This is a genomic window from Nonomuraea sp. NPDC051191 (assembly GCF_044455665.1).
In the GTDB taxonomy this organism is placed as follows: domain Bacteria; phylum Actinomycetota; class Actinomycetes; order Streptosporangiales; family Streptosporangiaceae; genus Nonomuraea.
Map to the genome: position 1 here is coordinate 274,006 of NZ_JBITEZ010000012.1, position 54,652 is coordinate 328,657.

Genomic DNA, 54,652 nt, shown 5'->3' on the forward strand with positions numbered 1-54,652 from the left:
ATCCGGTCACCCAACCGGCCTGGGCCACCGAGCTCATGAGCTCCTACTACTGAGGTTCCGGCCGGCGGGCGCTCGCCGGCCGGCCCGTGATCAACCTGGTCGCACGTGGACGACACTCACCGCCCGTGTCTGCGACCAGGCCGAGCGCCGCTGCATCGTCCAATGAAGAGAGCTACTGATATGAACGTAGTTCGGCGTGGATGCGCCCGCTCGGCATGGATGCTCCATGGCGGAGGCCGTCACGTCTTGGACGCGGTCTTCCAGCGGCGGGACACAGCGTCAGCCCGCTTGTGGCCCATCTCATCGATCTCCAGCAGCCGCCTCGCCGTCATAGATCCGCAGCCGAGGTTGGCCCTCTCGTGCGGAGCGGTCACGCCACACGCGCCCGATCGGCAGCACCGGGCCGGTCGGAAGTTCCGTGGTCGGGCCATGCGACGTCGTCAACCGCCAGGAATGGTTCGCGGGCCACGGTCGCGGGAGTCACTCCGGCGAACGCCATGACGTCCCGATGCAGGTGAGACTGGTCGGCATAGCCGCCGTCCGCCGCGACCGCGGCCGCGTCGTGCCCCGCGGCCAGGCGATGAGCGGCATGGTCGAAGCGGACCAGCCTCGCGGCCTGCTTGGGTGGCAGGCCGATTTGTACGTGGAACCGGCCAGGACGCGCGAGCAGAAGGCCTACGACGCGGCCGTGGGACGGATCGCCAGTTCCGTCGTCGAGTTCGTGCAAGGCATCTCGGTGGTCAAGGCGTTCGGCGGAGGCGAGCGCGCCCACCGCACGTTCCTGACGGCCGCCGACGACTTCGTCAGCATCTTCTCCCGCTGGGTGCGCGGCATGTCCGTGGTCGCCGCCGGGATGCAGCTGGCGCTGTCGCCGCCGTTCGTGCTGCTGGTCGTGCTGGTCGGCGGCACGGCACTGATCACCTCCGGCGGCCTGGCGCCGACGGATCTGCTGCCGTTCCTGCTGCTCGGGCTGGGGCTGACCGCTCCGGTGGCGGCGCTCGGCCACGGCTTCGACGACCTGCAGGCCGCTGGCCGTGCGGTCGGCCGGATCAAAGACGTGCTCACGGTCCGGCCACTGCCCGAGCCCGCCCACCCGCGTGCGCCGCAGGGGCACCGGGTGGAACTGCGTGACGTCCGCTTCGCCTACGAGGTCGATGATGGGGCCGGCCACGAGGCGCTGCGCGGCATCGATCTGGTGCTGGAGCCGGGGACGATCACCGCGGTCGTCGGGCCGTCGGGAAGCGGGAAGTCGACGCTGGTCCAGCTGTTGCCGCGGTTCTTCGACCCCACCCACGGCTCGGTCCTTCTCGGCGGCGTCGATCTGCGCGAGATCGGCAGCCGGGAGCTGCACCGGCAGGTGTCCTTCGTCTTCCAGGACGTCCGTCTGCTGCGCGTCTCGGTCGCCGACAACATCGCGCTGGCGGTGCCGCGGGCCGGCCGCGACGACGTGATCCGCGCCGCCCGGCTGGCCGGCATCCACGACCGCATCCTCCGGCTGCCGCGCGGGTACGACACGGTGCTCGGTGAAGAGACCAAGCTGTCCGGAGGCGAGGCGCAGCGGATCTCGATCGCCCGCGCGCTGCCGACCTGCTGACACGAGGCGGAAGGTTCGCCGCGTTCTGGCGATCCCACCGATCCACCGAGATCGAAACCCACGATGGCGTGCTGCGAGGAGACGAGCCCCGATGATCCGAATGCTGCTGCGCGTACTCGGAGACGAGTACGCCGCGGCGATGCGCCGCACCGTGGTCCTGATGACGATCACGGCTGTGGTCGAAGGTTGTCCTACGCGCTGCTGGTCCCGGTGCTGCGGGCGCTGCTCGGCAGCACGCCCGCGGACGCCGTGCCCTGGCTGGTCGCGTTCGGGTCCGCGGTCGCCCTCTACGCCGTGCTGCGCTACATCAGCGACTTGTCCGGCATGCGGGTCGGGACCACCATGTTGCGCGGCACGTATCACCGGCTCGGCGAGCACCTGGCCCGCCTCCCCCTCGGCTGGTACAACGCCGCTCGCATCGGCGAGGTGTCCGCCCTGGCCGGCCGCGGCCTCCTGCAAGCCATGGGCGTGGCCGCGCATCTGCTGGCACCGTTCATCGCCGCCCTGGTCACGCCCCTGACCATCGTGGCCGTGATGACCGCCTTCAACTGGCGGATGGGGCTGGCCGCGTTGCTCGCCGCACCCGTCGTTGCGGCGATCCAGGCCTGGACGGCACGCGCGACGGCCACCGCCGACGCCGACCGTCACGAACGCGACCAGGAGGCCGGCGGGCGTGTGATCGAAGAGGGACAGCGGCTCGCGGTCGTCGGGCCGTCCGGCGCGGGCAAGAGCACGCTGCTGCAACTGCTGGCGCGCTTCTACGACGTGGACGCCGGCGCGGTGCGCGTGGGAGGCGTGGACGTGCGCCAGATCAGCACCGAGACGTTGATGGCCCGGATCGCCATCGTCTTCCATGAGGTGTACCTCTTCGACGGCACGATCGAGGAGAACGTGCGCCTGGGCCGTCCCGACGCGGGCGTCGCCGAGATGCGGGCGGCGGCGACCGCGGCGCGGCTGGACGAAGTGATCGAGCGACTGCCCGGCGGATGGGCGGCGAACGTCGGCGAGGGCGGCGCGCTGCTGTCAGGTGGTGAGCGCCAGCGTGTCTCGATCGCGCGGGCGCTGCTGAAGAACGCGCCCATCGTGCTGCTGGACGAGGTGACCTCGGCGCTGGACCCGGTCAACGAGGCGGCCGTCCACGAGGGCGTCCAGCGCCTGATGGCGGGCCGGACGGTGGTGATGGTGGCGCATCGGATGCGGACCGTCCGGCGCGCCGACCGCATCGTCTTTCTGGACGGCGGCCGGATCGTGGAGGAAGGCAGCCACGACGAACTGCTCGACCGTGGCGGCCGTTACGCCGGCTTCTGGAACATCTCCATGGCTTCCGCCGCGCGGGAATGAGCCCGCCGGGCCCATGTTCCGGCCTTGGGACCTCGGTACGGCCGTCATGGTGACGGTCACCGGTCTTCGACTGCGCGGAAACAATTTGTCCAAGACCGTCAGCCGGCCGCCCGTGCACAGTCTCCGCATGAGTGAATGCGACATTGAGCACTCGCATGGGATGCACGTGGTCCATGACGGCCCGCGGCAGGCGCCGCCGTTGTTGCTCATCCACGGATCGGGGGCCTCGGGCGGCTTCTGGAGCCCGATGGTCCCGGTACTGGCCGCCCACCATCACCTCATCCGGGTCGATCTCCCGGGTTGCGGCCAGTCCCCGCCCGCGCCGTCGTACGACGTGCCCGCACAGGCGGGTCAGGTGGCGGCGCTGCTGGACGACCTCGGCCTTCGTCACGTCGCCGTGGCCGGGCACTCCAGCGGCGGCTACGTCGCCACCGCGCTCGCTGAGCAACGTCCCGACCTCGTGGGTTCGCTCGCCTGATCAGTAGCGGCCCGAGCCCGGATGCGCTCCTTCGGCAGCCGTTCATCCTTCGGGTGCTGCTGGCCCCGCCTTTGGGCCCGCTCCTGTGGCCGAGGCGTTCGGACGCGATGATCCGCAAGGGGATCAGCGCGACGGCCGCTTGCCTGGTGGACCTCCCGGACGACGTGGTCGCCGACGTACGGGGCATCACCTACCGCGTGATGAGGACGGTGCTGCGCCAGAACACCGCCTACATCGCCGAACGGAGCGTGCCCGAGCGTCTGGCCGCCCTCCAGGTCCCCGTACAGGGCGCCGGGCTCGGCTTGTCGATCGTCGCAGCGATCGCGAAGGCCCACGGGGCCGAGGCGCGAGCGAACTCCAACCCGGGCGGCGGGCTGGAGCTCGTCGTAGTCTTCGCAGGATCCGAGGACGCATCATCCGCAGGAGGAACATCGGAGTGAGAATGTGCATTGTCTGTCACACCGGCAACCGACGGGTCACCTCCGCCCAGCTCGGCGCCCGCCACCGCGCAGGCGGCTCCATGTCCATCGTGGCGTTCCCCGACCGGCCCGATCCTGCGACCGCAGGCGTGACGGTCACGGCCGCAGTCGAGCGTTTCCTGGACTCCCCTACTGCGGCCACCAACCCCGCCCGGCGGCTGGAACGCCGTGAGACGGCACACCGAGGCGACCGCTCCATCCCGCGCACCCGGCTGGAGACGCTCTTCACCGACCCTGCGCACGCCCTTCGGGAAAAGGTCCTCTGGAGGCTGCTGTACGACACGGCCGCCCGCGCCGAGAAAATCCTCACCCTCAACGTCGAAGACCTCGACCTGCTCGATCCGCACCTCCAGGGTTGGGCGTTGCATCAGCTCCGCCACAGTGCGCTGCAGCATCTCGCACAGGCCGGGCGTACCGCCCTGAACTCTGGGCCATGCCACCTTGCAGGGGATGGTGGCGCCTGCCGCCGAACCCGCTGAGCCGCGACTACAGCAGCCCACGGCCCCTTCCTGGCGTGTTCCGGCCGTTCCCGTTGCACGCGGATGTTCGGAAACCGGCGACGAGTAGCGCCGCGAACCATGAACCGTTGTCGATCGTTGTCCGGGTGTTGCCGATTCCAAGGGGAGCGCGATGGAGCAAGTATTCGAGTACCTGCCCCTTCTGTTTGTGGCGTTCGGCGCCGTGGTCGTGCTGGTGTCGGTCAGAGGGATCGTGCACGGCAGGCGGTTCGTCCGCGGGGCGCGGCGGGTGCCGGGCGTGGTCACCGACGTGGCCACCACGTTCACGGGACGCGGCGAGCATCTGAGGGCGCACCGGCGTCCGGTGCTGACCTTCACGACCGCCGAAGGGCGGGAGGTGACCAGCGAGTCCTGGACCGAGTCGCAGCTGGGCGTCGGCAGGGAGACCGACGTCCTCTACGACCCTCAGGACCCGACGAAGGCCGCGCCCGCCGGTGACGTCGGCGTCGGCGGTGGTTACGGCGGCATCGTCATCGGGCTCATCGCCGCCGCCATAGGCTTGGCCCTCTTCGTCGCCATCTCAGGGCATTTCACCCCGTCCGACGGCACAGAGAACGGCTGCCGGATCGAGCACGCCGACGGCACCTCCGAGCCCGTCGACTGCCCTCCGGGCGTGGACGTCGGCTGACACGTCCCGCCGCTCCCGAACGACGGGACCAGCGAAGACCCCCGCAGTGGTCATCTTGGGCACGCCCATCGACCGTCTCGTGAAAGGGCCGTGGTTCACGATCGCGGGTCGATCAGCGGGCGGCGTAAGCCCGGATGACGGTCCAGCCGGATCCGACCGGGACGACGGGCACAGGCAGCCAGCTCTCCCCGTCATCTCCAGCCTGAGCGACGCCACCTGGGCCTGCGGTGCACCGGGGTCACGCTCCACCCGGACGGGCACCCTGGTCACCGTGCCGGTACGGGCACGGTTGAAGCCGTCCAGATCCGCCGGTGCGTAGCGGACGGCGAGCAGCGGCAGCGGCTTGGCCTCGGGCGTCCGCTCGGAGGTGAACGTCCAGGCCGTCTCCACGCTCGACGACAGTACCGAGTGCGGGACCTGCCTGCGCATCGACAGCCCGCCGATCAGATTGACCAGATGCTCGTGGTAGAAGGCTTAGGCGTACGGGTTGAGGAAGGTGAACCGCATCGAGTAGATCGACAGCGCCTCCCCGGGCCGTGACATCGGCGAGTACAGGGCGTTGGCGGCCAGGATGTCGAAGCGGTGGCCGCCACCAGCGTGGGCACCCCGCTCATCGATTCCAGCACCCGGCGGACCGGCGCGCGCATCCCGGGGGTCTCGGCCGGTGGCTGCTCGCGGCTCAGGTGGTGGCGGGCTCAGGGCGTCCCCGGGGGCCGGTGAGGTAGTGCTGGACGGTGGGGGCGACGACGGCGAGGAGGGTGGGCAGGTCTCGGTCGGCCAGGACCGGGAGCCGGAGTAGGTGGCGGCCCAGCGCGATGCCGAACAGGTGGTACCGATGCGCTGCGCAGCAGCCGCACTCTGTCCCGATGGAAGGACCCGGCCTGGCTGGGCTGGGTCGCCGTCGTCGTGTACCTGTTCCACAACTTCGAGGAGTACGGCATCGCCGCCGACGGCGCCCACCACGCCTTCCCCGACTCCCTGTGCACCACGCTCAACCAGAGCGCCTACCCGCAATGCCCGATCCCGACAGAGTTCTACCTGTTCGTCAACATCGGGTTGATCTGGGTCGTGGCGGTGATCTGTGCCCTGCTCGCCCGCAAGTACGTGATGATGGGGTCCGCGTTCTACAGCATCGTCATCGTCAACTGCTTCTTCCACATCGTCCCCGCCGTCGTCACCGGCACGTACAACCCGGGGCTGCTCGCCGCGGTCGTGATGTTCCTGCCCGCCTCGACCTGCTGCAGCTCCTCAACGCAAGCCTCATCCTGCTGGTCGGCGCCCTCCTCCAAAGGTCGCTGCCCCCAAAGTGCCGCAACGGCGAAGACCGGCACCCAGGCTGCCCGCTGAACGACGCAAGACCCTTTCCGCACACGGGCGCCGGCCCGGAGTCGCTGGCTACTCCGCATGGCCGAGGAACTGCGCACCGGCGACGTGGCCGTGCTCGGCTCGAACGAGTACGCCGACCGGGGCGCCCACCTGACCGCGGCCGCGCACCTGAACGTCAGCGTAGATCCCGGCTCGCCCAGCCCAGTGCGGCGAGCACGGGCGGCAGCATGGCCAGCCACCCGTGGTGCACGATCTCCCAGTTCTCCTCGTCCGGATAGAGCCACGGCCAGTACGGTCCCCGCAGAACCAGGCTCACCGAGACGATCACCAGCAGACCGCCCAGGCCCGCGAGGGCGGCCGCCTTCCCCTGGTGCATGCGCCCGGCCACCGACGCCGACAGCAGGCCGATCGCGATGCACACCGCTGCCTCCACCGCCATCCCCGCCACCTTGAGCTGTCCGCCCTCGGGCAGCCGGGCCACGGCGATGGCGCACGCGATCCCCCAGAACAGACCCGCGAAAAGGCCCCCGAAGCCGCAGCGCAGCCACTGGCGGAGCCAGCGGGGCACTGGGGCCGCGCCCGTGCTCGCGGTCATCTCGTCGATCACGGCGAATCCAGCGGCGGCGCCCAGCATCACCCCCATCATCCTGAGCAGGGTGAAAGCGGTCCCGACGCCTAACGCGGAACCGGCCTCGATCACCGAGACCATGACCGCGGCGAGCATCCCGGTGACTGCGAGAGGAATCCAGTCGATCGCCCGCGCGATCGGTCTGATGAGCTGGATCACGAGCATGGCTGCCCCTTCAACGGCTCGGCGGGGTACTCGGGGCGCAGGCCCAGCAGCGGAAGCGCCTGCTCGACCGTCGTGCCGGGCCTTAGCAGTGTGTCCCAGTGCGTCCAGATCCGTTGCCGGGCATCGGGCGTGGCGAGCAGCTTGCGGGCGTACCCCAGCTCGGCCGCGCCGTACCGGACCATGCCCAGGGGGGACTGCACCGAGCTGAAGAGGGAGGAGCCGAGCTGGATCTCCCGGTCCTCGGGCGGAGCCGGCGCAACGGCTTGGCCGAGCAGCCAAAGACCCACCAGTGCCCTGCTCTGGCCCCGTAGGTCGCAACCCGTCCTCGGCGGTCGCAGTCCCAGCACGGAGCGAATGACCTGGGAGGCGAGCACGGCCCGGTAGGTGTCCTCGGCTCCGGCGCGTCCCCACATCAGATAGGTGCTGATGGACTCCCCCTCGTCGCTGTCCGCGCTGAGCCAGCTGTCGGTGAATTGCCGGACGGCCGGCAGCCGGTCACGCTCCGCCGGGGGCAGCGCCTGCGCCACCGGGTTCACCGCCGACACCCACGACGGAATCCAGGCGACGTAGTCGTGGAAAGCGCAGTAGGTGATGGCACCGTGCTTCTCGCACTGCCGCGCGTCCCGCGCGAAGTACCGTTCCCGGACCTGGGCGTCCATGCCGTCGAGGAACGCGGCCGGATCTCCCTGCATGGTCTCGAACCGGTGGTTGATCTCCTCCCCCGGAGCGGCGGCGGTCGCGGCCGCCCCCGTGGGCACCACAACCGCCACGGCGGCCAGGGCCGCGACCAGGCGCACCGGCCTGGCCCCGTGCCGCAGCAAGGCCAGGGCGGCGAAAAGAGCGACGGAGGCGAGGAGATAGACGGCGTGCAACGCCGATGGGCGCTGCGGCCAGTCGGGCCCGTGGAAGAGCACGACGGGCAGAAACCAGCCCCCGTAACCGCTCTGCTGACTGTTCAGCCAGGTGAAAGCACCGATCAGGAAGGCCGTCACGGGAACCGCGACCAGCCAGGGAGCCCACCTGCCGAGCATCGCGCCGAGGGCCGCGGCGAAGGGCACGGCCAGCACCCCGCCCAGCGCCTCGTAGGGGTCGAACACGCCCGCCACCGGACCCATCGCGAGACGCGCCGGCAAGTAGACGACCATCACCAGCAGCGCGACCCCGGCTCCGACCGTCACGGCCGCCGAAATCGCGGCTTTGGTCCGCTCCGCGGCGTGGCCGGACAGCGCTCCGAGCGTCTCCGGCATGCCGCCTCGCATGTCCCGGGACGTCGCGAGGTTGGCTGCGAGCATCATGGCCGCCGCCAGGAGCAGCATCGCACCCGATGTGCTCGCCGGATCGACACTCAGGTCGGGCAGCCACTGCCAGGTCGCGACGAACCGCAGCCCCAGGCAGAGCGCGGCGGCACCCCAAGGGACGGGGCTGCGCAGCAGCCTGATGACCTCGAACAGGAACAACGATCGGAAAATCATGTCGCCGCCCCGACCGGCTCGCCGAGCAGAAGCAGATAACCGTCCTCGACGGCCGGCGCGGCAGGCGCCGCACCCCGCGGGCTGGCTCCCAGCGTCCGGTAGCGGCCGTCCGCGGTCCGCCAGAACAGGCGAGAGTCGTGGGGAGGCGCATCGGAGATCCACACCTGGCCGGAGGCGACGGTGGCGAGCTCACCGGGGGTGCCCTGGAACACCACGAGCCCCCGGTTCATCACGATCACGCGCTCGCACAGAGCGGCGACGTCCTCGGTCTGGTGGGTGGACAGCAGCACGGTACGGCCTTCTCCGAGCCGGGAGACCAGCGCCCGGAACCGCATGCGCTGCTCGGGGTCCAAGCCGACCGTGGGCTCGTCGAGGATGAGCAGGTCGGGCTCGCCGAGCAGCGTCTGGGCCAGGGCCAGTCGCTGTTTCATGCCACCGGACAGCTTGCGCACCTTCGTCCTGGCGCGGTCGGCCAGGTCGACCTCGGCAAGGACCCGGCGCACCTCCCGGTGGCGTTCACGTCGGTCCGTCAGCTCTTTCAAAATCGCCACGTAGTCGACCAGTTCGAACAGCGTGAAGTGAGGGTAGAAGCCCGGTTCCTGCGGGAGATAACCCAGGCGGCGGCGCAGGGCGGTCCGCTGTTCCCGATCCGCGGGGTCCAGGCCCAGAGCGCGCACCTGGCCGCCGTCGGGAGCCAGCGTGGTCGCCAGGCTCCGCAGCAGGGTGGTCTTGCCGGCGCCGTTGGGGCCGAGCAGTCCTGTCACTCCCCGGCCGAACTCCAGGTCGAGGCCGTCGAGAACGACGGCCCGGCCGTATTTCTTGGTCAGGCCGCGAACGGTCACGGTCGGGTCCATTTGGGCTCTCCTGAGTCGAAGCGGGCACGCCGCAGGTAGATGAGAGGGATGAGGATCAGTGCGGCCGCGCCGTACAGGGCCTGGGCCGCAGGCGAGAAGGGCGCCAGCGCGTCACCGGTGAGCCTGGCGGAGGTCACCACGGCGCCGAACCAGATGGCGGTCAGCGCGGCAGCCGAGATCAGCGGCGGGAATCGGGTCGACATGGCCAGGGTGGCCGCGGTGAGTGCGAGAGCGGGCAGTAGCCACGCCGCCGTCAGCCCCGGCGGGCCGGGCAGCAGCGGCGTCGCCATCCCCGTCAGCACGATCGCGGTCACCAGCACCGCGACGGCGCGCAACAACAGGGCTCTGGCACCTCCCATCGGAGTGGCGGCCTGCATCTCGTGGACGGGATCGACCCGGGGCCCGTAGGCGACGGCGATGCCCGCCAGCGGCAGCACGGGCGCGATCACGAGGAAGGGCACCAGTGCGTCGAAGGCGGGCTGAGGATCACGGCTGACCAGGTGGGCGGCGGCCACGGCGAAAGCCGTCACCGCAGTGACCGCGACCAGCCACCCCCTGGCAAGAGCAGGGGTGGCCGCGAGAAACGTGGCCACGTGCTCGGGGACGCCGACCCGGCACAGGAGCCGTGCCACCGGCCGCGGCCGGGGCCGGTCCACCAGGTCCTCGATCCTCGCCCAGCTCACGGCGAGCCACTCCCGCTCGTACGGCACCGCCGCACGGCAGCGTTCGCACCGGGCGAGGTGGCTCTCCGCCGACATCACCTGGACCGGTTCGAGATGGCCGCTCACGTAGCGCTCGATCAGCTCCTCGGGCAGGTGCCATTGCGCGTTCATGCGAGATGCCCCCTGAGCTGAGCCTTGGCCCGCATGACGCGGGTCTTCACGGTTCCCTCGGGGATGCCGAGGAGTTGGGCGGCCTCACGCACCGTGAGGCCGTCGAGCACGGTGGCCTGGATGGCCGCGCGCAGGTCCGGCGACAGCCTGTCCAGCGCGGCGCCCAGGTCGCCGTGCTCCACGCCGACCAAGACCGCGTCCTCGGCCGACTCGGTGATCAGCTCTGCGGAGATCGGGCGACCTGATCGGCGGCCTCCCGTCGCGGGAGAGCCGTCAAGTGCGGCGACGGGCGGGGCGGCGCCGCTCCGGCGCAGCGCGGAGATCAGTCTGCGGATCGCGATGGTCCAGATCCACGCCGCCGCCTCACCGTCCTGCGCCCGGTAGCGATGCGCGTCGCGCCAGACGGCGACGAAGGTGTCCTGGATCGCGTCGTCCACCAGGTCCGCGTCGGAGCACCGGCGGGCCAGCCGTACCCGCAGCCAGGGCGCGTGCCGCTGGTGCAGGATCCTCAGCGCCTCCACCCGCTCGGCGGCAACGGCCGCCAGCAGCTCCGCATCGTTACTGTCAGGACCGACCGGGGGCGGTTCCCGGCGGCGTATGAGGAATCTGCGCACATTCCGATCTATCGCAAGACCTGCCGGGTCCGGTTCCGTGATGGCAGAGATATCTCAACTTCGGGAGTAACCCGCCACTGGTCGCAGAAGCGCCGGCCGGACTCGTGGTCCGCGCCATGCGCCTCGTGGTCGACAGGACTTCCCGCTGCTCGATGTCGTCCCACTCTTTGAGGCACCAGCACTGTGAGTGATCCATGGTGCACGCGTTCGCGCAGTCCGGCGCTGGACGCCGGCAGGACGAGCGTGGCCACGGTGCTGTCCCTGTGCTCGGGCGGCGACGTCAGGGCGGGCCGAGTACGTCCGGGCTGATCAGGGCGCGGGCGGTGGCGGCGAAACAGTCGCCGGAGGCGGCGTCGGCGAGGCCGAGGATGACGCCTTGGCTGAGGCCGACCAGGAGCGCGCGCAGCGCCGTGGCCAGGCGTTGCGCCTGGCGCGGTGTGAGTGTGTTCCCGTCGAGGAGCCTGCCGGAGCCTCAGATTCTTCGGAGCCGATCTCGACGGCGTCGAACTGCGCGCCGACGACCTCGACTGGTCTTTCGGGACCGGCACTCCCCTGACCGGCTCCGCCCAGGACCTCCTGCTGGTCACCTACGGCCGCAAGCTCCCACCGGGACACCTCCACGGCACGGCAAGGGATCGGTACATCACCACGTGAACCGAACGGCCCGATGGATCGGCGTCCTGGGTTCGGGGCCGTCGGAACGTGCGGGCGGGGTGATCTACCGGGGGTGATGCGGATGGTTGCCGGCTGAAGAGGCCGAGGCCGACCAGGTCGTCCTGGTTCGTCAGCCGCTCGGGAAGCCGGGCGCCGAGATGCTGCCGCCCCACGGTGGCAGCCGGTAGTCGCCGAGCTTCCGGATCTTGCCGGTGGTCACGTCGATGGCGTAGGCCGTGTCGCCCAGATCCGGCGACCGGCCGGAGTCCGGATCTAGTTCGGCGCTGCCCAAGGCCAGGACCTCACGCTCGTTGAGCCAGTACCCCAGCCGGTAAGGACGCAGCTGTCGCGGCGGGTCGAGCTTGACCTCGGACCTGACCTGGCCGCTCGCCCAGTCCACGGTGACGATCTTGTCGTACGGTTCGCCGTTCGTCATGCTCTCCCCCTGCGCCGTCGGGCCGGTCAGCATGGCCACGGTCGCGCCGTCCGGGCCGACGGCTCCCGTAAGCGCCCAGGTCTTCGGCCCGGCGAAGACCGTCACCTTGCCGTCCGAGAGCACGCCGAACCGGGCGCGCTCATGCTCCACGACCGTGGGTACGCCCTCGTCGGCGGGATTGAGGAAGAACCAGCCCTTGGGCGCCTCCTCGACGACCCGCCCGCTCTCGACGTCCACGATGACCCGGGGAATGCCGCTCAGGCTCAGTCCGAGCCGGCGCCCGTCCGGCGAGAAGGTGATCAGTCCGCCGCCCTTGACCATGGCCTTGCGCCTGACGACCTGCGGGATCTCCCAGACCTGGCCGGTGTCGAGCTCGCGGACGGTGAAGCGTTCGCGGTCGGGGGCGTAGTAGGCGATGCGGCGTCCGTCGCGGGAGATCGCCAGCGGGGCGGCGGTGTTCATGTAGTTCTTCTTGGTCTGGTCGGTGTAGACGCTCAGCGCGTCGGCGACCCGGTACCGGGTTCCGTCCTGCAGGACCACCTTCCACTGCAGGCACGTCTCGTCGGCCACCGGCGCGTTGTCCTCGCCGGGCTTCCACGTGTCCTGGCAGAAGTCGTAGTAGGCGTAGCGCACCGGCCCCACCCCGGACGCGGGCAGGACGGCGCGGACGGGGACGAGGTCCTCCGGCGACGGCGTGGGCCGCGCGGGGATGCCGTGGAAAGTCGCACCGGACGAGGGCGTGCCGCTCGTGACGGTGCCGACGTCGGCGGGCCCGCCGGGATTGATGAGAACAGTGACGGCCAGCGTCAGTGCGGCGACGGCCGCGGTCGCGGAGCCGCTGATCAGAGCCGTTCGCGTACGCCGGGCGCCCCGCAGCGCGACCTCGGCGAGATCGACGTCGGGTGCTTGTCGGGCGATCGAGTCGAGCTCGTCACGGAACCTCGTCATCGCGGCACCTCCACCGGATCGACTTCGGACAACAGATCGGCCAGTTCGGGCGCGAGGACGCGCAGGCGGCCCAAGGCGTAGTGGGTCTGGCTCTTGACCGTGCCGGGTGAGCAGCCCAGCGCGTCGGCGGTCTCCTCGACGCTGAGGTCCTCGTAGAAACGCAGCACGAGGACGGCGCGCTGCCGCGGAGTCAGCCGGAGGAGCACCTGTTGCAGGACCATCCGGTGCAGCCCGGCGGACTCCGGATCGTAGGCCGGTTCCGGCGGTCTGCTGGTCAGGATGTCCGAGCGTCTGCGCCGCAGCCAGGACACGTGCTCATTGACCAGGGCCCGCCGGGCATATGCCTCCGGATTGCCGTCCTTGGCCAGCTTGGGCCAGTGTCTGGCGATCCGGGTCAGCACGGTCTGCAGGAGGTCCTCAGCCCGGTGCGCGTCCCCCGTGAGCAGGTACGCGGTGCGCATCAACGCCTGCTGACGGGCGCTGACGAACTCCCGGAATCCTTCATATCTGTCCATACGACTCCTTCCGCCCTAATGAACGCCGGACGTCGGAAGCCGGTTGGAGGAAACCCACGCCCGGGCCCGATGGAAGAACCGCGGACAGTCAGATGGCCGGCTTCAGGTATCCGGCGGCGACCAGCCCCGCGAAGGCGACGTCGGTGTCGGTCAGCTGCCCGCTGAGCACGTGCTGGACGAACGCGCCGACCGGCATCAGCACGGTCTCGATGAACTCGGCGTCGTCCAGACTCGGCTCGGCGACTTTCCGGCAACCGCGGGCCAGGACCGCGTGGCGGCGATGTGAGGCGTACGACGACAGGAAGGTCTGCATGACCACTTCGAGGGTCGCAGCTTCGTAGCCGGTCTCCTCCAGCAGTTCCCGAGCGGCCGCGACCTCGACCGGCTCGTCTCCGTCAGCGTTTCCGCCCGGCAGCTCCAGCAGCACCCGTCCAGGCCCCGGCCGGTACTGCCGGGCCAGCACCACCTGCTCGTCCTCGGTCACGGCGACGACTGCGACGGTCGCGCCGCCCACGAGGATGTCCCATACGTCCTCGTTGCCGTCTGGGTAGCGGTAGCGGCGGCCACGGACTTCCAAGAACCCGGCCGGCTCGTCCAGCTCGCCCAGCTGCGTCCACTCGCCGGCCCTGGCATCACCCACACGCCCAAGCCTATGGATCATCAGGCCCTCGGCGAGGACACATCGCCTAAGACGACATGCTCCGACGTGCCGGCCCAACGCTGAGCAGCGGCTCGGCCGTTCGTTTCGGCATCGTCTCCGGAGATCAACCTTTCGGCCGAGGACGTCCTGGACTCGCGGCCGATGTCGGCGCCGATCCGAAACCACAAGATCAACCCCATGACGCACCACACTCCCTCCCCCGCGCGGAGAAGGCCCGCAATCGTGGCCGCCGTCGCGGGAGTGCTCGCCCTCACGGCCTCCATCGCCTGGGCCTCGCCCGCTGCCGCGGCGCCCAGCACGCCGTATCTCCCGAAGCCGACCGGCCCTCACCGCGTCGGCACGACGACCTTGCACCTGACCGACACCTCCCGCTCCGACCTGTGGGTCCCCGCGGCCAAGACGAGGGAGCTCATGGTCTCCCTGTGGTATCCGACGGCGGCGCACACCGGCCGGCGCGCGCCTTACGTCACGCCCAAGGAGTCGGAGCTGCTCCTGAAAGGCTCGGGGATCAAGGAACTGGAGACCATCCCGCCAGACGGGCTGAGCCGGACGCGTACGAACGCCTTCACCGACGCCGAGCCCTCGGGGCGCCGGCGCAGCCTGCCGCTGGTGGTACTGTCGCCCGGCTTCACCTGGCCTCGCAGTTCGCTGACGGGTCTGGCCGAGGACCTGGCGAGCAGGGGGTACGTGGTGGCCGGCATCGACCACACCTACGAGAACTTCGCCACCACCCTCCCCGGCGGCCGGGTCGCCACCTGCGCCGCCTGCACGAACGCGAGTACGTCGCCGCCTTCTTCGACCTGCACCTGCGCGGCAGGCCGCAGCCCCTCCTGGACAAGCCCTCCCAGCGCTACCCCGAGGTGCGATTCTGCACACCGTCGGCCAAGAGCTGATCCCGGCCTCGCGGACTGAGGACCACGAGCCGGTGGTGGCGCCCGGGGATCTGCGCACGCGCAGGGCCAGGGTGATGCGGGATCGGCAGACGTATGCACTTGGCGATGCACGCGGTGCGTGCATAATAGGGACATCAGTCCGGCACCGACGAAAGGACGCGTGTCATGAGAAGTCCCGAAGAGCTGAACGCCGCCCTGGAGAACGTCCACCGCGCCGGAATGCCCGGCCTGTTCGCCGAGGTACGGGACGGCGACGAGGTCTGGCGCGGCGCCGCAGGGGTCGCCGACCTCGCCACCGGCCGCCCCGTCTCCGCCGACATGCGGCACCGGGTCGGCAGCATCACCAAGACCTTCACCGCCGCCGCGGTGATGCAGCTGGTCGAAGGCGGTCAGATCGGTCTCGACGCGCCGATCGGCCGCTACCTGCCGAAGCTGGTTCCCGGAGAACGCGGCGACGCGATCACGGTCCGGATGCTGATCAACCACACCAGCGGCCTCGCCGAATACCTCCCGTACGTCTACCCCTCCCTCAAGGCCTTCCCGGTCCTGGCCGACACCAGGCCGCAGAGCCTGGAAGACCACCGGCTCACCCGGTTCCACCCCATCGAGCTGATCGAGAAGGGCGTCTCCGCCCCCGCCTTCAGCGGGCCAGGCGGCACTCCGGGGTTGTACTCCAACACCAACTACCTCCTGCTCGGCCAGCTTCTGGAGCAGGTGACCGGCACGACGGCCGAGACGTACATCACCCGGAACGTCATCGAGCGCGCCGGGCTGCGGGACACCGAGCTTCCCGACGAGCCGCGGTTCGGCGGCCCGCAGTCGCAGATCTACGAGGCGTGGTTCGGCATGATCGAGCCGCCGCGCGACTTCAGCGTCTTCGACATGTCGTTCGCGGGACTGGCGGGTTCGCTGATCTCGACCGTCGCGGATCTCAACCGGTTCTACGCCTCGCTGTTCGCTGGTGAGATCGTCGGCCCGTCGTCGCTGGCGGAGATGCGGCGTACCGTCCGCGTCGTCTCCCAGGAGAGCAAAATCATCGAGTACGGGCTGGGCCTGTACCCGATGGAGACGCCCGGCGGCACCTTCTGGGGGCATGGCGGGACCGTCTGGGGCGCCGGAGCACTGGCCATGAGCAGCGCCGACGGCAAGCGGCAGATGTCCGTCGCGGTGAACATGCAGAGGTGGAACAGGCTCGACTCCACGGGCAGGCCGCAGCCCCATCCCATCGACGAAGCGCTCGCGGCTCTGTACGACGTCGCGCTGCACGGCTGACCGTGCCGGAGAAGCGGCGCACAGCCGGTCGACCGCGGCCGACAGGTACTTCGAGTTCCACAGCGCGACCGCGTTGACGACCAGCCCCAGCGGACCTGGTTGGTGACCAGGCATCCGGCGACCCGGGTCAGGTCCGACCACTGCGTAGCGATCTTCTGCCGGTTGATCTTGTTACGGGCGATCGCCTCCAGCAGCCCGTACGACGGCGTCGTCACGTCGGGCACCTCGGCGCGCCAGAGCCGCTGGTCACCCAGGTCGGCGAAGCGAGGCGCGAACCGATGGCCCAGCATGGAGAAGATCCCGAATACCGCGTCCAAATCGGACGCCTGGTCGGTCGTGACGGCCTCCGGCTGCACTTATTCGATGGATGCAGTATTCCGCGATCAGTACTGCCAGATGGCGTTGCGACGGTGTCGCGCGGGGTGAACTTCGAGATCACCGACAGCCTCGACGGCAAGAGAGCCATCGGCAGTGGCGTTGACCCTCTTGCGGATGGCTACGAGCCTGAGGCGCAGGCGTTGGCGCGTCCGACGCTCCTCGACGTCGGCCCACTCTGATACCGACTGGTCCCGCGGGTCGGCCCTGGCCCAGGAGTAGACGTCGACCTTGCGGCGGAGGGACATCGGAAGTGGCCGGTGACCGGCCCGTCGTGCCTGTCGCAGGCATGCGGCGCTGTAACGGCGATCAACTATTGTCACTGATCGCCATGGGATTCCCCTCAGGCCACCCCCGTCGGGAATCGGACGATCAATGTGATGGGCAGTGCGGGACATGAGGCTCCCCGGGTAGCACCGCCAGGTATTTCCTGGCGCACTACTGGAAGCCGGTCGGTCCCGTTGATCGCTGTTGAGTCATGGCGGGACCATAGCATTGCGGGCGGCGAGGTAGGCGCTCCAGTCCCGTTTGGCGACGTTGGCCCACCGGACGGCGGTGTCGATGTGCAGGCCGAGAATGTCGGCCAAGATCGGCGCGGGGATGTCCTCGACCAGGGCGATGAGGGCGGCGTTGCGCGCGGGGCGGATGTCGACGCCATGCTCGAGGAGCTTGCCGCCGAACCCGGAGCTCGCGGGCTGGCCCGGGAGGCGACCGGGAAACAGCCAGGTGACGGGGACGGCCATGCGGGTGCGGTTGACCGGGGCGGCGGCTAACTGGCGGAGGAGGTTCGCGAGCCGGGGCGGGTTGAGCAGCGGGTGGCGTCCGACGTTCAGGTAGGTGCCGTCGTCCTGATCGCGCAGGTGCTCGGCGCGCAGCCGCCGGATGCGTGAGATGGGCGTGCCGAACAGCAGGAGCATGGCTCCGGCGGCCCGGACGTCGAGTGGCAGGGCGGAGTCGGCGAGGCAGCGCTGGAACTGGTCCCAGCGCTCTTGCTCGTCCAGGATGCCGGCCGGGTCCTGGACTGGAATGGCTCGATGGTCAGGCGGGCGGCGATGCCGCGCGCTGCCGGCATTGAGACGGTCTCTCTCAGGATCGTCCCCCGCGGGAGAGCGCCGCCAAGGCGCTCGGCATCCGCGTCGGAACGGTCCGCTCGCCCGTCAACCGGGCTCGCGCGAAGGTCCGGGCGGAACTGGGCGGGGCCTACCCCGCAGCACTCGTCATGGATGAGCTGGCCCAGCTCGACCGTTTCCGCTCCGAGGTCCCCGCGCAGGAGGACCTGCGCGCCGAGGCGGAGCGCCTGATGGTCGCAGAGCATGGACATGTCCGGGGGAAGCGGAGGGGGCTGGTTGTCGCGCTCCAAGCGTACGATCCGGCTGCCGGTCGAGGGCAGCGCGGTCAAGGGGGTGCTGCAGGTGGAGGTGCTGGCGGGCAGGCCCGGCCGTCCCGATCGGACGGCCGACTTCGACGATCGCGCCGAGTTCCTGCGCAACGACTACGCCTACGTCGGCAAACTCCCGACAGGCGGACGCCGTGCTGCTCGCACAGGGGCGAGGTGGTCGTCCACGGTCCAGCCCGATGACGGGCGTGACGGGGCGGTCGGCGTCACTGAGCGTGGGCCCGATTGACCCCTAGTTTGTCCAATTTGTCCAAGCTTCGATCTTGTGAGCGAGCGGGAGCTACAGTGTTGACGGCCAGCAGTAAATGACAGTAAGGGCTGGCCGAAAACCCGAGGAGAACACGAATGCGAAGAACGTGGCCAATGGCGTTGGTCGCACTAGCCACTGTCGTCATGGGCGGCGCGACGCCGGCGAATGGCGATGCCGTCAATCCGGCGATCAAGGCTACGACGGCAACGGCGACAAAAGCTGCGGTCTGCGGAAGTTCGTCGCTGAACGGCCCCACCACACCACCCGCCGGCGCGGTAGTGGTGCCCGCGGGCGACAACAGCGGCGTGGATTTACGTAAGGCGAACACCACGTACTACTTCGAGACCGGCACGCACACGCTGGAACCTGCCCAATACGCCCAGATCCTGCCCGGTGAAAACGCGACGTTCATCGGCGCGCCCGGCGCGGTGCTGGACGGGAAGGGGGTGAACCAGTACGCCTTCGGTGATACGGCCACCGGGGTCACCATCCGGTACCTGACCGTCACCGGGTTCGTCGCGCCGCAGGAAGAGGCTGTGGTCAACCACAGCGCCGCCAACGACTGGGTCCTGGAGCACAACACGTTCCGTGACAACTCCGGCGCGGCGCTGATGGCCGGGGCCAGGAACCAGATCCGCGGCAACTGCATCAAGGACAACGGCCAGCTCGGCCTGAACGCCTCCCAGCACGGCGACCACATCACCGGCCTGGTGGTGGCGGACAATGAGGTCACCGGCAACAACACCGACGACTGGGAACACCAGGGCCAAGGGTGCGGATGCACCGGTGGCCTGAAGTTCTGGGCGGTGAACGGGGCCGACGTAACCGGCAACTGGGTGCACCACAACCACGGGCCGGGGATCTGGGCGGACACCAACAACAACGACTTCCTCATCGAGAACAACCTCATCGAGGACAACGAGTCGATCGGGATCTTCTACGAGATCAGCTACAACGCCGTGATCCGGAACAACACCCTCCGTCGTAACACCTGGAAGGCCGGCGCCGAGCGGGCGGCCAAGGGCGACTCGTTCCCCGATGCGGCGATCTACCTGTCCGAGGCGGACGGTGAGCCGCGCATCCCCGCGCGGACCAGCAAGATCGAGGTCACCGGCAACCTGCTCGAGAACAACTGGGGCGGGATCACCGCGTGGGCGAACGCCGACCGGTTCTGCGGCAGCGCCGCCTCGACCACCAGCGACTGCACGCTGATCGTCGGGCCGGCCAACACCTCGAAGTGCTCGGCGCCCGCCATCAAGGACCAGCCGCTCTACACCGACTGCCGCTGGTGGACGAAGAACCTCGACATCCACCACAACACGTTCTCCTTCGACCCCGGTACCGTCGACGGCGGCTGTTCGACGCAGTACTGCGGGCAGATGAGCCTGCTGTCGAACTGGGGCACGGCGCACCCGGATTGGTCCCCGTACCTCGGAGAGAAGATCGAGAAGTCGATCGTCTACGAGTCGAACAATTCCTGGCACGACAACACCTACACGGGACCGTGGCAGTTCAGGATCTACGACATGGGCAGACGCGTCACGGCCGCGGAGTGGGTCGGCCCCCAGTACGGCCAGGACGCCGGCAGCACGTTCGACGGCAAGGCGCCCGCGACGCCGCCGATCACCGAGCAGAACTTCGAGGACGTCTCGACGGCGCCCTACTCCGCCTGGTACGGATCCAGCGTGACGCACCAGACCGGCGACGCGCACGGCGGCACGGGCTCGCTGCAGCTGACCAGCACCGAGGGGTCCGGCAGCGCGGTGGCGATCGACAAGTACCCCGGCTACAGCGGTGTGATCGCCGGTAAGAGCTACCGCGTTTCGCTGTGGTACCGCGAGGCCGTGGCCACCATGCCGACTGTCACCTGGAACGTGCGCTGGCGCGACGAGAACGGCACGGTGCTGCGTACCGACCCCATCTCCCTGGCCCAGAAGACGGCCTGGACCGAGGCGGCCGGCACGTTCACCGCGCCGACGGGCGCGACCCGCGTCGACTGGACCTTCGTCTGGAGCGCCCCCACCGGGTCCGCCTTCCGGATCGATGACGTGGCGATGCGCGGCGCGGAGACGCAGAAGGCCTGAAGAACACGGAGGCCCCTCTGATGGGTGCCTCATCCCGGAAGGTGCGTGACGCACCTGGCCTGAGGCCCCACAAGTGGTCAAGGGCCCGGTTCTCGACTTGACGGGAGCCGGGCCCTTGACGTTCGGGAAACGGCGTCGGCCATGTGCCGGGTGTCGGCATACCCGACACCGGAGAGGATCTTGCCGTGGACGTACTGCGTCCGCGCTTCGGACGCGCCAAGGTGGGTGAAGGCCAGTTCGAGCACGGCCGTGCGTCAGGTAGCCAGGCGCAATCCGAGCAGAGGCCACACCTCCACCAGCGTGGTGTTGTGGCGCCCGCGGTCCGCCTGAAGGCCGTTGTCCGTAGCCTGCTCTCCAGAACGCGGGTCCCGGCCTCGCTGTCGGCTGCCGGTCACATCGCCTTCGGCACGCCGCCGTCACAAGGCGTGGTGCCGGCTCGGCATCTGCCATATCGTCCGCGGATGGCGAGGACGTTGCGACTGGCGGTTGCGCAGAGCACGGTACCCGAGAATCCGACCGATCCCGGTGCGCTGCGGGCCAGTGGCGCGCAGGTGCGCGCTCTGATGCGAGAGGCGGTCGCGGCCGGGGCGCGGCTGGTGCAGTTTCCGGAGGGGGCGATCACGTATCCGAGCAAGCACGTGATGTCTTCGGGGCCGCCTGGGACGCTGAGCGCATCGGATTGGAGCCGGGTCCGATGGGACGTGCTGCGCGAGGAGGCCGAATCGATCGCCGAACTGGCGGGAGAGCTCGGGCTCTGGGTGGCCTTCGGCTCGATCCACCCGCTGACCCCGCCGAACCGGCCGCACAACAGCCTGTACGTGGTGTCCGATCGAGGCCGGCTGGTCACGCGGTACGACAAGCGGTTCTTGTCGAACACCGAGGTTTCGTACATGTACGCGCCTGGTTCGTCCCCGGTCGTCTTCGAGGTCGACGGCATCCGGTTCGGGTGCGCGCTGTGTATCGAGGCCGAGTTCCCCGAGGTGTTCGCCGAGTACGAGCGCCTGAACGTGGACTGCGTGCTGCTGTCGGTGATGGTCGACGACGCGGCGCGGGCGGTTGTCGCGCAGGCATACGGGAGGCTGTACGGCTACTGGATCGGGTACTCCGTCCCGGCGCAGTTCAGTGCGACCGTCCCGTCGGGGATCGTCGCGCCGGGCGGCCGCTGGCTCGCGCGCTGTCCGGCGAACGGCCGACCGGCGCTGGCCGTGGCAGATCTCGACCTGGACGCGTCAGAGGCGGATATCGACGTGTCGGTCCGCCTGGCCCGGCCCTGGCGCCGCCTGGCACGCGCTGGACTCTATGACGATCACCTGGTGTCGGGAGATCCCCGCAGTGAGACACGCACGACGTTCTGACCGTGCGACGGCGTCACCCGCCGAGCCTGAAACCGCATCGCGTCCGGCGACACGCTCGGGCTACCCTCCCCTCAACAACTCAGGAGCCCCACGATGACGACCACGCCACTGCTGGACTTACACCGCTCGCTCGACCGCCGCATGCGTCCCGAGGACGTCGCTGACCTGATCTCGCTCGCTCTCGACGGCGCGCTCTCCGCACCTGAGCGGCTGACCCTCGACCAGGCTGCCGTGCACTCCTTCCGCCGCCGCGGCTACGTGTCCTCCATGACCGAGGAGTTCGCGAAACCTCGGGGTGGCGGGCCGCAACTCGCTGCGGTGGCGCGGCTGTTCACCCACACGGAGTGGACGGAGAGGAACGCCGACGACCCCGTGTCGCTGACGGAGGTGGCACAGCTCGCGGGACAGGCGATCGGCTGGAGCCCGGACCAGGCCGACTACAAGTACGACCGGCTCAACCGGGCGGCCCGCCGGGAAGCGGGCATCGACCTGCCCAAACGGCAGTACAACCGGCGGTTCCGTGCGCTCGGACGCCTCTCGGCCAAGGCCGCCAAGCTCGGCGACGGCCAGGAGTTGCGGAAACTGCTGCTGGTGGGCCGCAGCGGATTCGCGGCCACCCTCGCCGAGGACAGGTTCGCGGCAGATCCGGACGCCGCCTGCTTCGTCGCCTACTTCACCGCCCGCCGCAACCTGCGCCGCCAGTTCAGCCTGAACGGCAAGGACAACCCGTTCGACGACATTGCGCAGATGCTCCTGGCCCGCTGCGAGAAGAACCCGGGCGCCGACTGGGCGATGATCGCCGTCGTGTACGCCAAGCCGTCCATCCTCGCCCGGCTCTCCGACGCCGAGCGGGGGCAGATGCTGGGCGCCTGGTACGCGGTGATGCGGCAGTGCGCGGAGCGGCTGGAGAAGCTGTGGAAGACCCGTCCGCTCAACCGGCAGTCGATGGTGGTGCGCCGCGGGGACGACTCCTCCACCTGGAACACTGTCGCGCAGGCGTACAACGCCGCTCGTGCCGGCTGGCTGGCGTGCCTTCAGTCGATGAACGCCCTGCCGCTGCTGGACGCGGCCTGCCCAGGGAAGGTGATGCGGCTCATGGCCGCGGACCTGGCCTGGTGGCATCGAGAGACCGGCGGCGATCTGGACCCGAACACGAAGGTGTGGGCGGAACTCCCCCTACCGTGGGAGGTACTGTCCGGGCGAGTGACGTGCACCCGCGCGGATGTGGAGCAGGCGTGCGAGGAGGCGGGTCTCGACCCGGCGGAAAGCGGCTGGACGGCCGGCCCCGCCAAGCACCGCGTGGCACGGTTCACCCCGACGCCAGAACTGGTGCACGGGGTGACGATCGCCGATCCGGTGTGGGCGTCGCTGCTGCGCCGGGCCGGCGTGTTCAGCGGTAAGCGGATCAAGCCCGACATGGCCGATGACGCCGCTCACGGCCTGGCCGCCGATGTGGTCGTGGCGGATCTCCCGTTGCGCCCCTTTTCGGGTGGCGAGTAGGCACCCTCATACGCGAAGATGAAGAACGCCTCGCTGTAGCTCAGTGGTAGAGCGCCCGGCTCTTCGGACCGGGTGGACGCTGGTTCGAGCCCAGTCAGCGAGGCCTGATCATGCCTGGACCTCGGTCGTTGACGGGCGTTCCCACGAGGAACAGGGCGCTGGACGTCCACCAAGGGCACGACCCAGGTCGATTCCCGGGCAAGACCAAAGGCAAGCCGGGGAACCCTGGCGAAGCGGCCGGTGTGATGGGCGCCGGACCGTGACCGGCCGGACGATCCGGGTGGGACGCCGCATCGCCGACAGGGGTGACGTTCGATCTCATCGGCGTCGCGGGTGAGGTCGTCGGTGGTATCGGAATCGGTCGTCTGCGAGAGCCTCGGATGTCGGTCATTTTTCCCGGCCTCGGTCCACCGGATCATCGGACTTGGCCGCTTCACGGACCACCCTCTCGGGGCGATGATTCACGGGACGAGGCCGTTCACGATGGCGCGCACGCCCTTGGCGTAGGTGTCGCGGGCGGTCAGGTCTTCCCATCGCCTTGCCACCGTGCTCAGCCGGGGGAACTCCTTGGCATCCAATTCGGCGAAGACCCGCTCCCGGTAGGTGGGTCCGCCTTCTTCTCGCCGCCGGCGAGCCGCCGCCCGGCCGCTGATCTCGCCGGCGGTGTAGCGCCAGATGATCCGGTACGCGTCCACCGCCTCCTCGATCGTCAGCCCCCCGCGTACGGCGGCATCGACGATCTGCTCCGGGTACCACAGCGCGCCCACCGACATGAGGTCGTCGGCCTTGAGGACGTCCACGGCCCACCGGCATCCGGACACGGCGTCATGCATGGCCATGGCGGCGGCCACCATGCGCTCGTGTGGCTCGTCCGGCAGTTCGGGGCGGGGAATTCCGGCCGCGTAGTCGTCAAGGAGCAGCAGGAGGAGTTCCTCCTTGTCGCGTACGTGGTGGTAGAGCGCCATCGCCGTGCTGCCGACCTCTCTGGCCAGCCTGCGCATGGTGAGTGCGCCCGTCCCGTCTTCCTCGATCACTCGCAGGGCGGCGGCGAGGATCTCTGGCCGCGAGATCTTGGGTGGTCGTCCTGGGGACCCTCCAGATGACCGTGGTCGTACCTCTGCTACCCGGCCTCGAACAGCAGCTCCATGTCCCGTCCACCACCGTCTCGTGGACGCTCACCGCCGGGCTGCTGTCGGGAGCGGTCTCGATCCCGCTGCTGGCGCGGCTCGGCGACATGTACGGTCGGCGCACGACATCGCTGGTCGCACTCGGCCTGCTCGTGGCCGGTTCGACACTCAGCGCCTTAGCGGGCACGCTGCCCCTGCTCATCGCCGGCCGGGTGCTGCAGGGAACGGCCGCGCCGCTGCTCACACTGGCCATGGGCCTGGTCCGGCAGGTAGTGCCAGGCCACCGGCTGCCCAGCGCGATCTGGTGGCGGCCGTGGTGCGGGAGGCGCCGGCGCGCGGATCCGGACGGCCGGACCTGGCCGGGGCGGCGCTGGTCGCGGTATGGCTCGTCTGCCTGCTGCTGGCCATCAGCCCTGCTGGGGTTCGCGCTGTTCGCCGCCATCACCACCGTGTCGGCGGTGGCCCAGGGCGCGCTCGGGGCCTCGGTGCTGCAGGTCGGGATCTACCTGCTGCCGACGACGGTGCTGATGCTCGTGGTCTCCGTGCTCGCGGGTCCCCTGATGCGCCGTTTCACCGCCGCCGCGCTCGTGGCGGGCGGCTCGGTGCTGGTGAGTGCCGCCGCCCTGTGGCTGGCGGTGTCCAGGTCCTCAGGCGCAGACCTGTACGGGGCCGCGACGCTATTGGGGCTGGGCATCGGACTCGGCTACGCGGCGCTCGGAACGATGGCCGTCGAGCACGTGGAGCCCGCCAAGACCGCGGCGGCCGGCGGGGTGAACGCACTGGTCAGGGTCGTGGGCAGCAGCGCGGCCGGGGCAGTGGGGGCGGCGGTGCTCTCCAGCGGGGGCGCCGGATGGACCTTCGGCATCGCGGCCGGCGCGGCCCTGCTGGCGGCCCTGTTCTCCGCCGTCCACGGAAACCTCTCGCGACAGGAACTGGCATGACGGACGAACAGCGCATCGTCGCATGGGGCGACGAGCTGATCAAACTGCACGACGGCTTCCGCAGGGACCTGGCGGACCTGCGGTCACCGCGGGCGGGTGCAGTGGACTTGCGTACACACTGCCTGACGTTCTGCGATGCCCTCCACGCCCACCACGAAGGCGAGGACAACGCGCTCTTCCCCCATCTCGGCGCCGAGCACCCCGAGCTGGCTGAGACCCTGACCCGGCTCCGCTCGGAGCACCGGGTGGTGGCCCGGCTCATGGAACGGATCAGGCAGCTTCTCGACCACGACGGTACGGCGATCGGCGAGGAGTTGGACCGGCTCGCCACCGAGCTGGAGGCCCATCTGGACTACGAGGAGGAGCAGTTGGTCCCGATCCTCAACAAGATGCTCGCCCTCCCCGAGGAGGCCTAGCCTCGCCGCAGGACGTTGGGGACGAGGTGACCGTCAGCGCGTCTGAGCGTCGTAGGGCAGGCCATCGGTCGCGCCGCGCAATGCCAGGACGTGAGCGGGACTGCCGAAGTTGACCGCCATCGTCGGGCGCAGGGGCCGCCGGCCCTCGATGTCGAAACAGCCCGAAGTTCACCAAGGTCGCGCCATGGATGTCGGTGGCGTTGCCGAGCAACTCGTCCAGGGTGTCGTGGCCCTCGCGGGCGGTCGGGACGATCTGCTTGGTCCCGTAGGTCGACCACTGATCGGACACGTGGGTGTAGGCCGACGGGCCCCGGCCGCCGTGGATGACCATGTCACGGCTGGTGAGAGACTTGCCGCGGACGGGGAAGCGCTGCCCGTCGGAGGACGACATGGTGCCGCCACCGGCTGGGTCGACTTCCGCCCGCCGGGAAGCGATCGGCACAAACGGCAGCATGCTCGACAGCTCATCCCGCAGCGCCCGCGCCTCGGCGGGAACGTCCTCGGCAGGCAGCGGCGGAATGACCAGCCGCCGAGCTCCTGCGGGCCTCGGTCAGGTATTCGGCGTAGCGGGCCGGAACGAACGACGTCGGCGCCCTGGCCGGGACCTGCTCCGCAAGGGCGATGGGGACGGTGGGCCCCAACTGGAAACCAACCTGAGCCAAACGGGGCTCTTTTACCTTGACGGCATGAATCTGCGAAAGCTCTCCTTGACCCTCGCCGGTGCCGCGATGCTCTCCCTGCCGGCCCTGATCCCGAGTGCGGCCTGGGCCGACCCCCTGCCGTCAGGCTGCACCAGCTACGTCTACTCCCCCACCGCAGCCGGCGCTCGGTGCTCAAGGGGGGTCGGGTACGTCGCCGCCGGCGTTCTGTGCCAGTCCAGGGATGGGTACCTGAAGTGGTTCTGGGGAGACTGGGCACCTGTCCCCAGCGGGACGGCGAGCGCCTTCTGCAAGGCGCCCTACGACGACTACGCCATCTCCAGCAGCTACAGCGTCAAACAGTGACCGATCTCGCCGCCGCATCGAGCCACGTCGCGCCGTCACGACGCCCGGCCCCTACCAGGATCGACAAGTCAGGCGTCTGGCCCAACAACCACCCAACGGGGATCCAACGGTGGCTCTCTACGGTCGACGTGACAACGAGGGCTGAAGCGGTGTTCAGCCGCTTCTGAGATGGAAGGTCTGTTCATGAGGTTCAGACGAATGAGCTGGGGGCTGACCGCTGTGGTGGTCGCCGCCGCCTTGTCCACGGCGGTCTCGTCGCCTGCCTACGCGGCCAGCAGCACCTGTTCAACCCCGCAGAAGCCGGACAACACATACGGCTCGTGCACCACCGGCACCCTGGCGGCGACTAACGGCTGGATCAGTTGGCAGGCATCCCCGTACATGACCGGCGAACTGTGGGACGTTGACCTCAACGTCAAGGTTGGTCCGACCTACACGTGCGGTGGAACGACATGCGGTGCGGTCACGCGAGGCCTGACCAACCGCTACCGGCTCAAGATCACCCACCTCGTCCCCCTGCAGTCCGGCTGGGGGAAGATCAGCAACAGCTAGTGCCGTGACCCGGAACTCGCCGGGTTGCGTGCCTGCTCGCGGTCGGGTGCCCGTGCGCAGGAAGCAACCCGGCGAACCCCTCTCGGACGCCCTCTGGGAGGCGTTTCCCACAGCGCGTCCTGTGGATCTTCCTGGCGCCTCCGTTCGGGCTGCGATCATCGCAAGGATGTTGCTCGGCGCCCGGGAACGCCTTGCCGGGCAGACGCCCGGATTGCATCTGTCCGGCGCTCGGATCGCGGGCCGATCGGACCTGTCGTACGCCGAGGTGCAGCACCCACTGATCTTGACCAAGTGTGAGTTCGAGGAAGCGCCGGTCCTCGCCGGAGCCCGTACCGGCCTGGTGGACCTCGCGGACTCCCGGGCGCCCGGACTGCAGGCCGTAGACGCCGTGATCGGCGGGGCACTGCGCCTGGAAGGCTGCGAGATGGCCGGCTTTGCTCCTCCCGTGGCGAACGCCGCGTCGATCAGTTCATCAACCTCAGGAGTCGAGCACGGCGGCGATGGCTTCGATCTCCACGAGTTGATCTTCGTAACCCAGCACTGTGACGCCCATCAATGTGCTGGGAACGTCGTGATCACCGAAGAAGGCCCGGACTACCGCCCAGGCGGCCCCCAGGTCCTGCTGCCTGCTGGACGCCACGAGAACCCTGGTGCTGATGATGTCATGCAGGGAGGCGCCGGCGTCCGTCAGCGCGGTCTGCATGTTTTCGAGGGCCTTCGCAGCCTGACCTGCGTAGTCTCCCACCGCCGCCGTGGATCCATCCTTGTTCAGCGGGCAGGCGCCGGCAAGGAAGATCAGGCGGGATCCGGGGGGTGCCGTGGCCGCGTAGGCGTACTCGGCGACGTCAGACAAGGAGGACGAGCGGATCAACGTAACTGCACGGCCCATGGTCGTTTCCCTTCGAATCAGCCAAGAACGTGGTCACCATGTCAAAGGATCTTTCGTTACGCCACAGGTTTATCCGGCCTGGGAGCCCTGCCGCTGCCCTTCTTGTGGTGGGTGAGTTGTGGCCTTTGTTCTTGCCAGTGGGGATGAGGAGCTTGCGGGCGATGTCGGGCACCGGTACGCCGCGGGCGCGCAGGCTGCGAGCGTAGGCGATCATGTCGTCTGAGACCGGCGAGCGGCCGCCCTCACGGACCGAGGAGTCGTAGAGGCCCTGCACCGGGCCGGTGGGCGGTTCCAGGTCCTCGGCGATGGTCGGCAGCTCGGCAGCGCTACGGCCGAGGCGTTTCCTCTCGTGCACGGTGAAGATGACCCGCTGGTGCGCAACGGCCTGCTCCCGCGGTCCCGGTCAGGTGGGAGATCCCCGGAGCGTGTCCGATCCGTACAAGACCGATGCCGATCTCGCTGAATATCGTCACGGCTGTGCGCCTCGCCGGCGCATGAGGACAGCCGGAAACGGACTGTCCGAATCGTTGTGCCCGTAGTGAGATCTGGTTGAGACGGAGTGCTCGTGAATATTGGAATTGGTCTGCCGATCGCCGTTCCCGGACGTCCTGCGCGGGAGGTCAGGCAGTGGGCGGAGGACAGCGAGCGCCTCGGCTTCCACTCCCTGGGATCCATCGACCGCCTGGTCTACGACATCCTGGACCCGCTGGTCTCCCTCGGCGTCGCCGCGGCGGTGACCGAGCGCGTCCAGCTGTTCACCAGCGTGCTGAACGTCGGATGGCGGGGCAACCCGATCCTGTTCGCCAAGCAGCTCGCCACCATCGACCTGATCTCGGAGGGCCGGCTCACGGCGGGCCTGGGCATCGGGGGCTGGCCGGACGACTTCACCCTCAGCGGCGCTCCCGAAAAAGGCCACGGCAAGATCTTCGACGACACCCTGACCGAAATGCGCCGTGTCTGGGACGGGGAGGTCACCAGCGTCTCCGGCCCCACCCCGCTGCCCGGCAAGGGCCGTCCCAAGCTGCTCATCGGTGGCCTGATCCCTGCGGGCTATGCCCGCGCCGCCCGCTTCGGCGACGGCTGGGTGGCGCCGACGCTGAGCCTGGACCTGCTGGTGAACGGCGTGCAGGGCGCCACCGAGGCGTGGGCCGCGGCTGAGCGGCCCGGCAAGCCGCACATCCTCACCGGCCGCTACTTCTGCTGCGGTTCCGAGGCCGTCCAGCTCACCGACGAGTACGTGGCCCACTACTACGGCTCCAGGGAGTCCCCGTACTACGAGCCGGTCCGGGCCGACTCGCTCGACTCCGACGAGCGCCTGCTCAAGGAACTGATCGCTTTGTCGGACGCGGGCGTCGACGACCTGGTGCTCTACCCGGCCAGCAGTTCCCTGGACCAGGTCCACCTGCTGGCCGAGGCGCTGGAGCGGGTGGGGGCCCGGCGGAACCCGACCTTCGAGTTCACCACGGGCTGACCTGGACCGGCCGACGCACCACCTGAACGACGACACGTGAGGACATGTCAGTGATCGAGCAGACCCAGCCGACGGGTGCCCCCATTCTGACCGCCGGGGCGGTGACGAGACTGGCCGACAGCGTCAAAGGACCGGTCTTCCTCCCCGGCGACCCGGGGTACGCCGAGGAGGCGGAGGGCTTCGACCGCTCCGTCGTACACCACCCGGCCGTCATCGTCGGCGCGGCGGGCGCCGACGACGTGGTGGCCGCGGTGCGCTTCGCCCGCGACCACGGCCTGGGCGTCGCCGTACAGGCCACCGGCCACGGTGTGGGATTGCCCGCCGACGGGGGCCTGCTCATCTCCACGCGGCGCATGGACGACCACCGGATCGACCCCGAGCGCCGCACCGTGCGGCTGGAGGCGGGTGCGCTGTGGCGGGAGGTCATCCCGTCCGCCGCCCGCCACGGCCTGGCCCCGCTGAACGGCTCGGCGCCGTTCGTCGGCGCCGTCTCCTACACGTTGGGCGGCGGCATCGGCGTACTGTCCCGCCGTTACGGTTACGCCGCCGACCACGTCCGCACCATCGAGGTCGTCACCGCCGACGGCGAACTGCGCACCGCCTCGGAGGAGGAGAACACCGACCTGTTCTGGGCGTTGCGCGGCGGCAAGGGCAACTTCGGCGTGGTCACCTCACTTGAGGTGGAACTGGTGGAGGTGTCGCGGATCTACGGCGGCGGCCTGTACTTCCCGGCCGAGTCGATCCGGGACGTGCTGCACTTCTACCGCACATGGGTCGCCGGGGTGCCCGACGAGCTCAGCTCCTCCTTCTTCATGATGCCCTGGCCAGATGTGCCCGAAGTCCCCGAGGAACTGCGCGGGCGTTTCGCCATGCACCTGCGCCTGAGCTACCTCGGCTCGCCGCAGGACGGTGCCCGGCTGGTCGAGCCGCTGCGCGAGATCGCCACGCCGCTGCTCGACACGGTCACCGACATCCCGTACACCGAGGTCGGCACCATTCACAACGATCCGCCGACGCCCGGCTCATACCACATCAACAGCTTCCAGCTCACCCACCTCGACCATGACGCCGTCGAGGCGATCCTGGCGCTGGTGGGCCCCGGGTCGAACAGCGCCGTCGGCATCGAGATCCGTCATCTCGGCGGCGCCCTCGCCCGTCCGCCGCGCCTGCCGAACGCGGTCGCGCACACCACCGCCCAGTTCCAGCTCTACTCCGCCGGTGTCCTCGGCATCGGCGAGGACCAGGCCGTGTACGCCGGGCACGACCGGGTCATCAAGACCCTCGCCCCGTGGAACAGCGGGACGCGCATGCTCAACTTCATGGCGGGCATCGCCCACACCGACCCGGAGGACGTGCGCCAGGCGTTCACGCCGGAGGCGTACGAGCGGCTGGTCGCCGTCAAGACGGCCCACGACCCCGGCAACATGTTCCGCTTCAACCACAACATTCCGCCGGCGGGCGGAGGGAGTCGATGAGGAGCTGAAGCGGGCCCCGGCAGCCTTCACCGACCGGGTCACCGCCGACGGCCGCTACCGTCTCGTCATCAACCGCGTGCCCATGGACCCCCGCAGCGCTCTGACGTGGGCTTACGCAACGGGACAACGGCCGAACTCGAACCCGAACCAACCTAACCTTCAAAGGACCCGCGCCCGGCTCGGGCGCATCAGCCACACGGCAGCGGCGAGTGTGAGCACCCAGCCGATCACTTCGATGAGCAGGTGATCGGTTGCGTTGGGGACGGATTGCAGCAGGTACACCCGGACGCTGTTGATCGCTCCGTGCGTCAGGACCGCGGGCCAGACACTCCCCGACTGCCGGCGAAGTGCGAGCAACAGCGGAGCCCATGGCAGCATGCCCGCGAAGTAGATGACGATGTCCCAGGGTGGTCGATCACCGATGACGGCGAGGACCGGCAGGTGCCAGACGATCCAGACCAGACCGCTGACAAGGGCCAGCGGCCAGAATCCCCATGACGCGGCGCGCGTCGCCAGCCAGCCGCGCCAGCCGAACTCCTCGCCGATGGCGAAGACCGACTGCATGAGGAAGACCGGAACGATCCACATGGTCGCCGTGAGGATCTGGTCAAGCGGGTTGAGCTGCCAGATCCCCAATGCCAGTGCGATGGCGGTTTGGATCGCGGCGATCGCGGCGATGAGGCCGATGCCGATGCCGGCCCACTTGGGTGTGCCGCGCCACCTGGTGGCGAACGTCTCTCGAAACGTTCCGGGGCGTCGGGCAAGCCACATGATGATCGCTGCGAGCAGCGGGGTCAGTTGCAGGATCGGCGTGATCAGGTTGTAGAAGTCCGTCGGGACCAGCCGGAAGGCCATCGGAACGGACAGCGCGAAACACAGCAGGACGGCGATCGCGAAGAACCACGTGACATCGATACCTGTTGATCTGGCAGAACCGGAGCGCGTGGAGGACGCCGTCATGATGACCTCGTCTCGTGCGGGCGCGAGGATCCAGCTCGATGAGTGATCTTGGTGTAGCGCGGATCGGCCATCTTGAACTCGGGGAGAATCTGGACGACCGGGTCGTCCACGGAGCATCGGTCCGTCAGCAGCGTGATCGTCTCGACGGACGACCCGTCGATCAGCTCCTGGTCACCGGCATAGGACGGGGATGTCCAGCCGACGGGCATGACGACGCTGAGAGGTATGAGACGTAGGAAACGCACGATCTCGAAGCTAGGGCGGGCGGAATCGTCCGGCCTCACCCGAAGGGGTGAACCTGGTACCGCCCGTCAGGATGGAAATGGTGGTGAGCGACGAGCCCGTCCTCGCAGGCGTAGATCACCACGTGCACGCGGTCACGCCGGTCCAGCTTGTGCAGGAGGGCCCGGACGTGCGACTTCACCGTGTTCTCGCTCATGCCACGAGCAGCCGGCGCGGCCTCAAGCGCCCTGAGGTCGGGGACCCGGTCCTTGAACCTCGATCTCCTGCCTCGCACCGGTCACCCAGGGCCCGGCGACGGTCAGCCGCCTGGTGCGCAGGGCTGCGGCCCCGAGAGCGGCCATCGCCGCGAGGCAGAGCCAGGCGAACACGTCGCCGATGCGCGCATATATCGTCGGATCACTGGCGACAGGCACATACGCGGACATCGTCTGCTGCTTGGTGGTGAAGTAGTCGGCCGAGGTGAGCGTCCGGCCCTGCGGGTCGAAGACCGCGGCCAGGCCGTTGCTGGCTTGCCGGATCAGCGAGTAGCCGTTCTCCACCGCCCGGACGACCGCCTTCTCGGTGTGCGTGGCGCCGAAGCCGTACCAGTCGTTGGACGGCACCATCATCAGGTCCACGTCGGCGGCCTGCCTCATCAGGGCGGGGAAGTCGGCGTCGAAGCAGATGACGTTGGCCAGGCGGCCGAACGGGGTGTCGGCGGTCGGCACCCTGCCGTCCCCGGGGTCGAACGGATCCATGCCCGGCACCGGGCGGGCCTTCTCGTACGTCCATAGGACCCGCCCTCTCGGATCGACGAGCACCGTCTCGTTACGCATGTACGGCGGCGCACCTGTGATCACGATCATTCCGGCGTTCACATAGCTGCCGGTCCTGACGGCGATGGCGGCGATCTCGTCGATCAGCCGCTGCCTGTCGGCCTCGCGTGCCGCACCGCCCGCCTCCGGCCAGACCACGATCTTGGCTCCGGCGCTCGCCTCGCGTTCGGTGGCGGTCAGCAGGGAGTCGTTGACAGGGGCGAGCGCCCGCCGAACCGTGTCGGGATCCGCCCCGGCGAGCTGTTCAGGCGAGGGAAAACCGTTCAGGGCCTTGTTGGACGCCTCCAGAACCGACCGTGCGGGACTGACCCCGGCCACCCGTACGGTCTCGCCGGCGGGCGCCGCGAACGCCAGGCGCATGCTTCCGCCGACGAGCACCAGCGTCAGCACGGCCCCGAAGGGTGCCACCCGCCGCCAGGTGAATCCATCCTGCCAGAGGTGGTTGCAGACGGCGGCGAACCAGGCGATGAGGAAGCTGATGCCATAGCCACCGGTCACCGAGGCGAGCTGGAGCAGCGGGAGGTTGTCGTGCTGGGTGGCGGCCGGCGAACTCAGGATGTTGCCGACAGGACTGACATTCGCGAGCGCGTACTCCACGCCGACCACCCCAAGGGGGAAGACCAGCGTGGCCCACGCCCCGGGTAAGCGCGCCGCGACGAGACGGTCGAGAACGTACGGCACTACGCCCGCCAGCGCCATGACCAGGGAGAGCGCCAGCACCGGGCTGAACACCGGCAGCCCGCTCTCGTAGAGCCAGAACGTGGTGGACACCACGGTGGCGAGTGCGATGCCGCCCATCGCCGGAAGCGTCCGGCTGGTGCGGGAGAAGCGTAACAGCAGGATCAGATAGATCCATGCCGCCCCTGCCACCTCCCATCGGCCGTGCGCGGCCACGAGCGAGAGGGCGGTTCCGGCAGCGAGCGCTGCCCGGCGAGTCACATGATTCATGCGGCGAATGTAGGCAGCGCGGACCTCACCTCCCATCCCGAACACCCCCGAACCGCAGTAGGGAACACCCCCGGCCTGGTGCCGCGCCCCTGATCCCACCCGGACGTCCCGAAGCGCAAGGACGTGCCCGCGGTGGTCTCCGCCGGAGGGGGCTGGAGGCGCCCCGGAAGGCCGCGCAGGCAAGGGACGAACCCACTGACTTGATCAACGCAGCGTTGGAAGAGCCGGCCTGACGTCCGTGGTCGATCAGGACTGCTGCTGGATGATGTTGACCATCCAGGTGATCCCGAACTGGTCCACGAGCGAGCCGGCCTCGTCCCCCCACGACTGCTTGTCCAAGGGCAACGTCACAGTGCCGCCGACGGACAGCCTCTCGAAGTAGCCGCGGAGTTCGGCGTCGTCGCCGCCGAGGAAGACCGCAACGTTGTTGCCCGGGGTGTGGGGAACTCGGCGTACGTGCCCATCTCCAGGTCGCCGCCCAAGACGTCGCGGTAGAACTCCATCGCCTGCCGTGCGTTCCCGTTGCGGGCACCGACGGTTGCCCGAACCTGGCGTTGACCGCCGAGGTTCTGGCCACGCGGGAACTGCTTGGCGCCTGGACCTGTAGGGAGTGACCGCTCAGGGGGCTGAGGATTCACGCCGGAAAGCCCCCCAAGGAATCACGCGTATTGCCCTCACATGCGCGCTGGGCGTTCCTTGCCGGACTTCTTGTCGGCGAAGACTGGGCTGCAGGACGTCCTGTGCGCCGACCCCGACCCCGGGCCTGAGGTCAGAGCTGAAGCTGCCGTCGCAGGCTCGGTCAGCTCGCGGCAGTGGGCGGGCTCAAGGGCGTCGAGGCCGCACGGACCGCTTGTCCGCAGGGGGCTCAGGTGGCGGCCGGGCTCGGGCCGGATGGAGGTGGCGGTGACCACGTGGTGTTCGGGAGGAACGCGGCGAACACCCCTGACAGCAAGACCAGTGCCGCCACGCTGACGTTGGTGACCGTGGCGGCGGTCGCCGCCGATGGGGACGGGACGTCGAGGGCCAGGAAGACGGCTCCGAGGCCGGCGATGCCGGCGACCTGGCCGAGCTGGGTCGCGGTCGACATCGAGCCGCTGGCGTTCGCCGCGTCCGTCGGCGCGACACGGGTCAACGCCGCGTTGAGGGCGGGGCTGAAGGCCGGCCCCATGCCGGCTCCGACTTCGCCCGGATCTGGAGCGCTCACGACGTGGCCTCCCCCGGGCCGCACATCAAGGTCCTCCGCTACGCCGAAGTCGGCGATCTGCGTCTGACCACCACCACTCTTACCGTGACCGGCGCACCAGAGGCCCGCTTGGTCATCTACGCACCAGCAGACGAGGCGTCGAAGGCGCGACTGGCCCATCTGGCCGAACACCCCTCCCGGCACTGCTCCCTTCCCGACCACCTCCATGAGCCCGGTGGCACAGCAGACGACCTTCGATGAGCGGCGATCTCAGGCACCCGACGCCCTTGGCGCGCCGCGCGGGTCCTCAGGGGTGCTGCGGGCCTGGGATCGGGCGGCCTGTACGCCGGCCTGGAAGCGGGTGTGGGCGCCGAGCCTGGCCATGAGCTCGGCGATGCGCCGCTGGGCGGTGCGGTAGCCGATGCCGAGCTGGCGGGCGATGGCCTCGTCGGTCAGGCCGGTCAGCAGGAGGGCGATCAACCGTTCGTCGTCCTGCGGTGCCTCGCGCGAACCGGTCAGCCGCATCGGCAGCGCCCGCTCCCAGGTCCCCTCGAACAGCCTGCTCAGCGCCTCCAGCAGCCCGGAGGGGTGCACCAGGAGCGCCGCGGAGTCGGGTGACTCGTAGCGCAGCACCAGCAGCGCGAACCGGTCGTCGACCAGATAGAGCTTCATCGGCAGGCTGGGCAGCACCCTGGCCAGCTGGCCCGCGCCGATCATCTCCTCGATCAGCCGCAGCGCGCCCGGCCGGTCGATGAAGTCGCGCTCGTAGATGACCCGGCTGGTGATGCCGCGCTCCAGCAGCTCGCGGTGGGCGGCCACGCTGGCGTGCCGGTCGAAGTACGGCGGCTGGGAGAAGGTCCGTACCTGGTGGCGGGCCGCGCGCTGGAGCTGGTGGAGGCGTTGCCGTACCGCGGCGGCGCCGGTGATCACCTCCACGACCAGCGGCTGCTGCTGCCCGGAGGCACGCTGCTGGAAGGCGTCGTCCAGGTCGGCGGCACGCTCCCTGGCGCGTGCGAGCCCCTCTTCCGCGACGGTGAGCAGCGCGTCGAGCGCGACGTCGGGGGCGACGGCGACGTACCGCGGCGGTTCGTCCGGCAGCCGGTTGATCAGGCCCTTGCTCTCCAGCCCGCTCAGCAGCGCGGGCAGGCCGGGGCCGGCGAAGCCCGCGGCGAGCCGGTCGAGGGAGGCCGGCGAGCACTCGACGAGCAGCTCGTAGAGCTCCTCCTCGGCCGGGCCCAGCCCGAGCGCTTCGAGCGTCATCGCAGCCAGCCGCGCAGGACGGCCTGGTAGCCGGCCTGGAACCGGGTCTGCGCGTCGAGCTGGACCATCATCGCCTGCACCCGCCTGCGCACCGTGCGCACGCTCCAGCCGAGCTGCGCCCCGATGGCCGCGTCGGCCAGCCCCGAGATGAGCAGGGGCAGCAGGTCCTCGTGCGCGTCGGCGGGACTCCGCTCCTCGGGCAGCCGGGCCTGCCCCTGCCGCACGCCCAGCGGGACGGCGCGCTGCCAGTTCATCTCGAACAGCGCGCCGAGCGCCTCCAGCAGCGTCGGGTCGTGCACCACCAGCGCGGATTCGACCAGGTGCAGGTCGTGCCGGAGCGGCACGATCGCCGTCGGCCGGTCGTTCAGGACGAGCTTCATCGGCACCTCGCCGACCCTGGCCTGCTCGCCGGCGGTGATGTAGTCGGTGACCACCGTCAGCGCCCCGGGCAGCTCCATCGCCTTCCTGTCGTACAGGACGCGGTAGTTCACGCCCCTCGCCAGCAGGTCGAACTCACGCGCGTTCTCCCCGATCACCCCGGCGTACGGCGGCGCGTCGAACACCCGGATCGAGCGGTGCGTCTCCCGCTGGAGCTGCTCGAAGCGGTCGTTCACCGCCTGCCTGCCGATCACCACCTCGACCAGCCCGGCGGCGTCGCGCTCGGTGCCCGCCCGGTGGAAGGCGGCGCTGAGCCCGGCGATGCGGCCCCGGGCGGCGGTCAGTGCCCTGGACCTGGCGCTGATCAGCACGTCGAGGCCCATGCTCGGCGCTACCGCGGCGTACCTGGGCGGGTCCTCCGGCAGCCGGGTGACCAGGCCGAGTTCCTGGAGCCTCGCGCAGAGCGCGGCCTGCGGGCCGGCGAGCCGTTCAAGGTCGGCTGCCGTGATCGGCGAGACCTCGATCAGCGTCTGGTACAGCGCCTCTTCGGCCGTCGACAGGCCCAGGGATTCGAGCATGCGCCCATCGTGTCCTCTTCCCGCCAACGGCGTGAAGAGGTCGAAAGGTCATCTTTCCGGATATGGCGCGGAATGGGAGGTTTGGGTGCTCGATCTTGTACTACTCCGAGGAGAACCATGGCTCGCCGCCCGCTCGCCGGGCTGACCGCGTTGGGGTTGGTCCTGTCCATGGGGATGGCCACGCCCTCCCCTTCACCCGAGTCCGCCGACACCCCGCCCCCCACCCCGGGCGCCTTACCCGCCGCGACCCGGCTCACCCTGATCACCGGCGACGTGGTGACGTACGGCAAGGCCGCCGACGGCACCCCTCGCGCCGACGTGGAACCGGCCAAGCGCGCCGGAGGAGCGCCGGTGTCCTTCGTGACCCTGCGGAAGGGCGACTCCTTCTACGTCTTCCCCTCCGACGCGATGGCCCCGGTGGCCTCGGGCCAGGTGGACAAGGGCCTGTTCGACGTGGCGTACCTGACCGCCAACGGCTACACCGACGCCGAACGCCCGACCCTGCCGGTCATCGTCCAGTACGGCACCGCCAAGCAGGCCGCCGCGACGCTGTCGGCACGGGCCGACGCGCTCCCGGCCACCGCCTCGCCCGTCGCCCTGGCCAGCGTCGGAGGCGCCGCCGTCAAGGTGGACAAGAAGGCGGCGCGGGAGTTCTGGGCCGCGGCCGCCGTGTCCCCCTCCGCACGCACGGCCGCGCCGACGGCGATCTGGCTCGACCGCAAGATGAAGCCCGTGCTCGACAAGAGCGTGCCGCAGATCGGCGCGCCGCAGGCCTGGGCCGCCGGCTACAAGGGCAAGGGCGTCAAGGTCGCCGTGCTCGACACCGGCGTCGATCCCGACCACCCCGACCTGGCCGGCCGGATCGGGGCGATGGCCAACTTCACCGACGATCCCGACGCTCGCGACGGCCACGGCCACGGCACCCACGTCGCCTCCACGATCGCCGGCTCCGGACGGTACACGGGCGTGGCGCCCGAGGCCACGCTCCTGGTGGGCAAGGTGCTCAGCTCGTCGGGCTCGGGCACCTCGTCGCAGGTCATCGCGGGCATGCAGTGGGCCGCCGCGCAGGCCAAGGTGGTCTCGATCAGCATCGGCGGCGAGTACGAGGACCAGAACGGCCCCATCAACCAGGCGGTGAACACGCTCAGCGCCGAGACGGGCGCGCTGTTCGTCGTGGCCGCCGGCAACGACGGCGGCAACCGTACCGTCAACGCGCCGGGATCAGCGGCGGCGGCGCTGACGGTCGGCGCGATCGACCGCGAGGAGAAACTGGCCCCCTTCTCCAGCCGAGGCCCGAGCCCGTTCGACTACGGGCTCAAGCCCGACGTGGTCGCGCCCGGCGTCGGCATCGTCGCGGCCCGCGCGCGGGGCACGTCGATGGGTTCGCCCGTGGACGAGCTCCACACCGCCGCCTCCGGCACCTCGATGGCGACCCCGCACGTGTCGGGCGCGGCGGCCATCCTCGCCGGGCAACACCCCGACTGGACGGGCCCGCAGCTCAAGGCGGCGCTCATCGGCACCTCGAAGGACGACGGCCTGACCGCCTACCAGCAGGGCGCCGGGCGCATCGACGTGGCCAGGGCGGTCACCCAGCAGGTACGCGGCTCGGGCAACCTCGACTTCGGCTTCCTGAGCTCCCCGCAGAGCGGCCCGGCCACGAAGACGATCACCTACACCAACGACGGCGACCAGCCGGTGACGCTGGCCCTGCGCGCGAGCATCGCGGCGCACCGGGGCACCACCCCCGATCGGGCGCTCAAGCTGGACCGCGACACGGTGGCCGTCCCCGCCCACGGCGCCGCGGACGTGGCCGTCTCCTTCGACCCGTCAGGACCGGCCACCTGGTACGAGGGTTCGGTGGCGGCCACCGGCGGCGACGTGGTCGTGCGCACGGCCGTGGGCGCGTTCGTCGAGCCGCGCAGGGTCAAGCTCAAGACCGAACTGATCATGCCGGACGGCGCGACCGACGCGGTCTCCGTCCCGTGGATGTTCCTGCGTACCGACGACCGCGACGACCTGGACTCCTTCTACCAGACGGTCGAGGGCGAGGCGAGCGTCTACCCGGGCACCTTCAGCGTCAACACCATCGCCGCCTGGCGAGGTGAGAACGGCGAGTGGCAGCAGTCGCTGCCGACCGCGCCCGAGGTCAAGGTGGACCGGGACACGACGGTCACCCTCGACCTGCGCAAGGCCCGCGAGGTCCGCCTGGACACCCCCCGCACGACCGAGACCTATCTGTCCCACTACGCCCTGCGGCGCACCACCGCGAGCGGCATCGTGGCCGACTTCCTCTCCTCCTACCCGGCGTACGGGCTGCACCATTACTGGATGTTGCCCACCGAACCGGTCAAGCAGGGCGCCCTCGACCTCACCGGCCAGTTCTGGCAGGGCGCGCCGCTCGTCACGATGAAGGCCGCCGGACGCACGCTCGCCCCCCGCTACGCGGGCATCACCCCCGACATCCCCAAGCTGACCGGCAAGCAGACCATCCCGCTGGTGGACGTGGGCCACGGCACCGACCTGTCCGGCCTGGACGTACGGGGCAAGCTCGCCCTGCTCGACCTCGGCGACCTCTGCCCGGAGACGACCTGCTCCGGCGACGGGCTCGACCGCGTGGAGGCCCTGGCGGCCGCCGGCGCGGTGGGCGTGCTCGGTTACGGCGCGTCGGGACGGGCCTTCCTCGACCCGATCGGAAGCTGGGCCTTCTACCCGATCCCGACCATGAGCCTGCCCGCCGACCAGGGCAGGGCGCTGGCCCGCAAGCCGGTCGACGTCAAGGTCGAGGGCAGCCCGGCCACGCCGTACATGTACTCGCTGTTCTTCCCCGAACGTGGCCGGATCCCCGCCGGCCTCGACTACCGGGTGACCAGGAAGAACCTCCAGGAGATCGACGACCGCTTCCACTCGGACCGCCCCGGCACGGTGCGCATGAGCTGGACCCCCGTGCTGATCAACGGCTCCGAACCGTTCGTCGCGTGGGGTCTCGACGGCACCTTGCAGGCACGGACCACGGTGACCGAGTACGTCGGGCCGGTCTCGCCCGACGTGACGTGGCAGCGTGACGTCCGGATGCGGTACGACGAGGGCACCCCCTCCAGGACCGGCTACACCACGGTCGCGCTCGACGTCTTCACCAAGGCGGGACGTCGCACGGAGCGGTGGGGCATGCAGCCCCGAGTGCCCGGCGGCCCGCGCGACAGTGACCGCGTGATCGGCTCGGGCACGGTCACCTGTTTCGCGTGCCGTACCGGCGACCTGTTCACGGCGGCGGTGCCCGTCATGGGCCCCGAACCCAACCACCAGGAGCCCTTCACCTGGAGTGCCAACTTCCAGGCGTGGGCCGGCGGCAAGGACGAACTGCACCTCTACCGCAACGGTCAGGAAGTGCCCCTGGAGGAGAAGATCGGCGCGCTCGGGCCCGTCGGGATCAGGCTGCCGACCTTCACCCTTCCGTCCGGCGAGGCCGAATACCGGCTCACCGACACCTTCCACACCCCTCAGCCGGGACAGCGGTTCGCGACCGACGTCGAAACGGCCTGGACCTTCCGCTCCAAGCGCCCCGAATCCGGGATGAAGGACCTCACCGACGGCCTGTGCGCGGGCTGGCTCGTCACCCAGATCCTGGCTCCCTGCGCGCCGGTCCGCCGGCTCAACCTCAGCTACGACCTGGACCTCGACCTGGACAACCAGACCACGGCCGGGCTCGCCCGCCGCATCACCGTCACCGGCTACAACGGCTCCTTCGGGCAGCCCGACGCCAAACTGACCACGCTCCGGCTCTCGGCCACCTTCGACGGCGGCGCCCACTGGGTACCCGTCCCCATGTCGGCCTCCGGCGACCGCACCTTCACCGGCACCATCACCCACCCGCCCCTGTCCCGGACCGACGGCACCGTCGGCCTCCGCGCCCAGGCCACCGACCAGGAAGGCAACACCGTGGACCAGACGATCCACAAGGCCTACGGACTGAAGTAACCCGGACGAACAGCCAGAAACCCCCAGCCCGGCGTCCCCGAGCGGGGGGTTTCTGTCGGAACGCGAACAGCGCACCCTTGCAGTGAGGGAATGCACTGTTCGCGGCCATGGACTCCCCCGCTTGGGGCGCCCCGCTCTCGCGTCGAGCGTCATCCTTTGGGACGACGCCGTCGCGACCTCCGGAGGAGCCGGCCGAGACCCCGTGACGATGTGCGGGGCACCCCCGCGGCAGCAGATTGGCCGGGTGAACACCTCTCCCCCACGAAACCGTCCCACGATCGTGCCGACCCTGATCGTCGCCGTCTGGTCGGTGAGCTATCTGCCCCTCAGCCTGCTCTGGGCTCTCGGAGGGCCCGCATATCCCTTCGACGCCGGCCGTACGGGCGCGGGCAGCACCCTGCTCGATCCTCTTCCGGCGGCAGCCGGCGGGGCCGTGCTCGCGGTGTCGGCGCTGGTGGCCGGCGTCGTCGCGGTGCTCGGCGGCAGAGGTCCGCTCGACCGGGCCCCCGCCGTCGTGGCCGTCGCGCTCGGCGCCGGCCTGGCGGTGTTCCTGCCTGACGTGCGCATCATGATGACCGCTGGATATCTGCCGGTGATGCTGGTCGCCGCGCTCGCCGGCCAGGCCGAGTTCTCGATGATCGCGACCATGCTCACGTGGCCGAGCGTCAACCTGCTCATCCTGATGGCGGCCGGCGTCAGCCTGATGCTCCTGGGGACGCGCGCGCTGACAGCAGGGGCCGGGCGGCCCGGTGGCGCCGCCCGCGCGCTACGGGTCGGGCGGTACGCGACCGCCGTCGCGGTCGCCGTCCCCGTCGTCTACGCCGTCACCCGCTTCGGCTGGTTGCTGGGCGTGCCTGTCGGGATCAGTGATCGGTTCCTGGCCCACATCGCCGAGATCACCCCGATCGGCGCCGGTCTCAGCACGCTCGGTCTCATCGGTGCGGGCCTGACCTTCGGCCTGGTCCGGCCGTGGGGCGAGATCTGGCCGCGCTGGGTGCCGTTCCTGCGCGGGCGTGCGATTCCGGCACGGCTCCCGGCCTACTCGGCTCTGGCCGTCTCCCTCCCCGTCACCTCCGCCGGGCTGATGTACGTCCGCAAGAAGCTCACCGGCGAGCAGGTCGGCCCTGCGGGGGCGGACACCGAACTGGGGGCCTGGCTGCCGGAGATGTTGTGGCCGCTGTGGGGTGCGGCTCTGGCGGTGGCGGCGCTGGCTTACCTCTCCCGCCGCCGGCACCTCGTTCACGCACACCGACCATAATGGTGGGCGTGCGAGAGTCCCCGTCATCTTCCGATGCCGCGGTTGACTCGTTTCTCGACCGGCATCAGGTGAGCACCGATGCCCTGCTCGCGGTGCTGCTCTTCCTGCCGCTCGGCCTGGTCTCGTTGAGCCTGCTCCGGGCCTCGGACAGTCCTCTGCCGCTCCGCCTGCTCGCGGGTCTCGGCCTGCTGGTGCTGCATGGGTGCGTCGTTCCGCGTCGGCTGCGCCCGCTGGTGGCGTACGGCGTGGCCGCCGCGGCGATGCTGTTGCTGGTGGCACTCCCGCCCCTGCATGACCCGGGCGGCGCCTACTATCCGGCGGTGCTGCTGCCGAGCACGCTGGTCTTCGGGCTGCTGCTCTACACGGCCTGCGGCCGGCTCGGCCTGCTGCCCAGCCTGGCCTGTCTGGGTGTCGCCCTGACGGGTGTGGCCCTGGTCCTGGCGCGCCTGTGGAATCCGGCTTCATGGGGCGGCTCGTCGGGCTCCTACGAGCTGGTCGCATGGCGGATCGGGCTGTCGGTCGGCCTGGTCGCCGCAGCGGCGTGCCTGTGGTCGCTGGGCCGCCTCAGCCGGATCCGGGTGTTGTTCCTGTCCGAGCTCAGGGCGAAGGCCGAGCGCGCGGAGGCCGACCGTGCGCGGGAGCGGCAGGAGGCGGCGCGGGCGGAGCGCGACCGCATCAGCCGCGAGATGCACGACGTGGTGTCCCACTCGCTCGCCGTCATGGTCAGCCAGGCGGAAGGTGGCAGGCTGTCCGCCCCAGGCTCGCCCGGGGCGGACGTGTTCGCCACCATCGCCGGGGTCGGGCGCGAGGCCCTGCGCGACATGCGCGGGCTCCTGGGCGTGCTGCGCGCCGACGGCGGCACCACTCCGCAACCGGGCCTCGGCGATCTCTGCGACCTGCTCGACCAGGTACGCGACACAGGCGTCCGGCTCGCCGTACAGGAGGTCGGGGACGCCCGGCCGCTGCGCCCCGCCGTCGACCTGACCGCCTATCGTGTCGTCCAAGAGGGACTGACCAACGTGATCAAACACGCGGGGGCGACGGCCGCCGCCGACATGACGCTGGCCTGGCGCGCGGACAGACTGCACATCACCATCACGAACGACGGCGCCGGCCCGCCCGCCGGAGAGGCCGGCGTCGGGCTGACCGGGATGCGCGAACGTCTCAGCATGGTGGGAGGCACCCTGGAGGCCGGCAGACGCCCCGGCGCCGGCTTCGAACTGTCGGCCACCCTGCCTTACGAGCCGAGGAGTCTCCCATCATCCGGATCATGATCGTCGACGATCAGGAGCTGCTGCGCAACGGCCTGACCATGGTCGTCAGGTCCCAGCCCGACATGGAGGTGGTCGCCGAGGCCGCTGACGGCCTGGCGGCCCTGTCGGCGCTGGAGTCGCGGCACGTCGACGTGGTGGTGATGGACATCCGCATGCCCCGGATGGACGGTGTCCTCGCCACCAGGGAGATCCAGCGGCTGGACGACCCGCCGAAGGTGCTGGTGCTGACCACGTTCGATCTCGACGAGCACGCCCTGGCCGCGCTGCGCGCCGGTGCGAGCGGGTTCATGCTGAAGGACGCGCCAGGTGAGGAGATCATCGCTGCGATCCGGCACGTGCACCGGGGTGACTCGATCATCGCGCCCGCCACGACCCGCCGGCTCATCGGGCGGCTCGTCGCCAAGGCCGACACCGACCCGGACGCCGTGCTCAAGGTGCTCACGGAGCGTGAGCGTGAAGTCTTCCTCAGCCTGGCCGGAGGCGCGTCCAACGCCGAGATCGGAGTCGAGTTGTTCCTGTCGGAGACCACGATCAAGACCCACGTGGGGCGCATCCTGACGAAGCTCGGGCTGCGCGACCGGGTCCAGGCGGTGGTACTGGCGTACGAATCCGGCGTTGTCACTCCGGGCGAACGTTAGGCGCCGACTCACGCGCATCGCGTCCAGGCCGCTGGGTTGAGGTCGGCGCCCGGACTGGTCGATCCCATGGGCCATCAACCGCGATCGCCTCCTTCCTCAAGTGGATGGTCCGCCGGCGGCGTTCTCTGCACGAGGGCGATCTCACGGACCCGAGCGGGAGGGCCCAGGCCATCGGACTCCCTGCTCGACAGCGCTGAGCGGCGGCCCACACGTCCTGGGCGCCCCGAGATCGGGTTGTCCCAGCGCCCGATCTCAGGGGGCGAGGGACTCGTACAGGGTGCGGGCGAAAGCGGCGGCCGCCTCGTGGGTGTCGGAGCGTGCGGGGGTGGACATGTGGCCGAGGAAGGCATGCTGGAAACAGGCGCCGACCAGGAGACCGGCGGCGGCCCGGACGTCCGCGTCCGGGTTCAGGCGGCCCTGTTGTTGTTCGGCGCGCAGGTACGCGGCGATCGCTTCGTTGACCTTGTGGGGGCCGACGTCCTTGCGCCGGATCTCGGCCTTGTGGGCGGCAAGGGTGGCAGGGTCGGCGAACATCGAGGCGAACATGGGGAAGCCGCCGCTGTAGAAGGTGATCGCCGCCGTGGCGATGGCGGTGAGATTGTCCACGACGTCCCCGGTTCCGGCCTTGCCGTGCAGCACCTCGGCCAGCCGGCCGAAGCCGGGTGAGCGTTCGCGCATCACCGCGACGAGCAGGTCGGCCTTGTTGGTGAAGTGCTTGTAGAGGGCGGCCTCGGTGAATCCGGCGGTGCGGGCGATCTGTCGCGTGGTCACGTTGGCCAGGCCCTGCTCCGCCATGACCGTGGCGGCCGCGTCGAGGATCGCGTCCCTGGTGCCCATTGCTGCTCCTTCGCGACTTGACGTAGTTAGTAAACGCTCACTAACGTCACCCTATCAGTTAGCGAGCGTTTACTAACCGGGAGTCCCTGATGAAACTCGCCCTTTTCGGCGCAACTGGCGGCACCGGACAGCAGCTGCTCGACCAGGCACTCGCCGCCGGCCACCACGTCACCGCGATCGTCCGCGACCCGACCCGGCTGCGCCGGCCGGACCGCCCCGGGCTCGACGTGGTGACCGCTGAACTGACGGACGCCAACGCGATCGGCGCCGGCGTGACCGGCCAGGACGCCGTGGTGTCCACCCTGGGGCCCAGGCCGGGCGCGGGCGGGTCGGTGTGCGCCGACGGCGCCCGCGCGATCATGACGGCGATGCGAGCCACCGCGACCCGCCGCCTGATCGTCGTCACCGCCAGCGGGCACATCGTCGACGAGGGCGACGGGCCGCTGAACCGAGCCCTGGTCAAACCCCTGCTACGCCGTCTTCTGCGAGAAGGATTCGCCGACTTCGCCCGCACCGACGAGGCCGTCCTCTCCAGCGGTCTGGACTGGACCATCATGCGGCCTCCGCGCCTGACCGACGGCGAGCGCCGCCCCTACCGCACCGCCATCGACCGCAACGTGCGCCGCGGCATCACCATCGCCCGCGCCGACCTGGCCCACGCCATCCTTGCCGCACTCGCCGACCCTGCCACCGTCGGCCACAGCATCAGCCTGGGGTACTGACCATGAGAAGACGGATCGTCATCTCCGTGATCCTGCTGGTGTCCGTCGTGCTCACCGGCACCGGCGCCGTGGCCCATCTCACCTTCCTCCGGCCGACCTGTGCGCTCAGGGCCCGCCGGGCGAGCGCCCCCGCGTGGTCGCGGCCGGCGCCAGCATGACCCAAGGCACGCTCGGCGCGGACTGGGTGGCGGCCCTGCGCGCACGGCCCGAGCACCGCGCTTACGAGTTCGTCAACGCGGGCATCAACGGCAACACCACCGCCGACCTGCTAAAGCGCCTCGACACCGACATCCTGGCATGCCGGCCGGCCGCGGTCCTGCTCCTGATCGGCACCAACGACGTCCGCGACGGCGTGGCGCTGGAGCGCTACCGAGCCAACCTCGGCGCGATCATCGCCCGCATCCAGGCCCGCACCGCCGCGCGGATCGCCGTGATGTCCCTGCCGCCACTCGGCGAGGACCTGGACACCACGATCAACCGATCGCTCGCCGGACACAACGCCGCGATCAAGGAAATCGCGCACCGGGCACAGGTCCAGTACCTGCCCGTGCATGAGCGTATGGCCGACCACCTGCGGACACAGGGCAGACGGCAGCCGTACGCCTTCAGTTTCCCGCTGGCCTTCGCCATCGCCGCCCAGCATTACCTGCTCGGGCGCAGCTGGGACGAGATCGCCTGCCATGGCGGGCGCGACCTCCTCGTCGACCACGTGCACCTGAACGACCGCGGCGGAGCGATCGTCACCGATCTCGCGTCTCGCTGGCTGTCCGAGCGGCCCACCGCCTTTTAGTGCGACAGCCGTCCCCGTGATCAGCGCGGCCGAACGCCGGCCACCGGAGGACCACAGTCGCGGCGTTCACGTCCCCGATCCTGCACGCGATCCGTATTGACGCGGGCTGGGACGCGATGGATTCTTGCGATGCCTTCCCCTCCTTCTGGCCGCGTTGACAGGAGTGAACCGATGAAGCAGTTCAACCAGCGGCCGAAGCGGAAGTCGGCGCGCCGGTGGCCGTCCCCGGAGCGCGGGGCCGGCGATCAGGTCCAGCCCGGCGGCGCCCAGGTCAGGGCGGAGAATCAGGACAGCGACGATGAGGGCACGGTGGCGGTCGTCGAGGAGACCGCGTTCGTCGTCCACCAGGCACAGGTCATCGGCCAGGAGCCGCTCAGCACGATCGAGCCGCTGGCCAAGACCAAACGCACCGAGACCGTCGTCGTCGAGACCGTCGTCGCGAGGGCGGCCGACCTGGTCAAGCTGATCGGCGTCAAAACCCCGGAAGAGCTCCAGAAGATCATCCTACGGCCGCGTCTCGCCCAGGCGGTGGCCGAGGAGGCCGTCCTGTACTTCGCCACGGAGGGGAGACTGGGCGATTGGCCGAAGCTGCTGCGACTGTGGGCCGAGTGCACGGAGGCGGATCGGGAGAAGGTCTTGAACACGCTCCCGGACGTCGTGATCCAGCCGGTGTTCACACAGATGGTCGACACGTACGTGGAGGCGATGTCGAAGCACGCGGAGCCGGACTATTTCGACATCTCCGCCGCGTTCGAGGTGACCATCGACGAGTTTTCGCTACAGGCGTCGCCCAGCCTGGACAAGGAGGCGGCGCCGGGCGCCGTCGGCAAGGCGATCGTGCTCGGGCCGCCGAACGTCTTCGCGACCAAGGACGGTCGCATGATCGACGTGCCCACGCCCGCGAAGCCTGGCAACCTGTACACCCATCCCTCGGACGAGGTGCTGGAGACCATGAACGACGTCTCCGGCGTGAACCTGCCGACGACGGTCACCCTGACGGCCAAGAACGAGCTCTGGCTCGGGGGCGGCCCGAGCCCCGACGACGTACGCCAGGGCGAGCTCGGCGACTGTTTCCTGCTGTCGCTGCTCGGTGCCATCGCCCAGCATGACCCCGACCACATCCGGCGGATGGTCAAGAAGGACGACGACACGTACGTGGTCACCTTCACCCGCACGATCAAGGACAAGAACCAGGAGTTCCGCGTGCCCCAGCAGGTCAAGCTGGACACCCTGATCTTCCCGCACAGCAACCAGAACGCCCTCCTGGGGGCCCGCGCCCGGGTCCAGATCGGAGAGCCCGTCCACCGGCGGCGCAGGACGCTCGGCGCCGACGACGATCCGGGCGACGAGTACCTGGAGAAGTCCTACAAATTGCGCACCGCCATGTGGGTGCCGATCGTCGAGCGCGCGTACGCCGTCCTGGCCGGCGCTCACGGCCTCTTCGCCAACAAGGAAACCCCCGACGAGGACGTCAACGGCTACGTCGCCATCAGCAACGGCAGCGTCGCCAGTCACGCCATCCTCTCCTGCCTGTACGGCCATCGCTTCCGGCGCAGCGGCTCGGTCCAGGTGACGAATCTGAACAAGTCGATCTCCCGCCCACCCGACTCCCTCGACCGGCCCAGCTCGGAGCTGTTCAACCTGCTGCTCATGGTCGGTCATCAAGCCGCGAACCCCTCGCCCTGCCTGGCGATCCCCACCGCGGCCATCAGCTGGCGCGACGTCGGCGGGCAACTGGTCGACCTGTTCCGCAAGCAGCTCGGTGATGCCCGGCTCGACGACTTCGAGCGCCTCGACCCGCTTCTCGCCGTCATCGTCGAGAAGCTAGAAACCGCCATAAAGGCGGGCGAAGAGGGCCTCACCCCGTTGGAATCCGACGCGAAGTTCCAGGACGCGTGCGCCGCCGTCATCAAGGACCTGCTCCCCCGCCGGTCAGAGGCCCCATGGGCGAGCCGGGCCGTCAAGCTCCTCGCCGCGCTGGCGCCGCCGGTGAGCATGCCCGCGTCGCAGCCGTACCTGTTCGCCCGGCACGCCTACATGATCGGCGCCGTGGATCTCCAGCCTGCCGGGAACTGGCCGGCTCCCGACTACGAGACCAACCCGGCGCGCGGCGGGTCGCTGAACAACCTCGCGGCCATGGCCACCGCCCTGGCCGCGCTCGACACCCGGGCATCGACCATCACCCTGATCAACCCCCACCACAAGAACTCCCCCAACCTGGACAAGAAGCTCGACGCGGCGACGGACACCGGCACGTTCCGCCTGACCCTCGCAGAGTTCCTGGGCTTCTTCACCCAGGTCGACTACGGCATCGTGAGCCGAGACGCCTAACGCCCGCGGCGGGCCGGGCACAGGATCGTCTCGACGTTCAGCTTCGGGCCCCGGAACCCGGCAGAAACGCGCCGCGCGAGAACAGGGCCGCTGCTCAGCGCTGGGCCGGCAGTGGAGCGGCCGATCTTGAGGGTGCGGGCGGCCTCGGACCGAAACCCCGCCGGACGCCGATGCCCACGAGGGCCCGGCTGACGAAGAGGGCTACTCCTGATGGCCACCCCCGCCCCCTCGCCCGATGCCGTCGACACCGTGCGGGCCTGGCTGGAGGACCTGTCCAGGATCGAGCCCGAGCCGGACTGCCGGGTTGGTCCACCCTTCCCCGCGATCCGCTGTTGCCGACACGCCATTCCGATTCGGCGGCATGCCAGAGAAGGCGGCCGCACAAGCAACGGTCCCCGCACGTGGATGTGTTGTTGTCGATGAAGATCGCGGCTTCCCAGATGGATGGCGAGCGCGGGGTGGCGACGGGCACGGTCTTGGCGGCGTTGATGTCCGCGTCGAGCTCGATGCAGTACTCGCCCGTGCTGATCTTGCGGGCGTTGGTGACGCCGGTGGAGCGCACGACGGTGAGACCCGCGGTTGAGTTGCGGTAAGAGGATTCCCGCACATTGACCATCAGCAGTGCGGCGGGGGCAGGTGCACCTTCATCACGTTGATCTGCTTGAACCGGGTGATGAGGTCGAAGTTCAACAGCCGGGTGATGCCGAACCCGATGAGCGAGGCGCCGCGGGAATCGACAGACTTGGTCTCCACGTTCAGGTCCGTCTCGAGCCGTGCTCGCCGGCCCGCACCCCCGCCGGAGCCGATCTTGCCCGGTCACCGTCCGAAATTCGTTGGGCGTCTGTCAGACGTTTGTGCGATCATCCGCACGTGACAGATGAGGCCGATCGACACACATCGTTCCCCACCAGTTCGAAGCATGTGCGCTTTGTCGAGCTGTCGAGCGCTGCGATGTCCGCTCTGCTCGATGGGGATCTGCCCGCGGCCAGCGACACGGCTGGGGTCGCGCTGACTGAGTACTTCGTGACAGATAGAGCGCGGTGGCTGTGGCAGGTTCGGATCGACCAGATGGCCGCCGATCCCCGCCACGCGCGGTGGATGGCGCGGCAGGCGGTGACCGGGCCTGAAGGTGTCGTCATCGGTCATGCCGGGTTTCACGGACCGCCCGATGAGGCGGGCATGGTGGAGATCGGCTACGCCGTCGCTCCTGACTTCCGCCGCCAGGGCTACGGCCGAGCCATCCTGATCGAGCTGTTGCGTCGGGCGGCGGCCGAACTGGAGGTCAAGACCGTACGGGCGACGATCAGTCCCGACAATGCGGCGTCCCTGGCCACGATCGCCGGCTTCGGCTTCGTCCAGGTTGGCGAAGATTGGGACGAAGAGGAAGGTCTCGGACTCATCTTCGAAGTCCCCGCCAACCGCAGCCGCTAAGGCGCGACCAACCTGGTGAAAGTTGCTCGACGGCGGCCGCGGCGGCGAGGGCACTGGAGAGTTTCAGAGCCCGAGCCATGTGACTGTCCCCGCTCTGGGGGTGACGGTGGGCGCGCCTGGGGCTGTGCCACGAGATATCCCGATCACGGCAGTTGGACCGCCAGGAGCGACAGCGGTGGGAGTAGCCCACCACCTTCACCGCCAAGACCTCAGCCTTGATGCTCTCTAAGGGCACAACGCAGAGGTCAGCAGGGTCTTGGCCGCCTGGTGAGGGTCGCCGGAGAACGGGGTGATCGACAATGTGACCTGTCGCGAACCGTCGGCCGAGTTGAACGCCACCGTGAGGTAGCCCGGGGCGCCGCCGCCGTGGCCGAACGCAGTGCCGCAGGGAAGAGGCGCCAGCTCCAGCCCCAGCCCGTACCCCTCGGTCGTGCCGGGATCCTTCATCTCCTTCAGCAGACCAGGGCGGAGCAGTTTGCCCTGGAACAGTGCGCGGTAGAACCGGTTGATGTCCCCGGTGGTGGAGATGATCTCGCCCGCCGCGCCGGCCATCGTGGGATTGAACCGTGTGACGTCAACGGGGGCGACCTTGCCACCCCTGGTGACCGGCACATAGCCGTGGGCGTGCGGGCCGTACACCTCCGGTGAGGCACCCGGCAGGCGGGTGTGCCGCAGGCCGAGCGGCCGCAGGATCCGCTCCCTGATCTCTGTCGCGTACGGCCTGCCGGTGACCCTCTCGATCAGCATGCCGAGCACGATGTAGTTGGTGTTGGAGTACCTGTACTCAGACCCGGGCGGGAAGTCGCGCGGGAGCTTCTCCGCTCTTTCCACCAGTTCGCGTGCCGACCAGGTGCGGTAGCGCTCCTTGGGGATGCCTGCCTCGTCCATCATGCCCGTCGAGTACTCGGGAAGGCCGCTGGTGTTCTGGAGGATGTGCCTGATCGTGATGTCGGCGCCCTTGTCCACGAGCTCCGGCAGCCACTGCTCCACACTGTCGGACAGGTGCAGCTTTCCCTCGCCCACCAGTTGAAGCACCGCGGTCGCCGTGAACGACTTGGTCACGCTCCCGGCCCGGAAGCGCCCGTCCACCGGGGCCGGCTGGGCATGGTTCATCTTCGCCTTGCCGCTGGCGGCTCGCCAGGTCCTGTCCCCGTCGCGAACCTCGGCGATCGCGGCGACCGCACCGCCTGCGACGACCTTGTCCAGCATCGCCTGCAAACTCGGCCGGCCGCTCGGGCTCGCCTCTGCCGCCGCGGTGGCGGTCACGGCGGGCGTTGCCGGCAACGACACGGTCAAGCAGGCCAGGACGGCCGCGCCGGCGCGTCTTCCCTTCACGTTGCTCCTCCGATTCACGGAGTCCGGCTCTCGGCCTCCGCCGTATCAAGATCCGACACGAGAGGGCGGTACGGCGTCGGAGTTGTCCCCTACCGAAACCCTGATTCCCCACCGACGATCTCCGACTTGGGAAGGACGCCTGTGTTGGCCTTCAGGCCAACCTCGGCCTTGCAGCTCTCTGCAGATCAACGCCGTTCGGGGCTCATGACACGATTCCTACCGGCACCCCGCGGTGCCACCCGAGTGGGGTTGCTGCCGCCGGAGGGCTCGCGGCCACTGTTGCCGTCTCGGATTCGCCGGCCCTCCGGTGAACAGACCTCATGAACCTGACCGAAGGGCATCAGCGGAGTCTGCAACGGGCGGCCTGAGCGGCGGCGAGCTCGTAACACAGGATCTGCAGTTCGCGCTTGGCCATCTCCAGGCGGGTTTCGGCCGTGGCCTGGCCCAGGCGGGCCTGGTCGTCCTGCGTTCGTAGCCGGTCGCGTTCGTCCTCGAAGCGGCGGCGGCGCCGGGGTGTCGCGAGCCGCGCGGGTCTCCGCTCGCGCCTGCTCGGCCGCGGTGCCGGGGCCCGCAAAGCCGGCTGGTCAGAGGCCCACGTTGCGCATGGCGTTGTCCCGCCAACGGTCCACGGCCCTGATGTACCGCAACACCACCGGTGAGGCGGGCGCCCAGCGGCCATGCTTGGCGATGACCGCGACCGGGACGCCGGCGGCGTAGGCGACGGTGGCGCCGCCGGCGCGCAGGCTGTGCGCGGTGACGGTGTCGGCGTAGGGCACGTTCGCGCGTACGGCCAGGTGGCGGACGATCGTGTTGACCGCGTCGGCGCCGAGCGAGGGGCCGAGGCCACCGTGCCGATTGACCCGGCGCAGCAGCCTTCCGGTGGTTTGTCCGGCCTGGCCCAGATCGTCGAGCCAATCGCGCCAGGCGGCGACCGGGTCGGTGAGCGGGTGCGTGCCGCGCGGGATGGCGATGGTCTCGCCTGTCGAGTCTTTGTCGGTCTTGGAGGTGCGGATGGTCACCTCGAGGCCGTCGGCGACCTCGCGCACGTCCTCCCGCGTGAGGGCGACGAGCTCGCTGCGGCGGCCCATCAGGGCCAGGCCGAGCACGAGCAGCAGCCGGTCGCGTCGCCCGATCGCGGTGGTCAGGTCGCAGGCGGAGACCATGGCGCGCAGCGCGTCGATGGTGATGGGCGGGGCCTCGCGCTGGCCGCGGCCGCCGGATTCGGCGCGCTGGCGTTTGTAGGCGCGCAGGGCGAGGCGGGCGGGTTCGGTGGCGGGCCGTCCGGTGTGTCCGGCCAGGCGGTGCATGGTGCGCACGGCGGCGATGGCTTGCTCGATGCTGGCCGGCGCCTGGCCGGCCTCGCACAGCTGGGAGGTGTATTCGGCCAGGGTGTGTGCGGTGGCGGGCAGCGCGATGCGGCCGTGCTCGGCGCACCAGGCGGTGAAGAGGGTCCACTGGCGGGCGTAGGCGCGGCGGGTGTTGGCTGGGACGCCGTCGGCGATTCGGGCTTGAGTGGCCGCGCTGAGGGTGTAGTCGGCTGCGGTGTGCCCGCCGGTTTCCGCCGCATTCTCTGGAGGCGCGAAGATCGGCGGCCGCTCCTGCGCGGCCGGTGTCGGCAAAGTCTCCCGCTCGTCGTGCACGCCTGTCCCCCGCCCACTCCGGCGCCGATCCGGCGCCACATTCTGACCCGCGATAAGGAAGGTTATCACGGGCTAGGCGTGAAGGCAGTTGCGTTTGCGTTCGTACGTAACAGGTACGTTCGTTCGCAAAGAACGCTAGTCTGGCTGACTGTGGCAGACGATCAGGAACTTGCGGCAGCCGACTCATCAGCCGAGGGCGACGAGCTGACCCTCCACGACGAGACGATGGAGACGGCCGAGGAACTGCGATGCGCCGGGCCCGGTTGCGCCAACGCCCTCCCCGGACGTAGCAGCCGCGCCAAGTACTGCAGCGACGCCTGCCGTGCCGCCGCCTACCGGGCACGTACCGCCTCCCACGCCGCACCAGTGGCGAACGCGCTGCTGCGCGCCCAAGGTCTCCTCGGCCCGCTGCTGGCCGCCGGCGAGCAGTGGCAGGCTGCCCAGGCTGCGTTGAGCGCCCAGTTGACCGAGCTGAGCAGTGGCGCCCTGGCACAGGTCCAGGCCGCGGAGCAGGCAGCCGAGGAGGCCCGCGCCGCCGCAGCAGCGGCCGACCAGCGAGCCGCGGCGGCAGATCAGCGCGCCACGGCGATCGCCAACTCCGCCGCCGCCCATGTCGCCGCCGCCGAACAGGCGCAGAAACAGGCGGAGACCGCCCGCGACCGCGCCGAGGAACGCGAGCAGGACGCCTGGCGCCAGGTGGGCGAACACCAGAACGCACGTTCTCAGGCCGAGCAACGCGCCACCGAAGCCATTGGCCGGCAACGCCAGGCCGAGCAGCACCGTGACACCGCCCGCCACCGAACCGCCGAACTAACCGAGCTGCACACCGCGGCGACCGCCCGTATCGCAGACCTGGAACGCCAGGCCACTGTCCAGCAGCACGACCTCACCGACCTCCGCCGCCACCTCCAG

General features: G+C 69.8%; 59 protein-coding genes, 1 tRNA gene and 2 pseudogenes (2 of these 62 running past the window's edge). 35 read left to right on the forward strand and 27 right to left on the reverse strand.

Translation table 11 applies throughout. The features are described 5' to 3' along the window. Positions 1-53 (forward strand): annotated as a pseudogene (locus tag ACIA8R_RS33245) (tRNA (N6-threonylcarbamoyladenosine(37)-N6)-methyltransferase TrmO); its annotated part reaches 124 nt to the left of the window's first position; the annotation flags it as partial. Between the two features lie 317 nt (positions 54-370). On the opposite strand, the gene ACIA8R_RS33250 reads toward ACIA8R_RS33245, so the two are convergent. Then, on the reverse strand, positions 371-607 hold the full coding sequence (locus tag ACIA8R_RS33250) for a helix-turn-helix domain-containing protein (RefSeq protein WP_397042030.1): 237 nt from the start codon (positions 605-607) through the stop codon (positions 371-373). Here ACIA8R_RS33250 and ACIA8R_RS33255 point away from each other — a divergent pair. The 6 genes from ACIA8R_RS33255 to ACIA8R_RS33280 all read left to right on the forward strand — a co-directional run bounded on the left by ACIA8R_RS33255 (position 509) and on the right by ACIA8R_RS33280 (position 5,038). After that, on the forward strand, positions 509-1,594 hold the full coding sequence (locus ACIA8R_RS33255) for an ABC transporter ATP-binding protein (protein WP_397041908.1): 1,086 nt from the start codon (positions 509-511) through the stop codon (positions 1,592-1,594). The two genes, ACIA8R_RS33250 and ACIA8R_RS33255, sit on opposite strands and share 99 nt — an antisense overlap. Before the next feature lie 186 nt (positions 1,595-1,780). Beyond that, positions 1,781-2,935 carry an ABC transporter ATP-binding protein gene (locus tag ACIA8R_RS33260; protein WP_397041909.1) on the forward strand — a complete coding sequence of 385 codons (1,155 nt, stop codon included), beginning with the start codon at positions 1,781-1,783 and terminating at the stop codon, positions 2,933-2,935. 127 nt (positions 2,936-3,062) lie between these two features. After that, positions 3,063-3,413 (forward strand): alpha/beta fold hydrolase, encoded by a 351-nt coding sequence (locus ACIA8R_RS33265; protein ID WP_397041910.1) that lies wholly within the window; start codon positions 3,063-3,065, stop codon positions 3,411-3,413. A 107-nt stretch (positions 3,414-3,520) separates the two neighbouring features. Next, positions 3,521-3,853 carry a hypothetical protein gene (locus ACIA8R_RS33270; RefSeq protein WP_397041911.1) on the forward strand — a complete coding sequence of 111 codons (333 nt, stop codon included), beginning with the start codon at positions 3,521-3,523 and terminating at the stop codon, positions 3,851-3,853. An 80-nt stretch (positions 3,854-3,933) separates the two neighbouring features. Further along, positions 3,934-4,371, forward strand: coding sequence for a hypothetical protein (locus tag ACIA8R_RS33275; protein WP_397041912.1), 438 nt, complete (start codon positions 3,934-3,936; stop codon positions 4,369-4,371). A gap of 151 nt (positions 4,372-4,522) precedes the next feature. Further along, on the forward strand, positions 4,523-5,038 hold the full coding sequence (locus ACIA8R_RS33280) for a DUF3592 domain-containing protein (protein WP_357706038.1): 516 nt from the start codon (positions 4,523-4,525) through the stop codon (positions 5,036-5,038). Positions 5,039-5,717: 679 nt separating this feature from the next. Here ACIA8R_RS33280 and ACIA8R_RS33285 read toward each other — a convergent pair. Beyond that, positions 5,718-5,906 carry a hypothetical protein gene (locus tag ACIA8R_RS33285; RefSeq protein WP_397042031.1) on the reverse strand — a complete coding sequence of 63 codons (189 nt, stop codon included), beginning with the start codon at positions 5,904-5,906 and terminating at the stop codon, positions 5,718-5,720. Positions 5,907-5,923: 17 nt separating this feature from the next. Here ACIA8R_RS33285 and ACIA8R_RS33290 point away from each other — a divergent pair, with 17 nt between their 5' ends. After that, positions 5,924-6,385: an HXXEE domain-containing protein gene (locus tag ACIA8R_RS33290; RefSeq protein ID WP_397042032.1), complete on the forward strand. Its 462-nt coding sequence runs from the start codon at positions 5,924-5,926 to the stop codon at positions 6,383-6,385. Positions 6,386-6,539: 154 nt separating this feature from the next. Here the strand turns inward: ACIA8R_RS33290 and ACIA8R_RS33295 are convergent, their stop codons facing one another. From ACIA8R_RS33295 to ACIA8R_RS33315, 5 genes are read right to left on the reverse strand one after another with little or no spacing between them, the layout of a single operon-like run. Then, positions 6,540-7,157, reverse strand: a complete 618-nt coding sequence (locus tag ACIA8R_RS33295; RefSeq protein ID WP_397041913.1) for a hypothetical protein — start codon at positions 7,155-7,157, stop codon at positions 6,540-6,542. Beyond that, positions 7,148-8,629, reverse strand: coding sequence for a hypothetical protein (locus ACIA8R_RS33300; protein ID WP_397041914.1), 1,482 nt, complete (start codon positions 8,627-8,629; stop codon positions 7,148-7,150). Before ACIA8R_RS33300 ends, ACIA8R_RS33295 begins: the two co-directional genes overlap by 10 nt. Beyond that, positions 8,626-9,483 (reverse strand): ATP-binding cassette domain-containing protein, encoded by an 858-nt coding sequence (locus tag ACIA8R_RS33305; protein WP_397041915.1) that lies wholly within the window; start codon positions 9,481-9,483, stop codon positions 8,626-8,628. Before ACIA8R_RS33305 ends, ACIA8R_RS33300 begins: the two co-directional genes overlap by 4 nt. Then, a complete protein-coding gene (locus ACIA8R_RS33310; RefSeq protein ID WP_397041916.1) occupies positions 9,468-10,316 on the reverse strand; it encodes a zf-HC2 domain-containing protein in 849 nt (282 codons plus the stop codon). Before ACIA8R_RS33310 ends, ACIA8R_RS33305 begins: the two co-directional genes overlap by 16 nt. Further along, the gene (locus ACIA8R_RS33315; protein ID WP_397041917.1) at positions 10,313-10,930 is read right to left on the reverse strand and encodes an RNA polymerase sigma factor; all 618 of its coding nucleotides are present in this window, start codon (positions 10,928-10,930) and stop codon (positions 10,313-10,315) included. Before ACIA8R_RS33315 ends, ACIA8R_RS33310 begins: the two co-directional genes overlap by 4 nt. Before the next feature lie 441 nt (positions 10,931-11,371). On the opposite strand from ACIA8R_RS33315, the gene ACIA8R_RS33320 reads away from it, so the two are divergent. After that, on the forward strand, positions 11,372-11,584 hold the full coding sequence (locus ACIA8R_RS33320) for a hypothetical protein (protein ID WP_397041918.1): 213 nt from the start codon (positions 11,372-11,374) through the stop codon (positions 11,582-11,584). 130 nt (positions 11,585-11,714) lie between these two features. Here ACIA8R_RS33320 and ACIA8R_RS33325 read toward each other — a convergent pair whose 3' ends face one another. From ACIA8R_RS33325 to ACIA8R_RS33335, 3 genes are all read right to left on the reverse strand, one after another. Continuing rightward, positions 11,715-12,968 carry a hypothetical protein gene (locus tag ACIA8R_RS33325; RefSeq protein WP_397041919.1) on the reverse strand — a complete coding sequence of 418 codons (1,254 nt, stop codon included), beginning with the start codon at positions 12,966-12,968 and terminating at the stop codon, positions 11,715-11,717. Further along, positions 12,965-13,483 carry a SigE family RNA polymerase sigma factor gene (locus ACIA8R_RS33330; RefSeq protein ID WP_364101359.1) on the reverse strand — a complete coding sequence of 173 codons (519 nt, stop codon included), beginning with the start codon at positions 13,481-13,483 and terminating at the stop codon, positions 12,965-12,967. The genes ACIA8R_RS33325 and ACIA8R_RS33330 overlap by 4 nt, the downstream gene beginning before the upstream one ends. Before the next feature lie 88 nt (positions 13,484-13,571). Further along, positions 13,572-14,123, reverse strand: coding sequence for an NUDIX hydrolase (locus tag ACIA8R_RS33335; RefSeq protein ID WP_397041920.1), 552 nt, complete (start codon positions 14,121-14,123; stop codon positions 13,572-13,574). 198 nt (positions 14,124-14,321) lie between these two features. Between ACIA8R_RS33335 and ACIA8R_RS33340 the strand changes: the two genes are divergently transcribed. Beyond that, complete coding sequence (locus ACIA8R_RS33340; protein WP_397041921.1) at positions 14,322-15,056, forward strand: hypothetical protein; 735 nt, start codon at positions 14,322-14,324, stop codon at positions 15,054-15,056. Between the two features lie 146 nt (positions 15,057-15,202). After that, positions 15,203-16,309: a serine hydrolase domain-containing protein gene (locus tag ACIA8R_RS33345; RefSeq protein WP_397041922.1), complete on the forward strand. Its 1,107-nt coding sequence runs from the start codon at positions 15,203-15,205 to the stop codon at positions 16,307-16,309. Positions 16,310-16,413: 104 nt separating this feature from the next. On the opposite strand, the pseudogene ACIA8R_RS33350 reads toward ACIA8R_RS33345, so the two are convergent. Further along, a pseudogene (locus tag ACIA8R_RS33350) lies at positions 16,414-16,665 on the reverse strand (Tn3 family transposase); the annotation flags it as partial. A gap of 66 nt (positions 16,666-16,731) precedes the next feature. Between ACIA8R_RS33350 and ACIA8R_RS33355 the strand changes: the two are divergent. Further along, positions 16,732-16,866 (forward strand): hypothetical protein, encoded by a 135-nt coding sequence (locus ACIA8R_RS33355; protein ID WP_397041923.1) that lies wholly within the window; start codon positions 16,732-16,734, stop codon positions 16,864-16,866. 294 nt (positions 16,867-17,160) lie between these two features. Here the strand turns inward: ACIA8R_RS33355 and ACIA8R_RS33360 are convergent, their stop codons facing one another. Further along, on the reverse strand, positions 17,161-17,601 hold the full coding sequence (locus ACIA8R_RS33360) for a hypothetical protein (protein WP_397041924.1): 441 nt from the start codon (positions 17,599-17,601) through the stop codon (positions 17,161-17,163). A gap of 429 nt (positions 17,602-18,030) precedes the next feature. Here ACIA8R_RS33360 and ACIA8R_RS33365 point away from each other — a divergent pair, with 429 nt between their 5' ends. The 5 genes from ACIA8R_RS33365 (at position 18,031) to ACIA8R_RS33385 (ending at position 23,372) form a co-directional block, all read left to right on the forward strand. Continuing rightward, positions 18,031-18,309: a hypothetical protein gene (locus tag ACIA8R_RS33365; protein ID WP_364101380.1), complete on the forward strand. Its 279-nt coding sequence runs from the start codon at positions 18,031-18,033 to the stop codon at positions 18,307-18,309. 326 nt (positions 18,310-18,635) lie between these two features. Beyond that, a complete protein-coding gene (locus ACIA8R_RS33370; protein WP_397041925.1) occupies positions 18,636-20,414 on the forward strand; it encodes a right-handed parallel beta-helix repeat-containing protein in 1,779 nt (592 codons plus the stop codon). Positions 20,415-20,599: 185 nt separating this feature from the next. Beyond that, positions 20,600-21,769, forward strand: a complete 1,170-nt coding sequence (locus ACIA8R_RS33375; protein WP_397041926.1) for a carbon-nitrogen hydrolase family protein — start codon at positions 20,600-20,602, stop codon at positions 21,767-21,769. Positions 21,770-21,862: 93 nt separating this feature from the next. Then, positions 21,863-23,269 carry a hypothetical protein gene (locus ACIA8R_RS33380; RefSeq protein ID WP_397041927.1) on the forward strand — a complete coding sequence of 469 codons (1,407 nt, stop codon included), beginning with the start codon at positions 21,863-21,865 and terminating at the stop codon, positions 23,267-23,269. 29 nt (positions 23,270-23,298) lie between these two features. Further along, positions 23,299-23,372, forward strand: a tRNA-Lys gene (locus tag ACIA8R_RS33385). 358 nt (positions 23,373-23,730) lie between these two features. Here ACIA8R_RS33385 and ACIA8R_RS33390 read toward each other — a convergent pair. Continuing rightward, complete coding sequence (locus ACIA8R_RS33390) at positions 23,731-24,303, reverse strand: TetR family transcriptional regulator (RefSeq protein ID WP_397041928.1); 573 nt, start codon at positions 24,301-24,303, stop codon at positions 23,731-23,733. Between the two features lie 65 nt (positions 24,304-24,368). Here ACIA8R_RS33390 and ACIA8R_RS33395 point away from each other — a divergent pair, with 65 nt between their 5' ends. After that, positions 24,369-25,337 (forward strand): MFS transporter, encoded by a 969-nt coding sequence (locus ACIA8R_RS33395; RefSeq protein ID WP_397041929.1) that lies wholly within the window; start codon positions 24,369-24,371, stop codon positions 25,335-25,337. After that, positions 25,334-25,753, forward strand: a complete 420-nt coding sequence (locus ACIA8R_RS33400; RefSeq protein WP_397041930.1) for a hemerythrin domain-containing protein — start codon at positions 25,334-25,336, stop codon at positions 25,751-25,753. Before ACIA8R_RS33395 ends, ACIA8R_RS33400 begins: the two co-directional genes overlap by 4 nt. Here the strand turns inward: ACIA8R_RS33400 and ACIA8R_RS33405 are convergent. After that, entirely contained in the window at positions 25,719-26,207 is a 489-nt protein-coding gene (locus ACIA8R_RS33405) for a Tn3 family transposase (protein WP_397041931.1), read from the reverse strand. The two genes, ACIA8R_RS33400 and ACIA8R_RS33405, sit on opposite strands and share 35 nt — an antisense overlap. Positions 26,208-26,439: 232 nt before the next feature. On the opposite strand from ACIA8R_RS33405, the gene ACIA8R_RS33410 reads away from it, so the two are divergent. Next, positions 26,440-26,757, forward strand: coding sequence for a hypothetical protein (locus ACIA8R_RS33410; RefSeq protein WP_364101398.1), 318 nt, complete (start codon positions 26,440-26,442; stop codon positions 26,755-26,757). 198 nt (positions 26,758-26,955) lie between these two features. After that, the gene (locus tag ACIA8R_RS33415) at positions 26,956-27,309 is read left to right on the forward strand and encodes a hypothetical protein (RefSeq protein ID WP_397041932.1); all 354 of its coding nucleotides are present in this window, start codon (positions 26,956-26,958) and stop codon (positions 27,307-27,309) included. A gap of 478 nt (positions 27,310-27,787) precedes the next feature. Here the strand turns inward: ACIA8R_RS33415 and ACIA8R_RS33420 are convergent, their stop codons facing one another. Next, positions 27,788-28,198 carry a Rid family hydrolase gene (locus ACIA8R_RS33420; protein WP_364101404.1) on the reverse strand — a complete coding sequence of 137 codons (411 nt, stop codon included), beginning with the start codon at positions 28,196-28,198 and terminating at the stop codon, positions 27,788-27,790. Next, complete coding sequence (locus ACIA8R_RS33425) at positions 28,155-28,553, reverse strand: hypothetical protein (RefSeq protein ID WP_397041933.1); 399 nt, start codon at positions 28,551-28,553, stop codon at positions 28,155-28,157. The genes ACIA8R_RS33420 and ACIA8R_RS33425 overlap by 44 nt, the downstream gene beginning before the upstream one ends. A 210-nt stretch (positions 28,554-28,763) precedes the next feature. Between ACIA8R_RS33425 and ACIA8R_RS33430 the strand changes: the two genes are divergently transcribed. Both ACIA8R_RS33430 and ACIA8R_RS33435 read left to right on the forward strand, forming a co-directional pair. Beyond that, complete coding sequence (locus ACIA8R_RS33430) at positions 28,764-29,669, forward strand: LLM class flavin-dependent oxidoreductase (RefSeq protein ID WP_397041934.1); 906 nt, start codon at positions 28,764-28,766, stop codon at positions 29,667-29,669. A gap of 50 nt (positions 29,670-29,719) precedes the next feature. Further along, positions 29,720-31,144: an FAD-binding oxidoreductase gene (locus tag ACIA8R_RS33435; protein WP_397041935.1), complete on the forward strand. Its 1,425-nt coding sequence runs from the start codon at positions 29,720-29,722 to the stop codon at positions 31,142-31,144. Between the two features lie 159 nt (positions 31,145-31,303). On the opposite strand, the gene ACIA8R_RS33440 is transcribed toward ACIA8R_RS33435, so the two are convergent. The 4 genes from ACIA8R_RS33440 to ACIA8R_RS33455 are packed head-to-tail and all read right to left on the reverse strand — an operon-like array spanning position 31,304 to position 34,110. Next, positions 31,304-32,104: a type II CAAX prenyl endopeptidase Rce1 family protein gene (locus ACIA8R_RS33440; RefSeq protein WP_397041936.1), complete on the reverse strand. Its 801-nt coding sequence runs from the start codon at positions 32,102-32,104 to the stop codon at positions 31,304-31,306. Next, positions 32,101-32,349, reverse strand: a complete 249-nt coding sequence (locus tag ACIA8R_RS33445) for a hypothetical protein (protein WP_397041937.1) — start codon at positions 32,347-32,349, stop codon at positions 32,101-32,103. The genes ACIA8R_RS33440 and ACIA8R_RS33445 overlap by 4 nt, the downstream gene beginning before the upstream one ends. A gap of 35 nt (positions 32,350-32,384) precedes the next feature. Further along, positions 32,385-32,543: a hypothetical protein gene (locus tag ACIA8R_RS33450; RefSeq protein WP_397041938.1), complete on the reverse strand. Its 159-nt coding sequence runs from the start codon at positions 32,541-32,543 to the stop codon at positions 32,385-32,387. 22 nt (positions 32,544-32,565) lie between these two features. Further along, complete coding sequence (locus ACIA8R_RS33455; protein ID WP_397041939.1) at positions 32,566-34,110, reverse strand: apolipoprotein N-acyltransferase; 1,545 nt, start codon at positions 34,108-34,110, stop codon at positions 32,566-32,568. 1,069 nt (positions 34,111-35,179) lie between these two features. Between ACIA8R_RS33455 and ACIA8R_RS33460 the strand changes: the two genes are divergently transcribed. Continuing rightward, positions 35,180-35,554 (forward strand): hypothetical protein, encoded by a 375-nt coding sequence (locus ACIA8R_RS33460; RefSeq protein ID WP_397042033.1) that lies wholly within the window; start codon positions 35,180-35,182, stop codon positions 35,552-35,554. Positions 35,555-35,563: 9 nt separating this feature from the next. Here the strand turns inward: ACIA8R_RS33460 and ACIA8R_RS33465 are convergent, their stop codons facing one another. Beyond that, positions 35,564-36,553 carry a transcriptional regulator gene (locus ACIA8R_RS33465; RefSeq protein ID WP_397041940.1) on the reverse strand — a complete coding sequence of 330 codons (990 nt, stop codon included), beginning with the start codon at positions 36,551-36,553 and terminating at the stop codon, positions 35,564-35,566. Next, positions 36,550-37,509, reverse strand: a complete 960-nt coding sequence (locus tag ACIA8R_RS33470) for a transcriptional regulator (protein WP_397041941.1) — start codon at positions 37,507-37,509, stop codon at positions 36,550-36,552. Before ACIA8R_RS33470 ends, ACIA8R_RS33465 begins: the two co-directional genes overlap by 4 nt. A gap of 117 nt (positions 37,510-37,626) precedes the next feature. On the opposite strand from ACIA8R_RS33470, the gene ACIA8R_RS33475 reads away from it, so the two are divergent. From ACIA8R_RS33475 to ACIA8R_RS33490, 4 genes are all read left to right on the forward strand, one after another. Beyond that, positions 37,627-41,484 carry a S8 family peptidase gene (locus tag ACIA8R_RS33475; RefSeq protein ID WP_397041942.1) on the forward strand — a complete coding sequence of 1,286 codons (3,858 nt, stop codon included), beginning with the start codon at positions 37,627-37,629 and terminating at the stop codon, positions 41,482-41,484. Between the two features lie 244 nt (positions 41,485-41,728). Then, a complete protein-coding gene (locus ACIA8R_RS33480; protein ID WP_397041943.1) occupies positions 41,729-42,742 on the forward strand; it encodes a hypothetical protein in 1,014 nt (337 codons plus the stop codon). A gap of 68 nt (positions 42,743-42,810) precedes the next feature. Next, complete coding sequence (locus tag ACIA8R_RS33485; RefSeq protein ID WP_397041944.1) at positions 42,811-44,016, forward strand: sensor histidine kinase; 1,206 nt, start codon at positions 42,811-42,813, stop codon at positions 44,014-44,016. After that, on the forward strand, positions 44,013-44,654 hold the full coding sequence (locus ACIA8R_RS33490; protein WP_364101436.1) for a response regulator transcription factor: 642 nt from the start codon (positions 44,013-44,015) through the stop codon (positions 44,652-44,654). The genes ACIA8R_RS33485 and ACIA8R_RS33490 overlap by 4 nt, the downstream gene beginning before the upstream one ends. A 252-nt stretch (positions 44,655-44,906) precedes the next feature. Here ACIA8R_RS33490 and ACIA8R_RS33495 read toward each other — a convergent pair whose 3' ends face one another. Beyond that, entirely contained in the window at positions 44,907-45,491 is a 585-nt protein-coding gene (locus ACIA8R_RS33495) for a helix-turn-helix domain-containing protein (protein ID WP_364101439.1), read from the reverse strand. A gap of 89 nt (positions 45,492-45,580) precedes the next feature. Between ACIA8R_RS33495 and ACIA8R_RS33500 the strand changes: the two genes are divergently transcribed. The 5 genes from ACIA8R_RS33500 to ACIA8R_RS33520 all read left to right on the forward strand — a co-directional run bounded on the left by ACIA8R_RS33500 (position 45,581) and on the right by ACIA8R_RS33520 (position 49,927). Further along, positions 45,581-46,213, forward strand: a complete 633-nt coding sequence (locus tag ACIA8R_RS33500; protein WP_397041945.1) for an NAD(P)-dependent oxidoreductase — start codon at positions 45,581-45,583, stop codon at positions 46,211-46,213. A 2-nt stretch (positions 46,214-46,215) separates the two neighbouring features. Beyond that, the gene (locus tag ACIA8R_RS33505) at positions 46,216-46,371 is read left to right on the forward strand and encodes a hypothetical protein (RefSeq protein ID WP_397041946.1); all 156 of its coding nucleotides are present in this window, start codon (positions 46,216-46,218) and stop codon (positions 46,369-46,371) included. Continuing rightward, positions 46,368-47,003 carry an SGNH/GDSL hydrolase family protein gene (locus tag ACIA8R_RS33510; RefSeq protein WP_397041947.1) on the forward strand — a complete coding sequence of 212 codons (636 nt, stop codon included), beginning with the start codon at positions 46,368-46,370 and terminating at the stop codon, positions 47,001-47,003. Before ACIA8R_RS33505 ends, ACIA8R_RS33510 begins: the two co-directional genes overlap by 4 nt. A 171-nt stretch (positions 47,004-47,174) precedes the next feature. Further along, positions 47,175-49,334, forward strand: coding sequence for a hypothetical protein (locus ACIA8R_RS33515; protein ID WP_397041948.1), 2,160 nt, complete (start codon positions 47,175-47,177; stop codon positions 49,332-49,334). Between the two features lie 401 nt (positions 49,335-49,735). Beyond that, on the forward strand, positions 49,736-49,927 hold the full coding sequence (locus ACIA8R_RS33520) for a hypothetical protein (protein ID WP_397041949.1): 192 nt from the start codon (positions 49,736-49,738) through the stop codon (positions 49,925-49,927). A 22-nt stretch (positions 49,928-49,949) separates the two neighbouring features. On the opposite strand, the gene ACIA8R_RS33525 is transcribed toward ACIA8R_RS33520, so the two are convergent. Then, a complete protein-coding gene (locus ACIA8R_RS33525; RefSeq protein WP_397042034.1) occupies positions 49,950-50,141 on the reverse strand; it encodes a Tn3 family transposase in 192 nt (63 codons plus the stop codon). 63 nt (positions 50,142-50,204) lie between these two features. On the opposite strand from ACIA8R_RS33525, the gene ACIA8R_RS33530 reads away from it, so the two are divergent. Next, complete coding sequence (locus ACIA8R_RS33530) at positions 50,205-50,765, forward strand: GNAT family protein (RefSeq protein ID WP_364101460.1); 561 nt, start codon at positions 50,205-50,207, stop codon at positions 50,763-50,765. A 225-nt stretch (positions 50,766-50,990) separates the two neighbouring features. Here ACIA8R_RS33530 and ACIA8R_RS33535 read toward each other — a convergent pair whose 3' ends face one another. The 3 genes from ACIA8R_RS33535 to ACIA8R_RS33545 all read right to left on the reverse strand — a co-directional run bounded on the left by ACIA8R_RS33535 (position 50,991) and on the right by ACIA8R_RS33545 (position 53,740). Continuing rightward, positions 50,991-52,100 (reverse strand): serine hydrolase domain-containing protein, encoded by a 1,110-nt coding sequence (locus ACIA8R_RS33535; RefSeq protein ID WP_397041950.1) that lies wholly within the window; start codon positions 52,098-52,100, stop codon positions 50,991-50,993. 340 nt (positions 52,101-52,440) lie between these two features. Further along, entirely contained in the window at positions 52,441-52,674 is a 234-nt protein-coding gene (locus tag ACIA8R_RS33540) for a hypothetical protein (protein WP_364101466.1), read from the reverse strand. 10 nt (positions 52,675-52,684) lie between these two features. Further along, a complete protein-coding gene (locus ACIA8R_RS33545) occupies positions 52,685-53,740 on the reverse strand; it encodes a tyrosine-type recombinase/integrase (RefSeq protein WP_397041951.1) in 1,056 nt (351 codons plus the stop codon). A 150-nt stretch (positions 53,741-53,890) separates the two neighbouring features. On the opposite strand from ACIA8R_RS33545, the gene ACIA8R_RS33550 reads away from it, so the two are divergent. Further along, positions 53,891-54,652: the 5' portion of a hypothetical protein gene (locus ACIA8R_RS33550; protein ID WP_397041952.1), read on the forward strand. 402 nt of this gene lie beyond the right edge of the window; only the first 762 of its 1,164 coding nucleotides appear in the window; its start codon is at positions 53,891-53,893; its stop codon lies beyond the right edge, outside the window.

Bases quoted from the DNA above. Each gene is read 5' to 3' on its own strand.
- ACIA8R_RS33270 (WP_397041911.1), top strand. From the start codon at position 3,521: ATGATCCGCAAGGGGATCAGCGCGACGGCCGCTTGCCTGGTGGACCTC.
- ACIA8R_RS33345 (WP_397041922.1), top strand. From the start codon at position 15,203: ATGAGAAGTCCCGAAGAGCTGAACGCCGCCCTGGAGAACGTCCACCGC.
- ACIA8R_RS33420 (WP_364101404.1), bottom strand. From the start codon at position 28,198: ATGGGCCGTGCAGTTACGTTGATCCGCTCGTCCTCCTTGTCTGACGTC.
- ACIA8R_RS33450 (WP_397041938.1), bottom strand. From the start codon at position 32,543: ATGAGCGAGAACACGGTGAAGTCGCACGTCCGGGCCCTCCTGCACAAG.
- ACIA8R_RS33400 (WP_397041930.1), top strand. From the start codon at position 25,334: ATGACGGACGAACAGCGCATCGTCGCATGGGGCGACGAGCTGATCAAA.
- ACIA8R_RS33295 (WP_397041913.1), bottom strand. From the start codon at position 7,157: ATGCTCGTGATCCAGCTCATCAGACCGATCGCGCGGGCGATCGACTGG.
- ACIA8R_RS33505 (WP_397041946.1), top strand. From the start codon at position 46,216: ATGAGAAGACGGATCGTCATCTCCGTGATCCTGCTGGTGTCCGTCGTG.
- ACIA8R_RS33410 (WP_364101398.1), top strand. From the start codon at position 26,440: ATGAATCTGCGAAAGCTCTCCTTGACCCTCGCCGGTGCCGCGATGCTC.
- ACIA8R_RS33490 (WP_364101436.1), top strand. From the start codon at position 44,013: ATGATCGTCGACGATCAGGAGCTGCTGCGCAACGGCCTGACCATGGTC.
- ACIA8R_RS33470 (WP_397041941.1), bottom strand. From the start codon at position 37,509: ATGCTCGAATCCCTGGGCCTGTCGACGGCCGAAGAGGCGCTGTACCAG.
- ACIA8R_RS33380 (WP_397041927.1), top strand. From the start codon at position 21,863: ATGACGACCACGCCACTGCTGGACTTACACCGCTCGCTCGACCGCCGC.
- ACIA8R_RS33300 (WP_397041914.1), bottom strand. From the start codon at position 8,629: ATGATTTTCCGATCGTTGTTCCTGTTCGAGGTCATCAGGCTGCTGCGC.
- ACIA8R_RS33455 (WP_397041939.1), bottom strand. From the start codon at position 34,110: ATGAATCATGTGACTCGCCGGGCAGCGCTCGCTGCCGGAACCGCCCTC.
- ACIA8R_RS33440 (WP_397041936.1), bottom strand. From the start codon at position 32,104: ATGACGGCGTCCTCCACGCGCTCCGGTTCTGCCAGATCAACAGGTATC.
- ACIA8R_RS33280 (WP_357706038.1), top strand. From the start codon at position 4,523: ATGGAGCAAGTATTCGAGTACCTGCCCCTTCTGTTTGTGGCGTTCGGC.
- ACIA8R_RS33510 (WP_397041947.1), top strand. From the start codon at position 46,368: ATGACCCAAGGCACGCTCGGCGCGGACTGGGTGGCGGCCCTGCGCGCA.
- ACIA8R_RS33500 (WP_397041945.1), top strand. From the start codon at position 45,581: ATGAAACTCGCCCTTTTCGGCGCAACTGGCGGCACCGGACAGCAGCTG.
- ACIA8R_RS33340 (WP_397041921.1), top strand. From the start codon at position 14,322: ATGACGCACCACACTCCCTCCCCCGCGCGGAGAAGGCCCGCAATCGTG.
- ACIA8R_RS33515 (WP_397041948.1), top strand. From the start codon at position 47,175: ATGAAGCAGTTCAACCAGCGGCCGAAGCGGAAGTCGGCGCGCCGGTGG.
- ACIA8R_RS33395 (WP_397041929.1), top strand. From the start codon at position 24,369: ATGACCGTGGTCGTACCTCTGCTACCCGGCCTCGAACAGCAGCTCCAT.
- ACIA8R_RS33325 (WP_397041919.1), bottom strand. From the start codon at position 12,968: ATGACGAGGTTCCGTGACGAGCTCGACTCGATCGCCCGACAAGCACCC.
- ACIA8R_RS33255 (WP_397041908.1), top strand. From the start codon at position 509: ATGCAGGTGAGACTGGTCGGCATAGCCGCCGTCCGCCGCGACCGCGGC.
- ACIA8R_RS33305 (WP_397041915.1), bottom strand. From the start codon at position 9,483: ATGGACCCGACCGTGACCGTTCGCGGCCTGACCAAGAAATACGGCCGG.
- ACIA8R_RS33330 (WP_364101359.1), bottom strand. From the start codon at position 13,483: ATGGACAGATATGAAGGATTCCGGGAGTTCGTCAGCGCCCGTCAGCAG.
- ACIA8R_RS33275 (WP_397041912.1), top strand. From the start codon at position 3,934: ATGTCCATCGTGGCGTTCCCCGACCGGCCCGATCCTGCGACCGCAGGC.
- ACIA8R_RS33475 (WP_397041942.1), top strand. From the start codon at position 37,627: ATGGCTCGCCGCCCGCTCGCCGGGCTGACCGCGTTGGGGTTGGTCCTG.
- ACIA8R_RS33360 (WP_397041924.1), bottom strand. From the start codon at position 17,601: ATGCTCCTGCTGTTCGGCACGCCCATCTCACGCATCCGGCGGCTGCGC.
- ACIA8R_RS33465 (WP_397041940.1), bottom strand. From the start codon at position 36,553: ATGACGCTCGAAGCGCTCGGGCTGGGCCCGGCCGAGGAGGAGCTCTAC.
- ACIA8R_RS33495 (WP_364101439.1), bottom strand. From the start codon at position 45,491: ATGGGCACCAGGGACGCGATCCTCGACGCGGCCGCCACGGTCATGGCG.
- ACIA8R_RS33310 (WP_397041916.1), bottom strand. From the start codon at position 10,316: ATGAACGCGCAATGGCACCTGCCCGAGGAGCTGATCGAGCGCTACGTG.
- ACIA8R_RS33265 (WP_397041910.1), top strand. From the start codon at position 3,063: ATGAGTGAATGCGACATTGAGCACTCGCATGGGATGCACGTGGTCCAT.
- ACIA8R_RS33405 (WP_397041931.1), bottom strand. From the start codon at position 26,207: ATGCTGCCGTTTGTGCCGATCGCTTCCCGGCGGGCGGAAGTCGACCCA.
- ACIA8R_RS33415 (WP_397041932.1), top strand. From the start codon at position 26,956: ATGAGCTGGGGGCTGACCGCTGTGGTGGTCGCCGCCGCCTTGTCCACG.